Source organism: Williamsia sp. Y721 (assembly GCF_059683565.1).
In genome coordinates, this window is record NZ_JCASNH010000003.1 from 287,696 (window position 1) to 342,912 (window position 55,217).

Annotated in this window: 59 protein-coding genes and 2 pseudogenes (2 of these 61 running past the window's edge); 40 read left to right on the forward strand and 21 right to left on the reverse strand. The window is 62.9% G+C overall.

All coding sequences use genetic code 11. The annotated features are described in order from the left end of the window. The 3 genes from AC56PL_RS16010 to AC56PL_RS16020 all read left to right on the forward strand — a co-directional run. Nucleotides 1-90, forward strand: the 3' portion of a protein-coding gene (locus AC56PL_RS16010; RefSeq protein WP_495516350.1) for a YceI family protein. The gene continues 435 nt to the left of window position 1, outside the view; the window shows 90 of its 525 coding nt (coding positions 436-525); its start codon lies beyond the left edge, outside the window; the stop codon is at nt 88-90. A gap of 195 nt (nt 91-285) precedes the next feature. Further along, nucleotides 286-1,527, forward strand: a complete 1,242-nt coding sequence (locus AC56PL_RS16015) for a low temperature requirement protein A (RefSeq protein WP_497154474.1) — start codon at nt 286-288, stop codon at nt 1,525-1,527. A gap of 100 nt (nt 1,528-1,627) precedes the next feature. Next, nucleotides 1,628-1,822, forward strand: a complete 195-nt coding sequence (locus AC56PL_RS16020; protein WP_495516352.1) for a hypothetical protein — start codon at nt 1,628-1,630, stop codon at nt 1,820-1,822. A gap of 157 nt (nt 1,823-1,979) precedes the next feature. Here AC56PL_RS16020 and AC56PL_RS16025 read toward each other — a convergent pair whose 3' ends face one another. The 4 genes from AC56PL_RS16025 to AC56PL_RS16040 form a co-directional block, all read right to left on the reverse strand. Then, a complete protein-coding gene (locus tag AC56PL_RS16025) occupies nt 1,980-3,725 on the reverse strand; it encodes a flavin-containing monooxygenase (RefSeq protein ID WP_497154475.1) in 1,746 nt (581 codons plus the stop codon). A 4-nt stretch (nt 3,726-3,729) separates the two neighbouring features. After that, complete coding sequence (locus AC56PL_RS16030; protein ID WP_497154476.1) at nt 3,730-3,945, reverse strand: hypothetical protein; 216 nt, start codon at nt 3,943-3,945, stop codon at nt 3,730-3,732. A gap of 214 nt (nt 3,946-4,159) precedes the next feature. Then, nucleotides 4,160-4,573: an ABC transporter permease gene (locus AC56PL_RS16035; protein WP_495516354.1), complete on the reverse strand. Its 414-nt coding sequence runs from the start codon at nt 4,571-4,573 to the stop codon at nt 4,160-4,162. Nucleotides 4,574-4,799: 226 nt separating this feature from the next. Beyond that, the gene (locus AC56PL_RS16040; RefSeq protein WP_497154477.1) at nt 4,800-6,401 is read right to left on the reverse strand and encodes a hypothetical protein; all 1,602 of its coding nucleotides are present in this window, start codon (nt 6,399-6,401) and stop codon (nt 4,800-4,802) included. A gap of 342 nt (nt 6,402-6,743) precedes the next feature. Between AC56PL_RS16040 and AC56PL_RS16045 the strand changes: the two genes are divergently transcribed. Continuing rightward, the gene (locus tag AC56PL_RS16045) at nt 6,744-7,544 is read left to right on the forward strand and encodes an alpha/beta fold hydrolase (protein WP_495516356.1); all 801 of its coding nucleotides are present in this window, start codon (nt 6,744-6,746) and stop codon (nt 7,542-7,544) included. A gap of 15 nt (nt 7,545-7,559) precedes the next feature. On the opposite strand, the gene AC56PL_RS16050 is transcribed toward AC56PL_RS16045, so the two are convergent. Both AC56PL_RS16050 and AC56PL_RS16055 read right to left on the reverse strand, forming a co-directional pair. After that, nucleotides 7,560-8,354: an alpha/beta fold hydrolase gene (locus AC56PL_RS16050; RefSeq protein ID WP_497154478.1), complete on the reverse strand. Its 795-nt coding sequence runs from the start codon at nt 8,352-8,354 to the stop codon at nt 7,560-7,562. Between the two features lie 32 nt (nt 8,355-8,386). Beyond that, nucleotides 8,387-8,770 carry a VOC family protein gene (locus tag AC56PL_RS16055; RefSeq protein ID WP_495516358.1) on the reverse strand — a complete coding sequence of 128 codons (384 nt, stop codon included), beginning with the start codon at nt 8,768-8,770 and terminating at the stop codon, nt 8,387-8,389. Nucleotides 8,771-8,828: 58 nt separating this feature from the next. On the opposite strand from AC56PL_RS16055, the gene AC56PL_RS16060 reads away from it, so the two are divergent. Beyond that, nucleotides 8,829-9,479, forward strand: coding sequence for a TetR family transcriptional regulator (locus tag AC56PL_RS16060; RefSeq protein ID WP_495516359.1), 651 nt, complete (start codon nt 8,829-8,831; stop codon nt 9,477-9,479). Between the two features lie 117 nt (nt 9,480-9,596). Continuing rightward, the gene (locus AC56PL_RS16065) at nt 9,597-10,223 is read left to right on the forward strand and encodes a dihydrofolate reductase family protein (RefSeq protein WP_497154831.1); all 627 of its coding nucleotides are present in this window, start codon (nt 9,597-9,599) and stop codon (nt 10,221-10,223) included. A 148-nt stretch (nt 10,224-10,371) separates the two neighbouring features. Here the strand turns inward: AC56PL_RS16065 and AC56PL_RS16070 are convergent, their stop codons facing one another. Continuing rightward, the gene (locus tag AC56PL_RS16070; RefSeq protein ID WP_497154479.1) at nt 10,372-10,773 is read right to left on the reverse strand and encodes a VOC family protein; all 402 of its coding nucleotides are present in this window, start codon (nt 10,771-10,773) and stop codon (nt 10,372-10,374) included. 160 nt (nt 10,774-10,933) lie between these two features. Here AC56PL_RS16070 and AC56PL_RS16075 point away from each other — a divergent pair, with 160 nt between their 5' ends. From AC56PL_RS16075 to AC56PL_RS16085, 3 genes are all read left to right on the forward strand, one after another. Beyond that, entirely contained in the window at nt 10,934-11,455 is a 522-nt protein-coding gene (locus AC56PL_RS16075) for a TetR/AcrR family transcriptional regulator (RefSeq protein ID WP_497154480.1), read from the forward strand. A gap of 315 nt (nt 11,456-11,770) precedes the next feature. Continuing rightward, entirely contained in the window at nt 11,771-12,616 is an 846-nt protein-coding gene (locus tag AC56PL_RS16080) for an SDR family NAD(P)-dependent oxidoreductase (protein WP_497154481.1), read from the forward strand. A 113-nt stretch (nt 12,617-12,729) separates the two neighbouring features. Then, nucleotides 12,730-13,368, forward strand: coding sequence for an MBL fold metallo-hydrolase (locus tag AC56PL_RS16085; protein ID WP_497154482.1), 639 nt, complete (start codon nt 12,730-12,732; stop codon nt 13,366-13,368). Nucleotides 13,369-13,506: 138 nt separating this feature from the next. Here the strand turns inward: AC56PL_RS16085 and AC56PL_RS16090 are convergent, their stop codons facing one another. After that, nucleotides 13,507-14,358, reverse strand: a complete 852-nt coding sequence (locus AC56PL_RS16090; protein ID WP_497154483.1) for an SDR family NAD(P)-dependent oxidoreductase — start codon at nt 14,356-14,358, stop codon at nt 13,507-13,509. A 180-nt stretch (nt 14,359-14,538) separates the two neighbouring features. Between AC56PL_RS16090 and AC56PL_RS16095 the strand changes: the two are divergent. Continuing rightward, nucleotides 14,539-15,381, forward strand: a pseudogene (locus AC56PL_RS16095) (helix-turn-helix transcriptional regulator). Between the two features lie 44 nt (nt 15,382-15,425). On the opposite strand, the gene AC56PL_RS16100 reads toward AC56PL_RS16095, so the two are convergent. Continuing rightward, complete coding sequence (locus AC56PL_RS16100; RefSeq protein WP_495516367.1) at nt 15,426-15,905, reverse strand: MarR family transcriptional regulator; 480 nt, start codon at nt 15,903-15,905, stop codon at nt 15,426-15,428. Between the two features lie 134 nt (nt 15,906-16,039). Between AC56PL_RS16100 and AC56PL_RS16105 the strand changes: the two genes are divergently transcribed. The 5 genes from AC56PL_RS16105 to AC56PL_RS16125 all read left to right on the forward strand — a co-directional run bounded on the left by AC56PL_RS16105 (nt 16,040) and on the right by AC56PL_RS16125 (nt 21,031). Then, nucleotides 16,040-16,975 carry an alcohol dehydrogenase catalytic domain-containing protein gene (locus tag AC56PL_RS16105; RefSeq protein WP_495516368.1) on the forward strand — a complete coding sequence of 312 codons (936 nt, stop codon included), beginning with the start codon at nt 16,040-16,042 and terminating at the stop codon, nt 16,973-16,975. 315 nt (nt 16,976-17,290) lie between these two features. Further along, nucleotides 17,291-17,731, forward strand: a complete 441-nt coding sequence (locus tag AC56PL_RS16110) for a VOC family protein (RefSeq protein ID WP_495516369.1) — start codon at nt 17,291-17,293, stop codon at nt 17,729-17,731. A gap of 880 nt (nt 17,732-18,611) precedes the next feature. Continuing rightward, nucleotides 18,612-20,216, forward strand: a complete 1,605-nt coding sequence (gene fadD5, locus AC56PL_RS16115; protein WP_497154484.1) for a fatty-acid--CoA ligase FadD5 — start codon at nt 18,612-18,614, stop codon at nt 20,214-20,216. A 369-nt stretch (nt 20,217-20,585) separates the two neighbouring features. Then, complete coding sequence (locus AC56PL_RS16120) at nt 20,586-20,819, forward strand: hypothetical protein (RefSeq protein ID WP_497154485.1); 234 nt, start codon at nt 20,586-20,588, stop codon at nt 20,817-20,819. Beyond that, entirely contained in the window at nt 20,804-21,031 is a 228-nt protein-coding gene (locus AC56PL_RS16125) for a hypothetical protein (RefSeq protein ID WP_497154486.1), read from the forward strand. Before AC56PL_RS16120 ends, AC56PL_RS16125 begins: the two co-directional genes overlap by 16 nt. 113 nt (nt 21,032-21,144) lie before the next feature. Here AC56PL_RS16125 and AC56PL_RS16130 read toward each other — a convergent pair whose 3' ends face one another. After that, nucleotides 21,145-21,762 (reverse strand): TetR/AcrR family transcriptional regulator, encoded by a 618-nt coding sequence (locus AC56PL_RS16130; protein WP_497154487.1) that lies wholly within the window; start codon nt 21,760-21,762, stop codon nt 21,145-21,147. Nucleotides 21,763-21,812: 50 nt separating this feature from the next. Here AC56PL_RS16130 and AC56PL_RS16135 point away from each other — a divergent pair, with 50 nt between their 5' ends. From AC56PL_RS16135 to AC56PL_RS16145, 3 genes are read left to right on the forward strand one after another with little or no spacing between them, the layout of a single operon-like run. Continuing rightward, on the forward strand, nt 21,813-22,925 hold the full coding sequence (locus tag AC56PL_RS16135) for an Rv3169 family protein (protein WP_497154488.1): 1,113 nt from the start codon (nt 21,813-21,815) through the stop codon (nt 22,923-22,925). 11 nt (nt 22,926-22,936) lie between these two features. Next, nucleotides 22,937-23,935 (forward strand): TIGR03617 family F420-dependent LLM class oxidoreductase, encoded by a 999-nt coding sequence (locus AC56PL_RS16140; RefSeq protein WP_497154489.1) that lies wholly within the window; start codon nt 22,937-22,939, stop codon nt 23,933-23,935. Beyond that, nucleotides 23,932-26,310, forward strand: a complete 2,379-nt coding sequence (locus AC56PL_RS16145; protein WP_497154490.1) for a PEP/pyruvate-binding domain-containing protein — start codon at nt 23,932-23,934, stop codon at nt 26,308-26,310. Before AC56PL_RS16140 ends, AC56PL_RS16145 begins: the two co-directional genes overlap by 4 nt. An 81-nt stretch (nt 26,311-26,391) precedes the next feature. Here AC56PL_RS16145 and AC56PL_RS16150 read toward each other — a convergent pair whose 3' ends face one another. Next, a complete protein-coding gene (locus AC56PL_RS16150; RefSeq protein ID WP_497154491.1) occupies nt 26,392-27,255 on the reverse strand; it encodes an alpha/beta fold hydrolase in 864 nt (287 codons plus the stop codon). A gap of 208 nt (nt 27,256-27,463) precedes the next feature. Continuing rightward, nucleotides 27,464-27,754 (reverse strand): DUF1330 domain-containing protein, encoded by a 291-nt coding sequence (locus tag AC56PL_RS16155; protein WP_495516377.1) that lies wholly within the window; start codon nt 27,752-27,754, stop codon nt 27,464-27,466. 84 nt (nt 27,755-27,838) lie between these two features. Between AC56PL_RS16155 and AC56PL_RS16160 the strand changes: the two genes are divergently transcribed. From AC56PL_RS16160 to AC56PL_RS16170, 3 genes are all read left to right on the forward strand, one after another. After that, nucleotides 27,839-28,000, forward strand: a complete 162-nt coding sequence (locus AC56PL_RS16160) for a hypothetical protein (RefSeq protein WP_495516378.1) — start codon at nt 27,839-27,841, stop codon at nt 27,998-28,000. A 143-nt stretch (nt 28,001-28,143) separates the two neighbouring features. After that, nucleotides 28,144-29,031: a DUF5996 family protein gene (locus tag AC56PL_RS16165; RefSeq protein ID WP_497154492.1), complete on the forward strand. Its 888-nt coding sequence runs from the start codon at nt 28,144-28,146 to the stop codon at nt 29,029-29,031. Between the two features lie 164 nt (nt 29,032-29,195). Continuing rightward, complete coding sequence (locus AC56PL_RS16170) at nt 29,196-30,479, forward strand: FAD-dependent monooxygenase (RefSeq protein ID WP_497154493.1); 1,284 nt, start codon at nt 29,196-29,198, stop codon at nt 30,477-30,479. A gap of 78 nt (nt 30,480-30,557) precedes the next feature. Here AC56PL_RS16170 and AC56PL_RS16175 read toward each other — a convergent pair whose 3' ends face one another. Continuing rightward, nucleotides 30,558-31,460 (reverse strand): NADP-dependent oxidoreductase, encoded by a 903-nt coding sequence (locus tag AC56PL_RS16175; RefSeq protein WP_497154494.1) that lies wholly within the window; start codon nt 31,458-31,460, stop codon nt 30,558-30,560. Nucleotides 31,461-31,557: 97 nt separating this feature from the next. Between AC56PL_RS16175 and AC56PL_RS16180 the strand changes: the two genes are divergently transcribed. Next, a complete protein-coding gene (locus tag AC56PL_RS16180; protein ID WP_495516382.1) occupies nt 31,558-32,058 on the forward strand; it encodes a MarR family transcriptional regulator in 501 nt (166 codons plus the stop codon). A 193-nt stretch (nt 32,059-32,251) separates the two neighbouring features. Here AC56PL_RS16180 and AC56PL_RS16185 read toward each other — a convergent pair whose 3' ends face one another. From AC56PL_RS16185 to AC56PL_RS16195, 3 genes are all read right to left on the reverse strand, one after another. Further along, nucleotides 32,252-32,827 (reverse strand): DUF6461 domain-containing protein, encoded by a 576-nt coding sequence (locus tag AC56PL_RS16185; protein ID WP_497154495.1) that lies wholly within the window; start codon nt 32,825-32,827, stop codon nt 32,252-32,254. Between the two features lie 445 nt (nt 32,828-33,272). Then, nucleotides 33,273-33,494: a hypothetical protein gene (locus tag AC56PL_RS16190; protein ID WP_497154496.1), complete on the reverse strand. Its 222-nt coding sequence runs from the start codon at nt 33,492-33,494 to the stop codon at nt 33,273-33,275. Nucleotides 33,495-34,414: 920 nt separating this feature from the next. Further along, a complete protein-coding gene (locus AC56PL_RS16195; RefSeq protein WP_495516385.1) occupies nt 34,415-35,119 on the reverse strand; it encodes a DUF6319 family protein in 705 nt (234 codons plus the stop codon). Nucleotides 35,120-35,802: 683 nt separating this feature from the next. On the opposite strand from AC56PL_RS16195, the gene AC56PL_RS16200 reads away from it, so the two are divergent. Further along, nucleotides 35,803-36,183, forward strand: coding sequence for a VOC family protein (locus AC56PL_RS16200; RefSeq protein WP_495516386.1), 381 nt, complete (start codon nt 35,803-35,805; stop codon nt 36,181-36,183). 185 nt (nt 36,184-36,368) lie between these two features. Here the strand turns inward: AC56PL_RS16200 and AC56PL_RS16205 are convergent, their stop codons facing one another. Further along, nucleotides 36,369-36,929 carry a TetR/AcrR family transcriptional regulator gene (locus AC56PL_RS16205; RefSeq protein WP_497154497.1) on the reverse strand — a complete coding sequence of 187 codons (561 nt, stop codon included), beginning with the start codon at nt 36,927-36,929 and terminating at the stop codon, nt 36,369-36,371. An 88-nt stretch (nt 36,930-37,017) separates the two neighbouring features. Between AC56PL_RS16205 and AC56PL_RS16210 the strand changes: the two genes are divergently transcribed. From AC56PL_RS16210 to AC56PL_RS16230, 5 genes are all read left to right on the forward strand, one after another. Continuing rightward, nucleotides 37,018-37,764, forward strand: coding sequence for an SDR family NAD(P)-dependent oxidoreductase (locus AC56PL_RS16210; protein ID WP_497154498.1), 747 nt, complete (start codon nt 37,018-37,020; stop codon nt 37,762-37,764). Nucleotides 37,765-38,052: 288 nt separating this feature from the next. Then, nucleotides 38,053-39,792, forward strand: a complete 1,740-nt coding sequence (locus AC56PL_RS16215; RefSeq protein WP_497154499.1) for a caspase family protein — start codon at nt 38,053-38,055, stop codon at nt 39,790-39,792. A gap of 25 nt (nt 39,793-39,817) precedes the next feature. After that, on the forward strand, nt 39,818-40,735 hold the full coding sequence (locus tag AC56PL_RS16220) for a hypothetical protein (RefSeq protein WP_497154500.1): 918 nt from the start codon (nt 39,818-39,820) through the stop codon (nt 40,733-40,735). Between the two features lie 4 nt (nt 40,736-40,739). Then, nucleotides 40,740-43,031, forward strand: coding sequence for a CHAT domain-containing protein (locus tag AC56PL_RS16225; protein WP_497154501.1), 2,292 nt, complete (start codon nt 40,740-40,742; stop codon nt 43,029-43,031). A gap of 9 nt (nt 43,032-43,040) precedes the next feature. Further along, complete coding sequence (locus tag AC56PL_RS16230) at nt 43,041-43,385, forward strand: hypothetical protein (protein ID WP_497154502.1); 345 nt, start codon at nt 43,041-43,043, stop codon at nt 43,383-43,385. Between the two features lie 21 nt (nt 43,386-43,406). Here AC56PL_RS16230 and AC56PL_RS16235 read toward each other — a convergent pair whose 3' ends face one another. Next, nucleotides 43,407-44,384 (reverse strand): zinc-dependent alcohol dehydrogenase family protein, encoded by a 978-nt coding sequence (locus AC56PL_RS16235; protein ID WP_497154503.1) that lies wholly within the window; start codon nt 44,382-44,384, stop codon nt 43,407-43,409. Between the two features lie 116 nt (nt 44,385-44,500). On the opposite strand from AC56PL_RS16235, the gene AC56PL_RS16240 reads away from it, so the two are divergent. The 7 genes and pseudogenes from AC56PL_RS16240 (at nt 44,501) to AC56PL_RS16270 (ending at nt 48,556) form a co-directional block, all read left to right on the forward strand. Continuing rightward, nucleotides 44,501-45,058, forward strand: a complete 558-nt coding sequence (locus tag AC56PL_RS16240) for a TetR family transcriptional regulator (protein ID WP_495516393.1) — start codon at nt 44,501-44,503, stop codon at nt 45,056-45,058. A 152-nt stretch (nt 45,059-45,210) separates the two neighbouring features. Further along, a pseudogene (locus tag AC56PL_RS16245) lies at nt 45,211-45,894 on the forward strand (energy-coupling factor ABC transporter permease); the annotation flags it as partial. Between the two features lie 33 nt (nt 45,895-45,927). Further along, on the forward strand, nt 45,928-46,305 hold the full coding sequence (locus AC56PL_RS16250; RefSeq protein WP_497154832.1) for a PDGLE domain-containing protein: 378 nt from the start codon (nt 45,928-45,930) through the stop codon (nt 46,303-46,305). Nucleotides 46,306-46,307: 2 nt separating this feature from the next. After that, nucleotides 46,308-47,066, forward strand: a complete 759-nt coding sequence (cbiQ, locus tag AC56PL_RS16255) for a cobalt ECF transporter T component CbiQ (RefSeq protein ID WP_497154504.1) — start codon at nt 46,308-46,310, stop codon at nt 47,064-47,066. Then, a complete protein-coding gene (locus AC56PL_RS16260) occupies nt 47,063-47,791 on the forward strand; it encodes an energy-coupling factor ABC transporter ATP-binding protein (RefSeq protein WP_497154505.1) in 729 nt (242 codons plus the stop codon). Before cbiQ ends, AC56PL_RS16260 begins: the two co-directional genes overlap by 4 nt. A gap of 91 nt (nt 47,792-47,882) precedes the next feature. Continuing rightward, entirely contained in the window at nt 47,883-48,344 is a 462-nt protein-coding gene (locus tag AC56PL_RS16265; RefSeq protein WP_497154506.1) for a Fur family transcriptional regulator, read from the forward strand. Nucleotides 48,345-48,379: 35 nt separating this feature from the next. After that, a complete protein-coding gene (locus AC56PL_RS16270; RefSeq protein WP_497154507.1) occupies nt 48,380-48,556 on the forward strand; it encodes a hypothetical protein in 177 nt (58 codons plus the stop codon). Between the two features lie 36 nt (nt 48,557-48,592). Here the strand turns inward: AC56PL_RS16270 and AC56PL_RS16275 are convergent, their stop codons facing one another. Next, nucleotides 48,593-49,738 carry an RNA polymerase sigma factor gene (locus AC56PL_RS16275; RefSeq protein WP_497154508.1) on the reverse strand — a complete coding sequence of 382 codons (1,146 nt, stop codon included), beginning with the start codon at nt 49,736-49,738 and terminating at the stop codon, nt 48,593-48,595. Continuing rightward, nucleotides 49,735-50,142 carry a YciI family protein gene (locus AC56PL_RS16280; RefSeq protein WP_495516398.1) on the reverse strand — a complete coding sequence of 136 codons (408 nt, stop codon included), beginning with the start codon at nt 50,140-50,142 and terminating at the stop codon, nt 49,735-49,737. Before AC56PL_RS16280 ends, AC56PL_RS16275 begins: the two co-directional genes overlap by 4 nt. Before the next feature lie 257 nt (nt 50,143-50,399). Between AC56PL_RS16280 and AC56PL_RS16285 the strand changes: the two genes are divergently transcribed. The 3 genes from AC56PL_RS16285 to AC56PL_RS16295 are packed head-to-tail and all read left to right on the forward strand — an operon-like array spanning nt 50,400 to nt 52,781. Continuing rightward, nucleotides 50,400-51,185 (forward strand): SDR family oxidoreductase, encoded by a 786-nt coding sequence (locus AC56PL_RS16285; RefSeq protein WP_495516399.1) that lies wholly within the window; start codon nt 50,400-50,402, stop codon nt 51,183-51,185. A gap of 25 nt (nt 51,186-51,210) precedes the next feature. Beyond that, nucleotides 51,211-52,017 carry an alpha/beta hydrolase gene (locus AC56PL_RS16290; protein WP_497154509.1) on the forward strand — a complete coding sequence of 269 codons (807 nt, stop codon included), beginning with the start codon at nt 51,211-51,213 and terminating at the stop codon, nt 52,015-52,017. 17 nt (nt 52,018-52,034) lie between these two features. Next, complete coding sequence (locus AC56PL_RS16295) at nt 52,035-52,781, forward strand: SDR family NAD(P)-dependent oxidoreductase (RefSeq protein ID WP_497154510.1); 747 nt, start codon at nt 52,035-52,037, stop codon at nt 52,779-52,781. Nucleotides 52,782-52,805: 24 nt separating this feature from the next. On the opposite strand, the gene AC56PL_RS16300 is transcribed toward AC56PL_RS16295, so the two are convergent. Then, entirely contained in the window at nt 52,806-53,657 is an 852-nt protein-coding gene (locus AC56PL_RS16300) for an alpha/beta fold hydrolase (RefSeq protein ID WP_495516402.1), read from the reverse strand. 237 nt (nt 53,658-53,894) lie between these two features. On the opposite strand from AC56PL_RS16300, the gene AC56PL_RS16305 reads away from it, so the two are divergent. Continuing rightward, nucleotides 53,895-54,731 (forward strand): alpha/beta fold hydrolase, encoded by an 837-nt coding sequence (locus tag AC56PL_RS16305; protein WP_497154511.1) that lies wholly within the window; start codon nt 53,895-53,897, stop codon nt 54,729-54,731. Between the two features lie 118 nt (nt 54,732-54,849). Further along, on the forward strand, nt 54,850-55,217 hold the 5' portion of the coding sequence (locus AC56PL_RS16310) for a helix-turn-helix domain-containing protein (RefSeq protein ID WP_497154512.1). 595 nt of this gene lie beyond the right edge of the window; the window shows 368 of its 963 coding nt (coding positions 1-368); the start codon lies at nt 54,850-54,852; its stop codon lies beyond the right edge, outside the window.

Here is a 55,217-nt window from a genome sequence, read left to right on the forward strand (position 1 = left end):
GACCGTAGCGATTGGGGACTGACCTACACGAAGAAGGGCTCACGCCTGGCCACTCACCTGGTGATTGAGGCCTCCTTCGTCAAACTCTGAGCACCAGGCACCTTCTCGGAGGAGACCTTTTCTGAGTACCGGTAGACGGCAACGCAGAGTACCGGCACCTAGCAGTACCACTTGGCGGAGCTGCACGGTTTGCGTCTTCTCGGCACGGGGTACCGACGTGGGGAGTGATTGTGCCGCTTCTGGCTCAATGCGCATCGTCGGGCCGACAGTAAGGACAACTCACACATGGGTGAGCGGAAACCGAGGCTTTCGGGCGACCAATCGGAGAACGCCGGCGACGCCAGTGGTGGCGATCAGCGCACTCCGCTGATAGAACCGCCGCGAATGCGAACCGAAGACGACCGTGCGGCAACGAGGCTCGAGCTCTTTTTCGACCTTGCGTATGTGTTGGTCATCCATCAGCTGGCGCTGGCACTGAAGGATGATCTCGGGTGGCACGGTGTGGCCGTCTTTGCCGGTCTGTTCGTGGTCACGTGGTGGTCGTGGGTGACCACCACGCTGTACGCAAACCGGTTCGACACCAACGACATCGTGTATCGCGTGCTGAAACTGGCTGCCACCTTTGCGATTGCGGTGATGGCGGCCAGCGCGTCCACCGCCGTCGGGGGTGACGGGACCGTGGCGTTTGGCGTCGGCTACATCGCGACCCGCGTGATCCTCGCCGTTCTGTACCTACGCGCGTGGCGGCACATCAGCGAAGTGCGGGTCACGATCAATCTGTATTTCGCGGCGACAGTCATCAGTGCGGTCATCTGGACGGTCTCGCTGTTCACTCCTTCGCCAACCACCTACATCTTGTGGGCGGTCGGTATCGCGATAGAGGCCATGGCACCATTCGCGGCCACCCGGTGGGGCCCGGACGTGCCGTTGCACCTCGAACATCTACCGGAGCGCTTCGGCCTCTTTGTGATTCTGGTTCTCGGCGAGTCCATCTCGGCCATCGTGCTGGGGATGCATGAGACCCATTGGGCCTGGTCGTCCTTGTTGGTGGCCGCGTTGGGGTTCACCATTGCCGCAGCTGTCTGGTGGATGTACTTCGATATCGGTGGTGCGGAGGCGAAGACCGAGATACAGGATGACGACAGCGCTGTCGGCAGTGGCCGCGCCGATGGCTACATCTACGGACACCTGCCAATCACGTTGGGTGCGGCCCTGCTTGGTGTCGGCATCGAGCAATATGTCCTGCATCCGGTCGGTGAACTCACTGCTGCCGGACGTTGGGTCCTGTGCGGTGGGCTGGCGTTGTTCATCGTCGGGGTGTGCGCCATCCTCGGGTGGAGTTCGGGCAACTGGCGCATGTTCATCCCGTGGCCGGCACTGGCAATTCCTGTCGTGCTCATCGTGGGACTCGTCGACAACGCACTTCCATTCGCATCGGCGATCGTTCTCGCGGTCGGCGCAATCCTTGCGGTGGTCACCGGTATTGTCCGGCGGCGCAGAAGTCCAGTCGAGACGACCGAGACCTGACGAATCGCTCAAACCTCGAGATGTGTAGCCCCGGGACGTCGCGGGTATCCGAGGAACGACCCGGGAGAGTCACGGGAACGCGAGTCGAAAAGGGGCAGACATGGCGAAATATCGAGTGCTCAATCCTGACGAGGACGTCATCGACGAGGTCGAGTTCAACAACGCTGAAGACGCCTACGAATGGTTCAAGAATCGTGAGGTTCCATCGGGCCAGTTGGGGTTCCGCATGGAGGTCGACGTGGATGGAGACTGGCGATTCTTCGATCAGACCGACGGAACCAAGTCGCGCGAATGAACCGCTGACGCATAGGAATCACACTGCTGCATCCAACGGCATTTGCTGATGGATGCAGCAGTGTTATCCACGGGTGATTGCCCGCGATTGTGGCTCAGGTATTGGCATCGTGAGCTTCCGTGTCCAGCCGCCCGTGCAGACAGCCTGAACGCAACCGTCACATCAATTCGAGTCCGGTGAGGAGATCGTCTGCGCGCCACTTCTGCAGAATGCTGTAGTACGCATTGGCGCCTCGGCCAAAGTTTGGGGACGCACCTGATCGGACGTTGCCCTCATTGTTGAAATAGCCAGGGGTACAGTCTCTCCGGTATTCGACGGCTGCCGGGGGCGTCTGGCCGAGTACATCAAGCCAGTACTCCTCAGCGGCTACCGTGGCGTCCACGCGCTGCGCATTTCTGGCCCTGGCCGTGGCGATGACATACGCGATGTGCCGACCCATCTCGATCACGCTGCTCGTCCAATTGTAAGCCGGAGCAACCTGGCCGGGTCCGTGGAGGAACAGATTCGGGAAGCCGTGCACCTGCATACCGTGGAACGTTCGGACGCCCTTGCCCCAGTACTCGGTCATGCGGATTCCGTTCACGCCGACCGGATCAACGCCCCAGGCTTTCAGTAGTCCGCGGCCGATGTCGAAGCCGGTGGCGAGGATCAAGCAGTCGAGTTGATATTCACGTCCGCCGGCAACAACTCCGGTGGCCGTCGCCCTTTCAACACCCGCGCCCTTGGTGTCGACCAGGGTGACATTCGGCCTGTTGAAAGGCTCCAGGTAATTGTCGTGGAACGAGGTCCGTTTGCAGAGCATCCGGAAGTGTGGCATCAGCGCGGCGGCCGTCTCGGGGTCCTTCACGATGCCGGCGATCCGGGCGCGGGCGACCTCCATCGCGGCCAGATCGTCAAGCTCGGCCTGCTTGAGTTCCTCGCTGTCTCCGAACATCCCCCGGTTGTGGCTCGCCATAACCGGAAACACGGTGTGGCTCCACGCGTCGTCGATGAGGTCATCCGCGGTCTCGTCTACGGTCTGCTCGTTGAACGAAAACATATGGCGGTCTTGCCAACCGGGTTCCAGTTTCGCGACCCAGTCCGGGTCCGTGGGTCGGTTGTCCCGCGGAAGCACGACAACTGGTGTTCGCTGAAAGACGGACAAGTGCTGTGCTGCCTCCGCCAACGGCGATACAAGTTGCAGCCCAGTAGCTCCCGTGCCGATCAATCCGACGCGTTTGTCCGCCAACTCCGGAAGTCCGCCACCGGTGGGCCCTGGCTGTCCACCGGTGTAGGCGTAGTCCCAGCGACTCGAGTGGAACAATGCACCGCGGAAGTCTTCGAGACCGGGAATGTCTGGCAATTTGGGCCGCTGCAACGCTCCTCCCGCCAAGATCACGAATTGCGCCTTGATGACGTCTCCGCGATTGGTGTGGATCGTCCACCGTCCGTCCGCGTCGTCCCATACCGCGTCCACGACTTCGGTCTGGAAGTATGCGTCACGGTAGAGGTCGTACTTTCGGGCGATCGACCGGCAGTGTTCGAGGATTTCCGGCTGATAGGCGTATCTTTCGGTCGGGATGTAGCCCATCTCTTCCAGGAGTGGCAGATAGATGTAGGACAGGACATCGCATTGTGCCGCCGGGTATCGGTTCCAATACCAGGTTCCGCCAACGTCGCCCGCGTTATCGATCATGCGGATCCGATCCACACCCTCCTTTCGCAACATCGCCCCCAGTGCAAGTCCAGACAGACCTGCACCCATCAGCACGACATCGACCTCATCGTCCACCGCAGCCCGGTCGATCGGCTGCGCCCACGGATCCACCGAATCCTCGACATAGTGATACTGACCGGTTCCCTCGGGGCGAAGCCGTCGCGCTCGCTCCTCGGCGTAACGCTTCCGGATGTTGTCAAGGTCCATCGGCTCAGGCAATTTGAACTCCTCGGTCAGCAAAATCAATTCCCCAGGTTGGCTTCACCTGGGAACGCGTTGCATCCTGCGCAGGCAGGATCAGGCCTGGCCCTCCGAAGCTCGGAGGCACGTGGGATACGGTTTCTTGCACCAATTTTCGAGAATTCTGCGACGACGAGGGATCGATGCCGGCATGGGGCACTACACCCTCGACCGTGATGCGGGTCACCCGTTAACTATACCCAGAGTAAAGTTACTGTCCAGTTCGACACCCAGAAGTATGGCGTCTGTCGAATGAGGTTGGGGATCTCAATTCCGGCCGGCGGATCGGCCGCTATTGGCGGTACGATCACCGATCTGCACGCACTGATCGATGTAGTGCGCGCCGGCCGGACGCTGTGGTTCAGCCGATGCAATTCATGCTCTCAGGGACACACGTTGTCTTACAACGGCTCTGACAAAATATGTTGCACTGAGGCGACGATAAACACGATCACCGTGAAAGGGATGGCAATTAGTAGTTGGCCCCAGAATGTCGACCAGTTTGCCAATCCAACGAATGACAGGCCGGTGAGCACGGCTACGACCAGCCAGGACACCCACCGTCGCATTACCAGAGCTGCCAGCACAGGCGGGGCCACCATCAGCAGGCCGAGCCACAGCGGAGGCCACACGCCCAGCACGTTCACCACCGAATCGTCACACCACGTGGAACCGGCGACGCGGCCGAAAGGCAACGAGCCTTCAGCGTCACACGACGACGAAATGAGGTTCGACATCGGCCAACTACCGACCCACACGGCATTTCCAGCTGCCAGGAATGCCAACAACCACCAGACTGCGCGCAATACGGCCACACCGGAGTTTAGACGCTTCGTTGCGTACTCCATGCCATTCGGATCTGTAAACGAGCGCAATCCGATTGCGTTACAGGGACAGTCGTTAGCCGGCGCTGCATCAGATCTACGACTTGCGCTACCTTCGGGAGCGATGCGGGTCGGTATTACCCGCTTCAGGGCGCGATGGACCCACGCCTTGCGAATACGTCCAAACGGTCAGAGGGTCGTGCGCGTTCTCGCTGAGCTACTTGGCAGCGAACTCGGCCAGGTTGGTCGAAATGGGGTCCGCGGTCCCGTTGTTTTGCAGGGCTGCGGCGGTCAGGACATCGAGATGGTGGTAACCGGGGGCGATGACCGTCCTGCCGTAGGGGAGATCTTCTGGGGTGGTCATCACACCGGCGGTGATCCCACTTCCACCGAGGAGGTTCAAGATCGGGCGGGCGGTGAGTCCGGCTGGGTGGCGGAGCTGGTTGGTGATCGCGGGTGTCGTGGGTCCCAGGACGCTCTCGATCAACAGCTTCATCGGGAAGTACTGCTCAGTGAAATCCAGTGGGTGTTCCGCGAGACTCCGAGCGAGGTCGTTGATGTCGGTGACTTCATGGGCGGGGGTGGTGTAGGGGCGCCCGTGTTGGTCGAGATGCGCACTGCTGGTTACCTCGTTGAAGTTCTGCCACGTGTAGAGCGGGCCCTGTGCGACAGCAGGTATGACAAGGGGATCGGGGCCGAGCATTCCCGCAGTAATTTGCCGATTCGCGATATTGAGGTCGTCCGACAGAGGAAAGTTCTTGTCGGCCAGTAACCCGCCATCGAACATGCCGACGGAGGTTTGCAGAAAGGCCAATGGCTGGGAGTTGTTGTCCATCAGCCCGCCGAGGAGGGCGGCGTTGGTGAGGCGAATATCTCTGAGTGGCGTCGTGTCGGTGGCCAGACCCGCGGCGTCACGGGAAAAGAGAAGCCGTAAAGAATTGTCAATATTGTTGTTGCGCACACTCTTCAGGAAGTGCGTCTCACTGTCGGGAGCGATATTGGTGGCAGCGCCGACAAGCCCGAGTAGGTTCATGGTCTCGGGGTTGATGAGTGCCGGTAAGTTCGCCGACCGTGGGAGCAGTCCGCGGGTGGTCAGTTCGTCCAGAGCGTCCATTCCGAGGGGAGTTTGGGGGAGCATTGCGCTGAGTGTCGATACGTCCCCTAGCGGCAACGTCGTATCGATCGTGGTGTCGAGAGCGAAGTAGCCGGAGCATTGTTGGTAACCGGGTTGTCCATCGAAGTCCCATTGGACGAAATAGGCGGTCAGTGAGCCACCAAGCGAATGACCACCACAGAGCACCCTGTTTCGCCGAAACGCCGGGTCGGGCAGTTCGGCGCTCATGAGGTCGTACTGATCGATGACGGTCTGCTCGATTCCGATGTGGGAGAGCCACCCCAGATCGGAATCGGGTACGAACCCCGCGAATCGCCGTCCATCAACGGTGCCCTGACCGTAGTAGTAATCGATGGCGATATTGATGTCTTGGTTGGCGACCGCTGTGTCGATTCCGGTGTGATCCTCTAAGCAATTCGAGCGCCGATCCAGAGCCCAGAACTCGATATGCCGGCCGCCGGCCGCGGCGGCGGCGACAGTATTGCGCGCGACGCTGTCGAACGCTGCCGCCCCCTCCAGAACGCCGGGCTGAGCAATCAAGATCTTGTCTGCGTTCGCGGAGGCCGTTGGACCGTCGGCGGCGCGATACCGTTGGTACGAAAGCCAATCGCAGGCAGCTGGATGTGCGCCGACCGAACGCGGAAGCGGAATTTTGACGCGAACAACTGACTCGACCACCGAGGTGATCGGGGATGAGGTTTGCACGATTGATTCGGTGCGCTGATGCGACGGTGCAGAATAGGCGACGGGTGTGTGCGCCGCGATCAGAGCGGTTGTGGCCAGCAGAGTTCCCGCTACCAGTGCGGCCGTAGCCCGATTGACCTTCACGTGTGCCCCCCGACTCAACAACACTCTGTCCGAACGCTGTTCGCCAGAATCGTAGTGACCCACTCCCTGAATATCTGGGAGACTCCGATTTCGGTCCAATGGTGCCGCGCAAGACGCGAACATTGCACAGACTGGACGCGCCGGTGCCGCAACCCTTGCCCCTCCTCCTCAATCGGAGCAATCTGGGTATTGAGTGTTTGCGTCGCGGGAGGGCGAGCCATGGACATGGTTGAGGTCGAGGGACTCCAGATCGCTTATGAACGGGGCGGTCACGGACCCCCGCTCGTCCTCGTCCACGGGGGTGTCGGCGACGGCCCGCGAACGTGGCGGCCGCAACTCGACGAGCTCGCTGACGACTTCACGGTGGTGGCGTGGGATGCACCCGGCGCCGGATCTTCTTCTGATCCACCTCCGAACACCGGTATGGGCGAGTACGCCGACTACCTGGCGGGGTTCATCAAGAAGCTCGGATTCGAGCACCCACACGTCGCCGGGATCTCCTTCGGAGGAGCACTGGCGTTGGAGTTCAATCGGCGTCACCCGGACATCGCAGCTTCTCTGATGTTGATATCGGCCTACGCGGGCTGGCGCGGGTCGTTGCCTTCTGAGGTGGCCGACCAGCGGCTACAGCAGGCACTGACGTTGGCCGACCTCTCCCCGGAGGAAGTGGTCGACACACTGCTCCCGACGATGTTCAGCGGTTCGACCCCGTGGGACGTGGTCGACAGGTTCGGTGCGAGCCTTCTGGCGGTTCACCCGATCGGATTGCGAGCCATGGCACGAGCCTGCGCCGTGGATCTGCGAGACGTGCTTCCCAGCATCAAGATTCCGACACTCCTGGTGTACGGCGATCACGACGTGCGGGCCCCGCTGTCCGTCGCGGAGGCGCTCCACGGCGCAATCGCCGGCTCCGAGCTGGTCGTGCTCCGAGGGACTGGGCATCTCTGCAACTTGGAAGCCCCGCACCAGTTCAACGAAGCACTACGCAGCTTCGCCCTCGGTGTACCGGACCGGCGATGACGACGGCGACTGCGATCAGGCAGTGACGACCGGGTTCCGGACCAGGTCGGCCAGAAGGGCTGGGGCAGTGAGGGGGAGTAAGTGGTTGTGCCCGGGGATGACAGTGGTTCGGGCGTCGGGCAATATCGCAGCCAGGTAGTCCACCAGCCGATGCGTGAAGACCGGGCTCTCGCCACCGGCGACGAGCTGGACCGGCTGGGTGATCCGGCGTGCCAGCTCTTCGTCGAAGTTCCACTCGGCGAGTGCGGACACCTCGCCGGTGAAGCAGTAACCGCAGTCGCGTTCGGCGCGTTCGGCGCCGGCTTGGCCCAGCGCGGTCGCGATTACGGTCCGATGCTCCGGTCCGCACAGTGCCGTCAGGAAGGTGTCGAAGGCAGTGGGCAGGTCGCCCTGGGCGGCGGCGCCCATCGCTGCACCCAGGGCTGGCCCGATTGCGGCGGCGACGGCCGCCCGGTCCTCCGGCGGCAGAAGCGGATCGATCAGGGGTGGTTCGACAAGAACGAGCTCGCCGACCAGCTCGGGGTGGTCGAGCGCCAGCTGCAGTGCGACCACGCAGCCGGAAGAGTGCGCGAGCACGCGGGCCCGCTCAATTCCCAGGCGGCGCAGCAGATCCGCGCACTCGTCGGCGTGGTCGGCCACCGACATCGGTTCAGGGGGTGCAGGGTCGGCATATCCCGTGCGGGTCACGCGGATCCGGCGTAGGTCGGCTGCCGCAGGCCCGCTTTCGAGTGGGACGAACCAGTCTGCGAACAGGGCCGCATGGATGAGAACCAGCGGCTCGCCGGTTCCTCCGGAATCGTGATATTTCATGGTGTTCTCCTTTTCTCGGTGTGCGGTTCGGGTCAATCGGCGTAGAGACGGATCTCGATGCCGTCGGGGTCGTGCAGTCCGACGAGGACTGCGCCGCCGTGGTGGCCGGTGACGATGCCGCCGTGCTGCTGGTCGATTGCGGCCAGGTGTTCGGCCCAGTCGTGGACGCCCTCCCGGGTCGGGACACGAAGCGCGACGAGGTCGAAACCAGACAAGGCAGCGGCGCGTTCGGGGTTGTGCCGGAGGGCTATCGGGGTCGTGCCATCGGAGGTTTTGAGAGCGACGCCGCGCAGCTCGCCCTCTTCGGTGAACTCGATCTCCACCTCCATCCCGAGCACCCGTAGGTACCAGTCGATGCTGGCGTGCACGTCGCTGACGGGGATCTTCACGTGGTGGATCGCGGCAAGGTCGGGCATGGTCTCCTCCATTTCATTGGAGTGAACTCTAGCGAGTCACTAGAGTAGTCTCTAACAAATGATCAATTCCGTCAACAACGAACCGCCACCGACTGTCAGCCGCGCCGAGAAGACACGCCTGACCAGGCGGAGGATCATCACGGCAGCGGCAGACTTGTTCCTCGACAAGGGCTACGGCTCAACCACTCTCGACCAGGTCGCGACACGCGCGGCCGTCGCGACGCAGACGGTCTACTTCCATTTCGGAAACAAGGCGACGCTACTCAAGGAGGCACTCGACATCGCAGCGGTCGGCGACGACGATCCGGTACCGCTACTCGACCGCCCATGGTTCCAAGAGGTGATGGCCGAATCCGACCCGGTCCGAATCGTCGAGCTCTGGATGGCCGGCGGCCGTGAGATCTTGCAGCGGGTAGCTCCGCTGCTCTCCGTCGTCCGCGGCACCGTCGGCAGCGATCCTGACCTCGCGGTGCAGTGGGAGGTCAATGAGGAACAGCGCCGCACCGCGTACCGCGCGCTGGCCGATCTGCTGGCCGATCGCGATGCGCTCCGCAGCGGGCTCAGCGTCGAGGACGCCGCCGACCTCGCCTTCCTGATCGCCAGCGTCGAGAACTACTTCGTCGCCACGAACACCCTCGGCTGGGCGCCGGAACACTGGCAGCGCACCACCACCTCGTTGCTTGTCGCGGCCCTGGTCGGCCAGACGTGAGACCTGGGGATTCGTGTGAACACCCAGATCCACTCGCGATCGGGCGCATCGATGATTTTGAAGGCGTTCGCAGGTCTACCCTTTGATCGAAGCAACCACCACAAACGGGAGCTGACCATGGGCCTGATCCACATCGAGCTGTTCACAACCCTCGACCTCGTCGGGCAGGCGCCCGGTGGCCCCGACGAGGATCCAGAGGGATTTCCGTTCGGAGGCTGGCAGGCGCCTCTTTTCGACGACGCCACCGGTGCCCAGGTACATGCTGCATACGAGGGCACGGACGCCCTGCTGCTCGGTCGGCGGACCTACGACATCTTCGCTGCGTATTGGCCGCATCAGGAGGGAGGCGAGGACAACGCGATCGCCACGCTCTTCAACGGCGTCCCGAAGTATGTCGCCTCCCGTGGCAAACCCGAGCTTTCGTGGGCAGGGTCGACGCAACTCGGCCCAGATCTGGCCGATGCGGTGCGCGAGATCCGGGACCGGCACCAAAACATCAAGGTTGTCGGGAGCCTGAACTTGGTGCAGACCCTGTTGCGCGAGAAGCTCTTCGACCGGCTCGACCTCTGGGTGCATCCCATCGTGCTCGGTGTGGGCAAGGGAGTGTTCGACGGTGGCGCCGTGCCGACCAACCTCACCCTGCTCGAACCGCCGGTGGCCGGTGCGAGAGGCGCGGTGTATCTGCGCTACGGCTTGGTCGATGGGACACCCGAGACGGGGGATATGAGCGTCGATCCGTCCTGAGGCAGTTCTGCGCCTCACGTTCCTCTTCGTCGGCGAATCGCCTGGGGCAGAAGCCTTATGTCACTGCGACCGGTTGTCGGCGACGTCGGCTGTACACGGCACCCGCAACCCAAGCGCTGTCATATGCGGGGTCGCCGCGGATGAATTGTCAACGGCCCTGGAACCGTGCGATAGCGTCCTCAGTCGCGGGGGTGAAGAGGTTGACCAGGTTGCCGTCGGGGTCGCGGAACAGGACTGAGCGATTGCCCCAGGGCATCGTCGTGGGTTCTTGCACCCATTCGCTGACGAGCGATGAGAGGCGGGTGTATTCCGCATCGACGTCGTCGACGCGGAACTCGAGGATGACGCTGTGGTTGGCGGCCGCCCGCGCCGATCCGGCACCGAACAGCGGGACCGTCTGGGAGTGTCCGATGGCCAGCGTCGCCGAGGGCAGAACGAATTCGGCGAAGGGGGGCGCAGGCCGCTCAGCCTTGACTCCGGTCACCTGCTCATAGAACGAGACCAGTCGGTCGACGTTATCGGTGATGATGCGTATTGAAGCGAAATGCATGGACCGTCTTCCTTCTTGAAGGGGGGGTAATGCTACGCTACCGTAGCGTAGCTGTTCGAGAGGAGCAACATCGATGCCACATCGAGTACCGGAGGGTGAGCCGGCGGGGGCAACGTCGGCGAGGGTGGATAGCCGAGTTGAGCGCTCCAAACGGTCGGTTTTGGCAGCCACCGAAGAGCTGCTGAACGAAGGCGGGGTCGGTGGCTTCAGCATTGACGAGGTGTCCCGACGATCCGGTGTGGCCAAGACGACCATTTATCGTCACTGGGCAGACCGCAATGCGCTCGTCCTTGATGCGTGCTCCCAGATCACCGAACAGCAGCAGATTCCCGACACCGGATCGCTCCAAGGCGATCTGACGGAGGCGCTGACAAACATTGCGCACCTACTGCAAACAGCCAATTGGTCCTCGGTGCTGCCGTCGATCATCGACGCTTCAGAGCGCGATCCTGCTTTCGCGGACATCCACAAGAAGATTCAAAGCGGCCACGCCGCCCCGCTGCGGGCGATCCTCGAACGTGCCGCGAATCGCGGCGAGCCACGACCGAACGACGACCACGCAACGACCATCGCAATTCTCCTGGGCCCGCTGTTCTACCGCCGCTGGTTCTCACGCGAACCGATCGACCAAGACTTTGTCACGGCCATAGTCACGCGCGCGATCGCGCAGGATCGGGAGTGACGGCACGGCAAGGGAGATCGGCACTTCTGCGAACCCGGACGCACAACCCGCGCCATTCGCTCTCGACGGCGAGTTCCTGAAAGCTGTTTGTGCGCAATATGTCTCCTGGTGGTCGCCGATAGCACCCCAATGCACCGCGTGTGTCGCGGCGGATTGCTGGACTCGTCGACACCGTCGTCCCGACTCATGAGTGCTTCTGACTTTACGACCTTCGTCCGCGGTCAGGGAGTGTCTGCTGGTGCCTGGATAGATGGACACTCCCTGACGGAGCTGCCGGACGGTTGACTGGAACCACACGAGCGAAAGGAACGCGACATGGCCGAGAACAAGGTGTGGTTCGTAACCGGTGCCGCACGCGGTATGGGTGTGGACATCACCCGTGCAGCGCTCGACGCCGGCCACCGGGTGGTGGCGACCGCGCGTGATGCAACCAAGGTCACCGAGGTGTTCGGTGAGCGTGAGGACCTGCTCGCGGTGTCACTGGACATCACCGACCCGCCTGCAGCGGCGGCGGCGACCGAAGCGGCGATGCAGCGGTTCGGCCGGATCGATGTGTTGGTGAACAACGCGGGTCTGTTCTATGCGGGGTTCTTCGAGGAGATCAGCCCGGAGCAGTTCCGCCACCAGATGGAAGTGAACTTTTTCGGCCCCACAAACGTCACCCGTGCGGTGCTGCCGGTGATGCGCAAGCAGCGTAGCGGCCAGGTCGTGACGATGAGTTCGACCGCTGGCCTGGTCGGTCAGGAGTTCGTCGCCGCGTACTGTGCGTCGAAGTTCGCCGTCGAAGGGTGGATGGAGTCGCTGCGCTTCGACGTTGCCCCGTACGGGATTTCAACAATGATCGTCGAGCCTGGGTTCTTTCGCACCGAACTGTTGGTCGAGGGATCCTCGACACTATGGCCTGAGTTGTCGATCCCCGATTACGCCGAGCGCACGGCAGCAACAATTGAAGCATGGCAGGGCATGAACGGTAAGCAGTCCGGAGACCCGGCCAAGCTGGCCACCGCGCTGGTTGAGTTGGCAGATTCGGCGGAGCCGCCGCTGCGGTGGGTGGCCGGCGCCGATGCAATCGAGCTTGCTGCAGGGAAGGCGCAGACCTTGTTGGAGCAGGTGGACGCGCATCGCGACTTGTCGACCTCTTTGAACTTCAACAACTCCTGAAAACATCAGTCCGCTGTGCTCTTCTCGGTGCTTCGCGACCCCTTGACTTCAACCGGACTTGAGCTTGCAGCATTGGCTGTGGATCAAAAGAGATGTCTACGAGGAGGATCGCGATGCGCCAAGTACTGCCTGATGTGTGGGAGACGCGAGAGGACAATCCGTTTCCGGGCTTGACCACGCACGCCTATCTGTGGGCCGGAAGCAGCAACGCTCTGTTTTACTCGGTGGCCGGCGATGCGGATTTCGACGAATTGGAGCGTCACGGCGGTTTCGTCGACCACTACCTGTCCCATGTGGATGAGGCCGGCCCGATGTTGGGTCGGATTGCCGAGCGATTCGGGTCGAGGTTGCACGCTCCGGCGGCAGAGGCCGACGCCATCGGCAAGTACGCCCGAGTCGATATTCCCTTGACGGTACGTCACATCGACGACAACGGCATTGAGGTCATACCGACGCCGGGACACACCGTCGGTAGTACGTGCTACCTGGTGCCGGGTGCCGACGGCGCCCGCTATCTGTTCACTGGTGACTTGCTCTTCGTAAGCGGGTCGGGTGCCTGGACGGGCGGCTATATTGAGGCCTTCAGCGATGCCCGCGCGCTGGCCGAAAGCCTGCGCCTGCTGGCATCTCTGGAACCGGATGTGGTGATTTCCAGTGCATTTGGGGGCGATTCGGCAGTCCACCGGGTCAAGCCGCACGAATGGCCCGACCACGTCGAGCAAGCACTCGCAGGGTTATCTGCGGTGAAGTAATCCTGCGGCGCCTGACATGCCACGTTTGGTTCCATAGGCCAATCGCTATGTCACACAGTTCAATCGACCCGCGGGCGGCGAGGGGGAGGAGCTAATGGGTATGGGTAGAACGGATCGCGCCGGGAGAGCGAATTTGGCTTACGCCTGTGGGAAGTCGGTGGAGTGCGCGAGTTGTTTGCCGGTCTCGAAGTCGGCGCTCAGTGCACTGACTTTGGCTGTGGCGTAGGCGTAGGAATCTGAGCCGAGAAGTTGACGCAAGGGTCCGTCCGCGGAAGCTGCGATCGATATGATCGCCGTCGCACCCTGGGCCGGGTCGCCAAGCTGGCTGCCTTGTAGATCGAGGTGGTTCTGCGTCATCTCCCGGATGGATGGGTAACCCTCCTTGGTCGATTCGGGCAGCACCAAAGAATCGGTTGTCAGGAAGTCTGTGCGGAAATAGCCCGGCTCGACGATGGTGACCCGGCCTCCGAACTCTGAAACCTCGGCTGCCAGTGACTCACTGAGGCCTTCGAGCGCGAACTTTCCGGCGCAGTACAGACCCCAGCCCGGCATCGCGGTCAGCCCGAGCACGGAAGAGATGTTGATGATGTGGCCGTTCTGTTGGGACCGGATGATCGGAAGGACGGACCGAAGTACGTTCCACAGCCCGAAGATCTGGACGTCGAACATCTGGCGGGCGGCGGCATCGGTGGTCTCCTCCACGGCCGCGAGGTAGCCGTAGCCGGCGTTGTTCACCACTGTGTCGAGCCCACCGAAGCGATCGATGGTCTGGTGAACGGCTTCCTCGACTACGTCCGCGTCGGTGAGGTCGACCGATAGTGCCAACAGGCGGGCGGTGTCAACACCGTCCAAGGCGGTGAGAAGTCGGTCGGTCGAACGGGTCGTCGCAGCCACGTTGTCCCCACGTTCGAGTAATTGTTTGACCAATTCCAGTCCGAGGCCGCGGGAAGTGCCGGTCACGAACCAGGTGCTGGGGGTAGAGGGGAACATGTCGAATCACTCCTTGTGTGGGGGCCAAGCAGGTCGGTTTGCTGTTCGGCTTTGCTTTTTCAGTCTCGACGACCATGCGGCGGTGAAGGGGCGCATACCCGGCCCTTTTCGACCGAGGAACGCCGAACCTAGGACTGCGCGACCCAGGTGGCGATGGCCGCTGTGCGCCATGATGAAACGGTGAGTGAAACCAATCGCGAACTCGCCGACTTCCTGCGGCGGGCGAGGAGCCAGATTGACCCGTCTCGGGCCGGGCTTCCCTCGGGCGGGCGGGTACGCCGGGTGCCGGGATTGCGTCGCGAGGAGGTCGCGTTGCTCGCGGGGGTGTCCACCGACTACTACTCGCGCCTCGAGCAGGGCAGGCGCATCACTCCGTCGCCAGGTGTCGTCGACGCGATCGCGCGGGCACTCGATCTCGACGCTGCCGGCCGAGCTCATCTGGGAAATCTCATCGGACAGCGGTCAGCCGCCGCTCCACGCCGCGGCGCGCCCGTGCAGCGCGTCCGTCCGGGCCTCTACCAGTTTCTCGATGCGCTCGACGGCCAGCCGGCTCTGATCCTCGGACGGCGGTCAGACGTGCTCGCCACCAACAGGATGTCCCGCGCACTGTTCGCCGACTTCGATCAATTCCTGCCGCGCGAGCGTAACTATGCCAGGTGGATGTTTCTCGGCGCTTAACCGCGAAACCTGTTCGTCGACTGGGAAATACAGGCCCGCGCCGCGGTTGAGAGTCTGCGGCTCGAGATCGGCAATGATCCCGACGATCGTGCCACTCGGACTCTCGTCGATGAGCTGACGGACTGCAGCGAGGAGTTTCGTCAGTGGTGGTCAGAGCACCGGGTGTACCAGCGCACCCACGGGTCCAAACGACTGCGTCATCCAGTGGCCGGCGAACTGACAGTTGATTACGAGACACTCACTCTGCCTGATGATCCCGAGCAGACCCTGTTCGTATACACAACCGAACCCGGTAGCACTTCCCGGCAGGCAATAAATGTCCTTGCCAGCTGGGCATACTCGTAGCTGTCACGTCTTGCAATGGACGTGGGTATCTCCGCCTTTGCCGGTTAAAGTTCGGCGCCATTGAGTTGCTGGCGCACCGTGGCCGAGATCAGGGCGAGCGCAGCGCCGAAGTCGTGCTGCTGCGCCTCGCTGAGAGGGTCGAAGACCAACTCTCGCACGCGTTCGACGTGGCCGGGCGCGCTGTCGACGACCTTCTGTAGCCCGGCCTCGGTCAGCATGGCAAGGGTGTAGCGCCCGTTGTCCGGGTCGGGGCGGCGGGTGACCCACTGGCGCTGTTCGAAACGGACCATGACCTTCGACAATCGGGGCTGGCTGCTGTTGCACTGCGCAGCAAGGTCGCCGAGTCGCATCGTCAGGTCTTCGGCCATGGACAGGCGTGCGAGCACGCTGTACTCGAAGTTCGACGTGCCGGCGTCCCGCTCCAACTGACGGTCGAGCAACGTCGGGAGTGCGATGACGACCGTGAGCAGGTCCTGCCACATCGCTTGCTGGTCCTCGTCAAGCCAATGCGGCGAAGCGGTCATGGCATCCGACTCTACATCAATTGCTCATTTGACTTGCCTGGGCAAGTCAGGCAATCTTGGTGACACTTGCCTAGGCAAGTCAATGATGGGCCGCGTGCATCGCGCTTGGCCCAGCAACGACAAGAGGAGAGTCCGTGAAAGCGATTCGCTACCACCAGTTCGGCGACACCAAGGTTCTGCAAGAAGAGGAGGTGGCACGCCCCGTAGCGGGCCCGGGCCAGGTGCTGGTGAAAGTCGTTGCCACATCGTTCAACCCGGTGGACGACCACATTCGCCTAGGAGTGCTGGCGGAAGCCATTCCCACCTCGTTGCCGATCACGCCCGGTCTCGACGTTGCCGGCACGGTCGTCGAACTGGGCGCAGGGGTCAGCGGCGTGGAGATTGACGACCAAGTCGTCGGCATGTTTCCCCTCGACCAGCATGGCGGCGCGGCGGAATACGCGGTGATCGCGGCCGACCTTCTTGCCGCCGCGCCCACCACGGTGGCCCTCGCCGATGCCGCAGCCCTTCCGCTCACCGGCCTGGCTGCTCGGCAGGCCGCCATCGAGCTGGCCGACATCCAGAAAGGGCAGCGTGTGATCGTCAACGGAGCAGGCGGCGCAGTGGGCGGCCTGGTCGTCCAGCTTGCGGTCGACGCAGGCGCTACCGTCACCGCAGTCGACGGACCGCAACATGCTGAACGCCTGCGCAATTACGGTGCCACGAACGTGGTTGGCCCCCTTGACCTCGACGCGGGTCCCACCGCGGTCGACGGCCCCTTCGACGTTGTCGTCAATCACGTGCGCCTCGATACCGACGGACTTGCGAAGTTGACCTCGTACGTCGCCGACGGCGGCATCGTGGTCAGCTCGGCCGGCGCCGTACCCGCTGACGACGCGCGTTCGGTGCGGACTGCAAGCGTGTGGGTGACGCCCAACGGCTCCCACCTGGCCGACCTGGTGTCCCGTCTGGACGACGGCCGCCTCGAACTCGCCGTTGTCGATCGCCGACCATTGCAACAGCTACGAGCCGTCCACGATGACGCCGCCGGCGGCACGCTCGCCGGTAAAACCGTCATCATCGTCGCCTAGGCCCCGGAATGATGCCCCCTCCCGGACTGCCGCGAGGGGGCATTGTGCCGTGCATGCTCGGACTGGCCCCGACTGTTCCTGAGTCGACGTTGCACGACGGTGTATCACTTGGTTGCTCCGGATGACCAGAGGGTGTTCCAGTGGGTCGATGAGGGTTGAAAATGATTGCCCGCCTTAGGTTTAGCGCCAACGACGCTGGCGCTGCGACTTGTTTGATCAGAGACGTCATGCGTGGATGGTGAATCTCTGTCGAAATTTCGGCTCCGGCTCCGTCTCCATATCGAACGGGTAGACAACTAATGGAGGATTGATCCCATGGCACACATAAAACGTTTCGACCACGTCGGCATCACCGTTGCCGACCTGACCTCAGCCACGGCGTTCTTCGTCAAGCTGGGTTTCGAAGTCGAGGGCACTGGGACCGTAGAGGGCGAGTTCGTGGAGACCGTCTGCGGCATTCCGGGCGCACACTGTGAGATCGCGATGCTGCGGCCACCCGACGGAGGGTCCCGGCTCGAGCTCGCGAGCTTCGTCACGCCCGACCCCGTGGCCGGATCGCCCAGAGCGATGGCCAACGAGCTTGGCCTGCGCAACGTGTCATTCGAGGTCGGAGACCTCGAGACAGTCCTCGATGAGCTGGCTGTCGACGGCTACGGACTCATCGGCGGCATCGGCGAGTACAAGAACAGCGTGCGCATGGCGTACGTGCGGGGCCCGGACGGGATCATCGTGTCCCTGTGTGAGCAGATTGGTTGATGCGAACGTTGTATTGGGGCGATGTCTTCAACGGGACATAGCGTCGAGCGGATGCAACCGCAGGCTTGGGCGACGGCCACAGAACGCGCAGGGCGTGACGTTTCCTTCCGTCTGCAGTGGCAGGTTGTTGACCATTCGTTCCCTCAAGAGATCGGAACCACTACCAGCAACTGCACTGTGCCCTCGACGTTCCAGAGCCCGTTCGGATTGTTCTGTGCCGCCACGAACACGTCCACTGCTGTGTGCGCCCCGAGAGCTCACCGATCTCGCCCGACGGCGGGTTGGGCTTAAGGAACTCAGAGGGATCCGGCCCAGGCCATACGGGCAGGTCTTGAACGGACCGATCGATGTCAACGAAAGCTGATCGGCGCACAGTCACCTCGTCGGGAACTGAAACGTGTCTGTCAATTGAGCCGGCGTCACTGGGGGGTACTGTCGTCGCCACCGTGAAGCTTGGCCTCTCGGCTGTTCCGCAGTCCTCGCTGCCGCACCCCGTCGCCACTGCAGAAGCAAGACCTGCGGCTGTCAGACCGACTATTAGTCGACGTCCTCGCATCTGGCGTTCCTCCCCGTCACCCATAGGGGCTCACTCTCTCACCAATCTCCAATGAGTCTTGCCTCCTCGAGAAAGTCGAGAATTGAGTGAACGTTCACTGACGCAGATCCGAGCCCGCGCCGCACCATCCGGGGGAGATACGCAGACGTGCGGGGGATCGGGTATCAACACGGTCCGACTCAAATACGGAGACACAGAACGTAATTCGCGCTGCGGCTGAGATTCGGCGGCACATGATCGCCCCAACCTCTACAGTGTGACTCAGAGCACAGTGGTGGGCTGAGGGACCGCGCACCACGCCCGACGACAACAGGGGATACGCCAATGACAGTCGCCGCAGCCTCGGCCAGCGAGCTTCAGGGTGAACCGATGCGTTCCGGTCGCAATACCTGGAACAACCAGGTACGACGACACGCTCTGATGACACCGGACCGGGTTGCTGTGAAGTATCTCGATGCCGCAACCACCTGGCGTGAACTCGACGACCGGTCGCACCGTTTCGCCGCGGCTCTGCAACGCCGGGGCGTCCAATTCGGCGATCGCATCCTGATCGCGTTACTCAATCGCACCGAATACGTCGAGGCGGTGCTCGGCGCGAATCTGATTGGTGCGATCCCGGTTCCGGTCAACATTCGCATGAGCCCAGCCGAAGTCGGCTACCTGGTTCATGACAGTGGCGCCACGATAGTTCTCACCGAGAGACTGCTCGCACCGCTGGCCGATGCAGTGCGGGCGTCCACCGGCGCCATCGACACCACCATCGTCGTCGACGCCGACGACAGCGGCGATCACCTGGACTACGAAACGCTCCTCGCGCAGGATCCTGCGGATTTGGCAGAGGTAGACATCCCCGAAGACACCGTCGCACTCATCATGTACACCTCGGGAACCACCGGAAAACCCAAGGGCGCCATGTTGACCCACGCCAATCTGCAATCCCAGGCGATGACCACGATCAATGCGTCCGATGGCCAACCGGGCGACATAGCCTCGGTGGTGCCGCCGATCTTTCATATCGCCGGCATCGCAGCATTCGCGCCGGTCTTCTATCGCGGCATCCAGGCGGTCATCCATCCGCTCGGCGCGTTTGATCCTGACGCCATGCTCGACACCTTGGAACGCGAAGGCACTACTTCGGTGTTCATGGTGCCGGCCCAGTGGCAGGCGGTGTGCGCGGCGCAGCGGGCCAAGCCCCGCAACCTCAGGCTGCGGACGATCAGTTGGGGGGCGGCCCCAGCCCCCGATACCGTACTCCGTGCCATGAATGAGTTGTTCCCGGACGCACTCAACATGACTGCGTTCGGGCAGACCGAGATGTCGCCGGTGACAACCCTTCTCGAAGGTCAGGACGCCATCCGGAAGATCGGGTCGATTGGCAAAGTGGTGCCGGCGGTGACTGCTCGCATCGTCGACCCCCTGATGGAAGACGTCAAACCCGGAGAAGTGGGTGAAATCGTCTATCGCGGGCCGAATCTGATGAAAGGCTACTGGCAGAATCCGCAGGCTACGGCTGAAGCGTTCCGGGGTGGGTGGTTCCACTCCGGAGACCTGGTCCGGCAGGACGACGAGGGCTTTCTCTATGTGGTCGACCGCGCCAAAGACATGATCATTTCCGGTGGCGAGAACATCTACTGCGCTGAAGTCGAGAACGTGCTCTACAGCCATCCCGCCATCGCCGAAGCCGCGATCATCGGTCGGGCACACCCGAAGTGGGGTGAAGTCCCGGTCGCAGTCGTGGTCCTGGCCAACGGTGCTGACTCGCTCGCCCTCGACGACCTCGGGCCTCACCTCAACGAGAACTTGGCGCGCTTCAAACACCCCAAAGACCTGGTTGTCGTCGACGAACTACCGCGCAATCCCGCGGGCAAAGTGGTCAAACCCAAACTCCGCGCAGCGTATGGCAGTAAGGATGCGGGCTTGATTCACTGATTCCGGTACTGCGGCCACACCACCTTTCGGTGCTCGCGCAACCGCTTGAGTGCGCCACACCGTCACAGGATACGACCTGTTCTTGTCTGCCGTGTCCATTGCCTGGACGCGAGGTGTCGCCAAGCCGGACGAGACAGCGCTCGACCGTCTGCGCGCACTCGTGGAAGACGGTTATCGCCAGGAGCACCAGCAACAGTAAAGTGGCCGATGTCGTGTGTTGCAGCCAGCGCCCGCGACAACCACTGCGTGACAAAGTAATGGACGACGGACGCCGTGCAAGGGGTCGATATCGCCATCATCACCATTCCGGAAAACAGAATGGAGGGTCTCTGCGCACAGCTGAAATCGGCACTCCCTGACGATGTCGTGGTGATCGACACAAGTAACTACTACCCGAACAGAGACGGGCGCATCGCAGTCCTTGACGAGGGCACACCTGACAGCGCCTGGGTGTCCGAGTTGCTGGGACGACCTGTATACAAGGCTTTCAACAACATCATCGCGCCGAGCCTCAAGCACAAAGGTGCTGACGACAAGGGCCGCGCGTGGGGCTTTCGGTGGCAGGTCCCGACGGTGAGGGCAAGCGAATGGTATTCGGTCTGATCGACCAGCTCGGCTTTGAGCCTGTGGACGGCGGAACACTTGCCGAGTCGTGGCGACAGCAGCCCGGAACATCCTCGTACTGTCAGGATTTCGCGCCCGCAGACTTACGGGACAGCCTCGCCGAGACGACGCTGGACGACATCGATGAGTTCCATCGGAAGCGAGACCGGATCGTCGACTTCGATGCCGCCGCCGCTCAGGTCGCGCAATGATGTGAGCTGCGGCCGCACAAGGTGTCCGAAGGCTGGGCCTACCAAGGTGAACATCCCACCGTTGCTTGGCGAGTCAGGTTCTCTGAGCCAATTGTCCGAGGAGTCGGTCGAGCTCAGGTGCCGTCACGCGAGTTCTCCGAGGGCCAGCGGCCAGTGATCATCTCGGTCATCTCGTTCACCCAGGTGTCGTCGAGGGCGGCGTCCTGGCGAATGAGGATGCGGAAGATCGCGGTGCCCGCGACCACCTCGACGAGCATGGGCAAGTGGTCATCGCCGCGGCGTTCCTGACCGAAGCGAGATTCGAGAGCTGTCAGGTTCCCGGCCAATCGGGCGATCATCATGTTGTGCAGTTCGGGGTCGGCAACCGTGTCGGCGATCAGCCCCGGCAGTGCCAATCGCACCTCTGGTCTGTCGAAGATCACCCGGATTGTCTCGACCAGAGCCCTGATCTCGTTGCGGATATCTCCCGAATGCTCCGGCGTGGGGATCGATTCGGCGAATAACACTGCCTCGTGGACAAGTTGCGCCTTGCCCGACCACCGCCGGTAGATGGCAGCCGTGGTGGTCCCGGCGCGCGCGGCGATCGCTGACAACGACACCGCGGAATAGCCCGTCTCGAGAATCAATTCTCGGGTGGCCGCAATGATCGCAGCATCGATCCTGCTGTCGCGGGGCCGCCCCGGCGCGGACTGCACAGACCTCTTGCCTTCGTTGCGGCTTTCTGCTGTCATGACTCCATCATAGTTCCAATACAGTGTGCATCGTATTTGAGGGAGAGCTTGTGAACCTGAGCCCGCTCGACGAGTATCCAATTCACCAGGCGCCCACGCCGTTGACCTGGCCGGCCACGTCGGATCGGAACTTCTACGACCGGTCGTATTTCAACGTGCTCGACCGGGACGGCCGCTTCATGGTGCTGACCGGAATCGGCTATTACCCGCGCCTCGGCGTCAAAGACGCCTACTTCGTCGTCCGTCGCGGCGACACGCAGACCGCGATACACCTGAGCGACGCGATTGACGACGACCGCCTTCACCAGAACGTCAATGGCTACCGCCTCGACGTCATCGAGCCACTGCAGGAGATGCACCTGACACTGGCGCAGACCGAGGGAATTTCCGCCGACCTCACCTGGCGCGGTCTGTTCCCTGCGGCTCTGGAGAAGCCGCACGAGATGCTCACCGAGCGGCGAGTGACGTTGCAGGCGTGCCGCTTCGCCCAGGTCGGCTCCTGGGAGGGCTGGATCGATGTCGACGGCGAACGGCTGGAAGTCAGCCATGACACCAGCGTGGCGAGCCGCGACCGATCGTGGGGGATCCGACCAGTCGGTGAGGCCGAGCCGGCCGGTCGGCCGGACGCAGCGTTTCGCGGAATGTGGTGGCTCTACCTGCCTTTGGCCTTCGACGACTACCAACTGTTCTTGATCCTGCAAGAGGATCCCGATGGCCACCGTAGTCTCTACGACTGCACCCGCCGCTGGCGAGATGGCCGCGTCGAACAACTCGACGGAGTGCGCGCCACCATCGACTACAAGAGGGGGACAAGGATTCCTCAGGGCGCCCACGTCGAGTTCATGAACCGTGCAGGAGACCGAACTCAACTCGACGTCGAGTCGAAGCTGTTTGCGCCCATCGCTTTCGGATCCGGCTACGGAGGGGACTCCTCGTGGGCACACGGCAGCTGGAAGGGCGGTCCGTTCGCCGAACGCGTCAGCTTCGACCTGACGGACCCGGAGGTGATGGCCCGAGCGCCGTTCAGTCTCATCGACCATGTCGCCAAGGCGGTGTGCACTGAGGCCGATGGAACGGTCAGCGAGGGTGCCGGTCTATTCGAGCATGGCGTGATCGGCCCGCACCACCCGTCGGGTTTCTCCGACTGGACAGACGCGGGCTAAGGAGCGACGGAATGAAGATCTCTACAGCGCTGTTCGGGCCCACCGATGCGGTCAAACGCGCACAACTGCTCAAGGAGGCCGGTGCATCCGGCGTGTTCACCTTCGAAGGACCGTTCGACGTGTTCACGCCGCTGGTGCTGGCATCGTCGGTCAAGGGTCTCGACGTGATGTCGAACGTCGCGATCGCCTTTCCCCGCAATCCGATTCAGCTTGCCCATCAAGCCAACGATCTGCAACTGCTCAGCGAGGGACGTTTCATCCTGGGGTTGGGCACGCAGGTGCGCGCGCAGATCGAGAAGCGCTATGGGGCAGAGTTCGATCGTCCGGTCGCGCGGATGAAGGAGATGGTGGGGGCGTTGCGAGCGATCTTCGCGACGTGGAATGAGGGGGAACGGCTGGACTTCCGCGGTGAGTACTACCGCCATACCTTGATGACACCGACCTTCGTACCAGGGCCGAACCCGTTCGGTCCGCCACCGATCTACCTCGGGGCGCTCGGACCTCGGCTGACAAAAGCCACCGCGGAAGTGGCCGACGGTCTGCTGGTGATGCCTTTCGGGACGAAGCGATTCCTACACGAGCAGACGTTGCCGGCCGTACGCGAAGGGCTGGCTGCTGCCGGCCGCAGCGAGGACGACTTCGAGGTGGTGCCCGAGATCATCGTGTCGGTCGGAACCGGACGAGACGACGACCATGCCTCGACTCGGATGCTGCTGGCGTTCTACGGCTCCACCCCGGCATACCGGCCGGTGCTCGACGCCCACGGCTGGGGCGATCTGCAGCCGGAACTCAACGCGATGTCCAAGCAGGGCCGCTGGAAGGAGATGGCCACACTGATCGACGACGACATACTGCACACCATCGCCGCCTGTGGGACGCCGGCAGAGGTGGCAGCGCACATCCGTGATCGTGTCGACGGGGTATCGGACCGGATCTGCCTCTATCAACCCAGCCCCATCGAGATCGGGGCACTGGCCGAGATCGTGGACGCGTTGGGGGGATCATCATGACGCTGAAAATGATTGGGTTCGATGAGGTCACCGACGACAGTTACGGCGGCAAAGCGGCTGGACTCGCGGAGTTGCGCCGCCTCGGACTTCCTGTGCCGGTGGGATTCGTCATCGCAGACGCTTCCGAACGGGTCACCGTCGATGACGCGGGGGAGTGGTACTCGCGGATGGCCGCAGTCGGCGCGACCCCGGTGGCCGTCAGGTCCTCGGCCGTCGGGGAAGACGGTGACGACCAATCATTCGCCGGGCAATACGACACCGTGCTGGGTGTGGACTCCGTCGATGACTTCGCCATGGCCGTGCAGACATGCGCCGCCTCCGTGCATTCGCGACGAGCCTCGGCCTACAGCGGGCAACCCACGGCCACCATGCATTTGGTCGTGCAGCATATGGTGGACGCGCGCGCCGCCGGCGTTGTTTTCACCGCCGATCCGGCGTCCGGCCGGCGCGACCTCACGGTGATCGACGCCGTCGCCGGTCTCGGTGAAGCGCTGGTTGACGGTACGGCGTCCTCAGACCACATTGTCCTGGATTCGGACGGCAACCCCGCTGTTCGCGATGTCGGTGAGGTGCCGGTCTTGTCGCCAGACGAGGTCGCTGATATCAGGTCCGACGCCCTGCGCGCTGCTGAACATTGGGGCAGACCAATGGATCTGGAGTGGGCGATCGACCAGTCCGGCAAACTGTGGTGGCTGCAGGCTCGACCGATCACCACTCTGCCCGGCGATCTCAGCGAGATGGATTCGCCTCTCGCGGGTGCAGACCACGTGTACACGCGCTGCAACATCGGCGAGATGATGCCGGGGGCATTCTGCCCGTTGACCGCGTCGGTCTCCGGCTTTGCCATCGACTACGCGATGCAGATGACGCAGGTGGTGGCCCGGGCACAACAGGAATACGAGAAGCCGTGGCTACAGGTCGGATACTTTCAGGGCCACATGTTCCTGAACCTGACCGAGGGGACAGGTCTGAGCTCTGGACTCCTGGGCAATTCGTTGGAGCAGTTCTCCACCTCGATCTGCGGTCGGGTGGTCGACGAACTGGAGCCAAAACCACCAAAACCGTTTGTTAGCAAGCTGATCAACACGGTCCGGCTCACCACGTACGCATTGTCCGCCGGCCCCGCGATTCGGCGTTTACAGGAGCAGATCGCCGAGTTTCACATCCCGACCAGCGACGACCCGCAACTCGTGTTGCGCCAGTTGGACGCTGGCGTGCAGCAGTACTGCGACATCACGCTGACGCATGTTCGGTCATCATCGCGCGCGGCGGTTGCGGCCAACGTTCTCGAAAGCGTCCTGATGAGACAAGCACTGAAGGACGGACGTAGCGAGGACGAGGGGCGAGCCGAAGCAACCCGGCTCATGGCAGGCGCCTCCGATGTCGAGAGCGCGCTGATGCTCGAGGAGCTCGACGCGGTGGTGAACACCATCGCCGCAGACGACGCGGCCGCCGAGCAATTCTTGGCGGGGGAGCCGGACGCCGCGGTCAACGAGCTGCGGGCCACGCGTAGCGCCGGCGGTATGGCGTTGGAGAAGTTCTTGACTCGTCACGGTCACCGCGGCTACCGCGAGCTGTGCATGCGTGACCCTTCCTGGGCCGAGGATCCGGAAGGGCTGGGTGCCATGATGCAGGTGATGGTGCGCTCGGCGCTCGATCCGGCTGATCTTGGACCGGCAAAGACCCACGTTGAAGCACCCAAATCTACGACCATCAGATTTCTTGCCCGGTTGGCGCAGGGCGGTGCACGTGGGCGCGAGGAGACGAAATCGAAGATGGCGCTGATGGCGCATGCGCTCAAGCTGGGCTACCGCCACCTCGGTGAGGTATTGGCCAAGGCCGGACGACTGCCTGACTCAGATCTGGTGTTCTTCTTCGACCGTGCGGAATTGAACCACGTCGTTGGTTCGGAAGATGTCACCGGTCTCGTGCAGAGCGCGCTGAAGCGTCGGGAAGCGCTGGCGTTCCAGAACTCTCTCGAGTTCGACGACGTGTCTGTCGGGCGACCGACCCCGCTCATCGCCCGGCCTGCATCAGGTGTCACCGGCGATGAGATCATCGGCCGTCCTGCCAGTCGCGGAACCGTGGAAGGCGTTGTGCGCGTCGCTAAATCGATCGTCGAAGCACGCGAACTGCAGCGGGGAGAAATTCTGGTGACGCCGGTCACCGACGTAGGATGGACGCCGTACTTCACCGTCATCGCGGCGCTGGTCACCGATATCGGCAGCTCGGTATCCCACGGCGCTGTGGTGGCGCGCGAATACGGTTTGCCCTGCGTCGTCAACACTTTGGTGGCCACCCAGTCGCTCAAGACCGGTGATCGAGTGCGCGTGGATGGAGACCGAGGTGTGGTCACCCGTCTCGACCAGTTCTGACTCGTACGCTGAGCGACGACTGCCTGGAGAACGCCGATTGAACAGGGCATGCGGCATCACCAATGTTGTTGCATCGGGCGGTCATAGGGTGAGCATGGCGGCAGCGACCTGGTCTGCCGCTGCGTGCGGCAGGGCGGTACCCATGTCGTCGAGGACCAGTAGTCGCGCCGTGGGGATCTCGGTGGCGAGCACCTCGCCGTTGCCGACCGGGAAGAACGGGTCGGCACGACCGTGCACGACGAGCGTGGGCACGTCGAGCTCACCGAGCCGCTCTCGCCATCGCGGGGAGCAATCGATCCGGGAGAACACCGTCCCGAGTTGGTTCGCCTGGTGCACCGCGGGATTGGTCGACGGCGTCCGGTCCCAGATTCGGGCCGACATCGCCCGCGCCTCCTCCGGATCGTCACCCAGCAGCTCGGCACCCTCGGCGGCGAATGTTGCGACGGCATCCCGATCTGTCCAATCCGGCAACGAGTGGGTGAACAGTGCGGCCATGACCGCGGGGTCGTGGTCCGGCAAATCCTCGTCGACCATTCCCGGTGCCACCGGCCGGGTGCCGACGAGGGTCAGTGCGGAGAACACGTCCGGGCGGTCCAGTCCGGCGACCTGAGCAACCATCCCACCGACGCCGACCCCACCGAGATGGGCCGTTCCTGTGCCGAGCGCCCCGGCCAGCGCGGCCGCGTCGGCGGCGAGGTCCCGCAGGTCGTACGCCGGATTCTCCGGGTCGAGGGTTGTCGATGCGCCGGAGTCACGAAGGTCGTAGCGGACGACGTGCCGCCCGCCCGACGCGAGCCGCTCGCACAGCGCGTCGGGCCAGGACAACATCGTCGTGCCGCCGACCAGAAGGACCAGCGGATCGTGTTCGCGGCCAAACCCTTCGGTGCCGAGGTCCACATCGTTCGCTCGTACCGAGGTCACGCCAGATCGAATCGGTCTCGTCATGCCTAAACCCCTTCTGTTGGTATACGCAGAGGTTGACCACGGATTCACCCGGAAGTCATCGGTGCAGCCGCGAGAGTGTGCACACTCTTGACGCAGTTTGAACTGCGGCTTGCCGATTCGATTCGTTTACGAACGCGATCAGTAACTCTCGTTCGAGATCTCTCGGGGACAGTTACGGGACGAGGCCATGAAGCAAGGCAGTCGAGCTCTAGGGTGCGGCGGGCACGATCCGGATGTCGCGCTCGGCGCCTTCGCCGAGCACGGCAAGAGCGCGCTGATACTGCTCGGACTCATAGGTTGCAACAGCCGCGGCGACGCTGGGGAACTCGATAATCGTCGTGCGTTCGACGATGCCGTGTTCGAATGCAGCGGCGGGCATTCCGCGAGCGAGGAACTTGCCTCCTCCCGCCAACATCGCCGGGCCCGCGAGCGCTGCGTAGCGTTCGAGGGCCTCGGCGTCGGAGACAGAGCGGAATGTGTTTACCCAGTACGCGGTCATCCCACGATCCTTCGCCGCCGTCTCCGCGGGCGCAAGTACTCATCCGGGTGGATTGAACGCGGCCGTTTCGGGTACAGGACTTTCATGACTGACAAGAAGACCGACCCACACACCGAAGACGCCGGCACCGGACCTGAGGGTGCAAGATCTGACGTGCAATCCGATCCAGCCGAGGGCGAGACGTCCGGCGACTGGTCCGGCGAAGGCGGCGCCACCCAGGACGGTCCCGCCACAGACACCGACTGACCGCGAGCCCGCACCCCACACTGTGTGGTCCTGGACAACGACCTGTGTGGTCATGACCGCCTCGCCGAGCCACTAACCCGTTGTGTCTGTGGATATCTGACCTTAGGCGCCCGCGTCGAGTAGACGTCGGGGACCATGGGCTCATGGAAACCCAACACGACGCTTGGCCTGCACTGCCGTTGGATTCGTGGATCGATACCAGGGACACGCTTCAGCTGTGGACTCAGATCGTCGGAAAGACGCGGATGGCTCTCGGGCCGGCGATCAACCACTGGTGGGGGGTTCCGCTATACGTGGACGCGCGTGGACTCACCACGTCCCTGATGGTCGCCGGAAACCGCGGCCTCGAGATTCGCTTCGACTTCCTGGGGCACGAGCTACTGTTCCTCGTCACCGACGGCAGCACCCGTCGGATGAAGCTTGAACCGCGGACTGTTGCCGACTTCTATGCCGAGTACATCGGCCACTTGACTGATCTCGGATTCGATATCGCGATGGTCGGAACCCCCGTCGAACTGCCCAATGCGACCCCGTTTGCCGAGGACACCGAACACGCGTCGTACGACGCGGACGCCGTATCTCGATTCTGGCGGTCGCTCGTCTCTGTGCATGGTGTCTTTTCGAAGTTCCGTGGTGAGTTTCGAGGGAAATCTTCACCTGTTCATTTCTTTTGGGGCGCATTCGATCTGGCCGTCACACGCTTCTCGGGACGGTCTGCACCCCAGCATCCCGGTGGTGTTCCGAACTGCCCCGACTGGGTCATGCACGAGGCCTACAGCGACGAGGTTTCGAGCGCAGGCTACTGGCCGGGTGGCGCCGAGGAAGGCGTCTTCTACGCATACGCATACCCCCATCCCGAGGGGTACGACACACACCCGGCGGTCGAAGCTCCTGCACACTGGGACACCTCGCTGGGGGAGTATGTGCTGCCCTACCATCTCGTGCGACAAGCAGCGGATCCGGAAGCCATGGTTCTGAAGTTCCTCGAACAGACCCATCGCGCGGCGGTGGAGACGGCAGGCTGGAACTAGCCCTTACGTGCCGACACGACAGTGCCACGCGGAGCGGGAGGGTGGGCCGCAATTCGGCCGTACCGATGAGTTTCGTGTAGATCTGCAGTCGATACGGCCGGATACACCGACAGTGGTGGGTCTGTGCTGGCAACCTTCCAGCGGAAGGGCAGATGGAGGCAATGATGAGCGACTCCAAGCAGGAAAGCGCGATTCGGACAGGCGAGCAGGGAACGCCTGCGGGCGGTCCGAGGGTGTTGGTGGCGGGTGCGAGCATCGCGGGACCCGCGCTGGCCCACTGGCTCCGGCGGTGGGGGGCCGAAGTGACCGTGGTGGAGAGGGCGCCCGAATTGCGTCCCGGTGGACAGGCCGTGGACGCGCGGGGGGTGGCCAAGGAGGTCATCAAGCGGATGGGGCTGGATGAGGCGGTGCGCGCGGTGTGCACCGACACCGCCGGCGCGTACTCCGTGGATGCGAACGGGCAAGTGCTGGAAACCTTTCGCGCCGACGACGATGGTGGCGACGGGTTCATAGCGGACATCGAGATCCTGCGCGGGGACCTGGCGCAAGTGCTCTACGACGACACACGCGACGGCGTCGAGTACATCTTCGGTGACCGAATCGCCGAGCTCACCCAGGACGCAGACGGAGTCGACGTGGTCTTCGCGGGCGGCGACCGGCGGCGCTTCGAGCTGGTGATCGGGGCCGACGGGCTGCATTCTGCGCTGCGCGCAATGGTTTTCGGGCCGCATGAGCGATTTCTTCGCCACCTCGGGCACGTACTGGCTTTCTACAGTGTGCCCAACGAGTTCGGGCTGGACCGCTGGCTGCTGGAGTACCAGGACCAGGCGTCCGGGCGCTCAGCGCTTCTGCGGCCCATCCAGGATGCCACCCGGGCGATGGCCATGTTTTACTTCGGCTCAGCTGATTTCGACCTCGACTACCGTGACATCCCGGCCCAGAAGGTCCTGCTCCGTGAGCGTATGGAGGGCATGAGCTGGTTGACCCCGGACATTCTCGCGCACCTCGACGACACGCCGGACTTCTACCTCGACCAGGTCGCCCAGGTGGTGATCGACCGGTGGTCGAGTGGACGGGTGGTGCTGCTCGGGGATGCAGCGTTCAGTTCGTCGCCGATGTCCGGGCAGGGGACCGGGCTGGCACTGGTCGGCGCCTATGTGTTGGCAGGTGAACTGGCCGCTGTCGGATGGAACCCAGACGTCGGGTTCGCCCGTTACGAGGCGCGGATGCGCTCGTTCGTCGAGGCCAACCAGGAAATCGGACGTTTGAACGCACGCACCCGCGACGTCCCCGGCCCAGACACAGAGCCCAGCCCGGACTTCGCCGGCGAATGGTTCATGGAACTGGTCGGGCGCGCGATCAACGGCATCGAACTGCCCGACTACGCGGGAGTGCCGGACTCCCGCGCACCGGCAGGATCGCCGATCACCTCGTCGCCCAAGCCGTAGGGGCGTCGCATCGAATCCGTTGCCGAAGGCGGTGTTTCGGAAGCGGCGTCCGTTCGGAGGGACGGCGTGCGGTGGCGCTCAAGGCAGGGTGACGACCACCTTTCCGCTACCAGTTTGGGCCAGGGCGTGAGCGTCGGCAATGTCGGCTAACGCGAAGACGTGGTCGACGCGCGGGATATAGATCTGTCGCCGACCGAGCTCGGCAGCTTGCTGCAGCAGACCGGAGTCGTTGCGGGCGTCGATCTTTCGCAATCCCAGGCGTTGGGCACCCTCGGCGTCGATGACGGTCACGACGCGAGCGGGACCGCCGACTATGTCCACCAGATCCGGCAGCGAGGATGACGGCGCCGCGTGTACAGCCGCATCCACCCCGGTTGGAGCGAGCGCTGCGACCCGTTCAGCGAGCCCCGGTCCATACGTTGTCGCCCGAACTCCGAGGCCTGTCAGGTATTCGTGGTTGCTGGGTCGGGCGGTACCGATCACCGTGGCCCCTGCATTCAGTGCGAACGCGGCGACGGCGCTGCCGACTGCACCGGAGGCGCCTTCGACCAACAAAGTCTGCCCGTCGAGGTTCCCGAGGGCCGCGATCACCTCGGCCGCGGTGACCGCGGCGAGTCCGGCCGCGGCGGCCTGCTCGATGGACCAGGTGGAGGGGGCCGTGCTCCACGCGGTGAGCACCGCATATTGCGCGGTGGTGTCACTGACCCCACCGAGACCGAACACGACGTCACCGACATGAGTGCCTTCGACACCGGGCCCGATCTCGTCGACAACTCCAACCGCGTCCCGGCCGGGGATAGCGGGCAGATCAAGATGCACCACCTCACTCAGGTGTCCAGCGCGCAGCAGGTAGTCGATGGGGTTCACGCTTGCGGCCAGGACCCGGATGCGTACGGAATTCGTAGTTGCGTGTGGTTCTGGTGCGTCTTCGACGACGAGAACGTCGGGGTCGCCGTAACGGTGATAACGCGCTGCCTGCATTGGGTTCTCCATGGTTCATCTGAGACAGCATTACTTGCTGCGGAAAGTAATGTATCCCCGTAATGCTTTCCGTAGCAAGTAACGGTAGTATTCGGTCATGTCTGACGCCCAGCACCTGTCGCCGCAGCAGGACCGAACCTGGTCCTTGCTTGTGGGAGTGATGATGTGGTTGCCGGGCGCGCTGGACGTGTACCTCGAGCAGGTGGCTGGGCTGAGTCACGCGGAGTATCAGGTCCTGCGTTGGTTGTCGGTCAGCGAGGACCGGGAAGTGCATATGACGCAGCTGGCTGCAACGGCGGGCGTCACCCCGTCGCACCTGTCGCGCATAGTTGCCAGGATGGAAAAGCGGCTGTGGGTCACTCGGAAGAACGATCCTGATGACGCCCGACGGACGTTGGCGCAGTTGACCGAAGAGGGCGCGCAGGTGGTGGAGCGTACGGAGCCGGGGTACGCAGAGCAGGTGCGTCGGCGTGTCTTCGAGCACCTGAACGTTCGGCAAGTCGATCAGCTGGAAAGCCTCGCCGAGGCGATTCTGACGCCACTACGCGAGGACTGCGTACAGCTACTACCCACACGCACATCCCGCGCGGAGGCTTGACGCCTCACAACAGTATTGGGACTTGACCTCTTTCTGGTCGGTCGTCTGCTGGTAGACCGCGGCCACGCGTCGCAATAGGCATTGATTTCAATGGACAAGACAGTTATCACGCTTGGATTTATTCACCACTTAGTGCGAGGCCGGGCCAGTCGGTAGCTGGGTGGCAGCGATTGCACTTTTGTCGTTTCGCCTATCAGTACTGAACGGTACCGACCACAAACTGTGAGGTGTTCAGAAAATCGGCGGTGATAGCGGCCCCAATATAGTTGGCAGCCATAGCGAGTGATCCGTCGACTACGTGGGACTCGCCGTCCGGCAGCGGCCCTTCGGCATCGACTGGAAGCTCCGATTGGTGCATCAAGTTGGCCAGATTGTCTGGCACGGGGTCGAGCCCAAACCCGCAGCGCAGCAGCGGATCACAATAGGACGAGCGGGTGCCATCGGTCCAGATGTTGAATGAGTAGTGTCCTAGAACACCTTGGAACTGTACGACTTCGCGCCCTATAGACAAGGGTACGATTCCTTCATCGGCCCAGCCTGTCGAACTGATGGCAAGGGTCCAGCGCTCGGTGAGTGCGACGACGCCTACCATTTCGGGAGAGAGGTCATTCAAGGCTTTTAGGCCGAGAACCGAACCTTCGTCCGAAAATGTAACGGCGTCGAGGACGGCCTCGATCGACGAATCTCGCACGAACGCCACGGCAACGCTGGTTTCCATCCATGGATATCGGGAAGCAATCCATTCGTAGTCGCGATACGTCCATGTCATGGCGTCGAGTATGACACTCGCGCAGATCGCGAGAAGAGCTGCGGATAGACCGAAAGATCGCGGAGCTGGTTGTACGGACTCTTTGTCTAGATCATCGGGTTGTCATTGACCTGCAACGCGGCAGCCATACTCGAGCAGAAACGAAGCCGCAGTGGAGGCCGGCAGCGCGGTCAGCGGGACATATTCGCGCTGAGTCTGGCATCGGCACAATCACGCGCGATGTCGGCATTCGATTTGGTGGTGCCACCAGTTGGTCCCTCCTTGCCACCGCATGCAACCATCAGCGAAGCTAGGGTGCCAGACCGACGACGAGCGGTCTGGACGCATTACCTGATAGCTGTCCGGGGGATCTGGGTCGCAGCATTCACGTTTGAACATGCTCCCTAATCTATTCTGCTGGCCTCATCGGCTGTGGCACAGAAACATTCAGTTCGACGGCCGCCGATCAGGTCGTTGTGTCGAGGTCCAGGAGTAGTAGCTCTTGGCGCAACTGACCCGCCTCGCGCTCGTGCGGTCGGTAGGTATGTAGTTGAAGTGGGGGTTGGGCAAGTTCGTAGAACCATTCGGTCCCCGCGATGGGCTGAAGATTCTCGTATTGTCGGGTGGGGTCGGGGTGGTCGATGTTCGACATGGGTCGGGTGTCGATGACGATCGATACCAGCTGCATTCGCGTCACGGTCGCCGCGGTCACTGAACGCTCTGGTTGCCCACGGTAAACGGGTGCGGCATGATCGGCCCTGCCGGTGATACGCACAGCACCCGTCAGAGTGACGTGCTCGGGCACCGGACCGTAGACTTGGCAGTCGATCTGCACCTCACCGGATGTCGCGGTGGCCGGTAGACGCGTTTGTTTCTGGCCGACTATCGGGGCGGCTAGCTGATCATGCCCGGGCTGTAGCGCGGCGCTGAGGCGCCAGTCCGGACGCAGGCCGGCCCACAAGTCAGCAAACCCTGCGTTCCAGAAAAGGTGCCATTCGCCATGCTCACCAACACGGGGCGGTGCTTGCTGGGGTGTGTAGTCAAAGATTGCGGGAAGAATCATCACCGACCAGTATGTCGGATGCCAGTCGGCCTGGACTGGTGAGAGTCGGTGGAGTCTCAGGCCGCGGGGCGGTCGTTGATGAACACCCCGAGAGGGGCGCTCGCGACTCAGGATGGACCTGTCGCAGCTGGTGGGGAATCGTCCATCCGATGCAATCGAACTGACGTTACTTGACATAATGTTTCTTATCGGCGCGCCGGACCAGGACGATAACCAAGCACATGAAGGTACTCGTCACACAGCTTTTTTCCGGGGCCCTGTCGGATTCGATCGACTTCAACGCGTTGCTACGTCGACGACTATGTCGCCACGACCTCGCATTGATCTCAGGCCGGACCACACGTCCGGCCTACGATCCTCCGGCGGCGTTCAGGTTGTTGGCGAGGTGGCAGGAATTGGGCCGAGTAAACGAATGGGCGCCAACGGATCCTGGCCGGGTCCGTCGACTCGCTCAACTACTGTCGCACGTCAAGTCCGATGATCACACGCCGAATCGTCACGGGTGACGAAACCGCTAGCGCCACCGGGACAGCCCGAACTCGCCGTCAGCTATCTGCGACCGGTGCGTCGAGATGTGCCAGCACTGCTCGCGCTGCTTCGAGCTCATGGCTGAGCTCGTCAATTCTTTTCTGGGCCGCCGCCCGCGCCGACTCGATAACCGCGTCGACTGCCGTGATCGCAGCGTCGTCGCCGAGTGCGTGCATCGCTCGCGCCACCCGGTCCGAGGTGACCTCGGTGGGCTTACCCTTCTTGCTACCGTGCGACACCGAGACCGTCCAAGTGCTCTCGCTCACCGACGTCACGGTGACACTGACCGCGGTTGAAGTCTTGGTGCGTCGGAGCGCTTTTGGCGGGGCGGATTTCTGTTCCACTGGTCTTGTCTTCGCAGGTTCGGGTTCTGGCTTCGATTCCGTCGCAACGGTTCTCGGTGATTTCGTTACGCCTGACGGTGTGGACGTAGCCCTGACCGGCCGCGGGCGCGCTGGAGGCGTGGAAGTTGCTACCGTGCGAGTCTTCTGCAGTTCGTCGGCCTCGAACGGCAATTGATCATCGACACCCTTCGGGCTTACTGTCACCGTTGACCCGTCGACAGACATCACGCGCGCCGATGCTCCCGCGGGGAGATTGAGCGACGGCATCGGGTCACGGAGGTAGACGGTGACCCGCTTACCTGCGGTGAGTGCCGTAGACAGCATTTCCAGGTCGTCGGTAGTCAATCCGGTCGTTCTGCGCGAGTTCACGCTAACCATATTCGCACATGTGTGCGAGGATCGTGCGATCGACCGCACGTTACCGTTCACGCGATTCGCGGGTCCGGATCAGCAAACCTCGGCAGAGCGATTGCTTGCGGCCCGAAAAACATGAGCTACGTGAGCCCGGCCACGACCCGCCGGCACCAGCCAGAGTGCAGCGACGGCTGACGTGTGGGGTGCGTCCATTGACGCGTCGAATGATGCTGTGGTGCAGGGAGTTTGCATCCCTGAGCCTCGACCCGCGGCACCCCGTTGCCGTCCGCTATTTTGTCACGTGACGCACCGATGTCGCCGAGTGGTGTTCGGCGCCTTGGTAATTGACGGTCGAATGTCAGAACCTACGCGACCGGTGTCAAGTTCCGTACTGACTTCGCTACGAGACGATCGTGCGATGCTGCGCGGTGAGCCCCCTGTTGTTTCAGCTGACGCTCCCCTGTGTCCCACCGTTGTCGACAGTGCTTGTGTTGCAGATGGTTTGGGCGCCGGTTCTCTACCGTGCGAAGGACTCCCCGGATTATGTCACAGTGACAAAAGTTGGCATCTATGCCTGTGAGTGACCTCCGTCGCGTCGGTGACATTTCGGATCTTGCGTATGCGTCGCAGTCGTATCCGGAGTGGGTCCGCTAAACTTCCGATGGCAGAATTCTCCATCAATTGGGAAAGGCAGTGGGATGGCATTAGTGGATAAGGATCTGGCGAACGTCCGGTACATCGTCAACGACGTGGAAGCCTCCATTGACTTTTACACCACGCACTTCGGCTTCACTCTTCGCTACAGTGCGGCCCCCGCCTTCGCTGACGTCGTTCGTGGTTCGCTGCGTCTGCTGCTTTCCGGGCCGACGAGTTCTGGTGCCCGGATAATGCCCGATGGCGCTTTTCCCACAGCCGGCGGTTGGAACCGTATTCATCTCATCGTCGACGACCTCGACGCGGAGATCGAACGGCTGAAGGCTGCCGGAGTTCCATTCCGCAGCGACACCGTCAGTGGCCCCGGTGGACAACAGATTCTTGTTTCAGACCCATCGGGAAATCTCGTTGAATTGTTTCAGCCGGCTCCGTGACAGCACTGGAGCGGTACGTCATGCACGGCTTGTAGCAAACGTGCCGACCGAGGAACTCGACAAGACATTCGCAGCCTGGGGTGGCCCGCCCCCGGTGCTGCGCCCGGACAACGCCCAGGGTTCATATCTCAAGCGCTGCAACAGTTCCGCGGTACAGACCCTGGCGTGCGACCGACGTCGCCGACTCAGGATTGGTATTGCAACATCCGCTCGACGGCGGTGACGACCGATTGCCGGCGAGCGGCAACTCCGTCACCGCCGGCTGGGTCTTCCTCGAGTCCGGTAAGTCCTTTTGGTGACAGCTGCCAGGCTTGCGCGATGGCGTAGATGAAGACCAGAACGTCGATGGCCGACAACGGTCGGGCCGCGGCCGTCGCGACGGCGAGCGCTTTGTTCCGATAGACATTGCGCGGCTCAGCAGTGGCCTCTGGTCGCTCGAGCTGAGCCCACATACTCAGCCGGAGTACTTCGGGGAAACGCTGATGATGATCGAATACGTCACCGGCCCAGCCGGCAAGGTCATCCGGACGCGGCGGGACGTTCTCGGCCATGCGACGCAGAGCCTCTGCCAGGGTCGCATCGAATAGGCCGCTCTTGCCGCCGAAGTACGCGTAGATCATCCGAACGTTGCTCTGCGCCTGAGTAGCGATCCGCTCAACCCGCCCGCCCGCGAACCCGTGCGCGGAGAACTCGTCGGTTGCCGCCGCGAGGATCCGCTCTCTGGTGGCTTCGGCATCGCGGGCCATTGCTCTCTCCCCTGCTTCGGATTGACGGGCTTACAGTCACAGGCTAGCTTACAAGTAAGTATTCATTTACTTATCAACTGGAGGCGACATGCCCCGTATTGCCCTCGTGACCGGAGCCAACCGCGGACTCGGACGAGCCACCGCACTCGCCTTGGCCAGGAACAAGATCAAAGTCGTCGCGGCCTCGCGGAGCGATGCGAGCGAGGTCGTGGACGACATCGTCGGATCGGGCGGCGAAGCCATCGCGGTCCACTTGGATGTCGAAGACCTCTCCTCCATCGAGGCGGCACGCATCGCTGTGCTCGCCAGCATCGGGCAGGAGTGGAACACCAGCACCATTGACGTGCTGGTCAACAACGCCGGGGTGGGCCTGTTCGCGCCTCTCGGCGCCATTACGGCTGAAGACTTCGACGCCACCTTCGCCGTTAACGTCCGTGGTCCGCTCTTTGTCACGCAAGCTTTCTTGCCCCATCTGTCGGAAGGAGCGAGCATTGTCAACGTGTCGAGTTCGCTCAGCCGACACGTCAGCCCGGCGACCTCCGTCTATGCGGCATCGAAGAAGGCCCTCGAAGCACTTACCCGCAGCCTCGCCCTCGAACTAGGCCCGCGGGGCATTCGGGTCAACTCGATCGCCCCCGGTCCCACCGCGACCGACTTCAATGGCGGAGCCATGCGCGACAGCGAAGCCATGCGCGAGGCACTCTCCGGGCAGACCGCTCTCGGGCGAGTGGGCGACCCGGATGAAATCGCCGACGCGATCTCAGCCCTTGTGTCCCGTGAGTTCCGCTGGGCTACGGGTGAACGCATCGAGGTATCCGGTGGTGTCTTGCTGTGACTGAACCAATGACCCGTCGAGCACACATCGACGCGTCCCGGCGTCGACCGGGCTTTCGACACGCGAGCGCGCCATTCGTTGCTCACGTCGCCCGGGCTCTATAACAGCCCTGGGCCGACTATCGGGGACGTGCTTGGTGCCGGAAACAGGTAGTGCACTACTCGTGAGTGCACCGATCAAATGTCAGACGATTGAAGCGTCAGACGGTAGAAGCGGTTCCCGCATTGAGCGGCCCACAACTCGTGACCCGAGTCCGCACGCGAGAACCCTTTGCAGGAAGGTCTTGCGATGCTTCGGGGAGCAGTGTTCATCGGCGTGGATCGTACGGGTGCCGGCATGCCGGTGCTGTGCGCCGCCGCGTCGGGCGCGCGGCAGATGTACGACTGGGCCGTCGATTCCGATCGCGGTGGAATCGAGCCGGCGAACGCTCGCCTCCTCACAGATGCCGACGCCAAGGTCACCTCTGACGGGGTGCTGACCGCGGTCGAGGAACTCATCGCAACCGGTGTGGACCAATTGATCGTCTACTTCGCGGGACACGGCCTGCTCGTCGAGATGATCGAGACCTGGATGCTGTCAGACGCACCGGTCCGGGGCAACGCGGCGATCAGCGTAGGTAAGAGCATCCAAGCCGCCAAAAGGGGAAAGACGCCGCACGTCGTCATCATCTCAGATGCCTGCCGAACGCCCGCCCAGGACATCGACACCCAGTCACTCACGCCGGTCTCCGCATTTCCCAACAGTCCCGGAAGTGCCACGCGCCCACGGGTTGACGTCTTCTACGCCAGCGCGCAGGGTCAGGCCGCGATCGAGATCAATACCGTTGCCGCCGAGGGGATCTACACGTCGGTGCTCCATGAGGCACTCAATGGGCGACTGTACGACGTGCAGGGTCTCGAGCGGGATGTGATGGTGCGCGGCGACGACGGTGACCCTCGCTGGTACATCTACACCAATCCGCTCTGCGTCTACCTCGAAGCGGCGGTCGGCGAACGCCTCGCGGAACTTGATCTCGACATGGATCAGTCGCCAACTTTCGACGTTCAGGTCGGCCCGAACAAGCGGTGGCTGGCCAGCGTCAAGCGCGGCGACGACGGTCCTATCGTGCGCGGTTTCGCCGGCGACACCGAAACCGGCCTGGAGAGTATGGTTTCCAGGCGGTCGCTGTCGAAGATCACTACGACCCTGTACCAGGCTGCGGCGGGTCCGTCGGAGACGTTCACCTCCGAGCTCGCACTGGCAGAGTCCGAGGGTGCCGGTCGATTCGTCAGCTCGATCCAAACTTTGCTCGACCCGGTTGGGACCGACACTGTGCTGCCACCCACGGATGGAATTCGGCGCGGACTCCGCATTCGAGGTGCGTCGATTCGCCGCGCAACGTCACCCAATGGGGCGGTGGTCACCGATGGCAGGATGATCGATCTGGCGGCGGGTTCGGGCACCCGCATGGTGGCCTTCGAACTCGACAATGACACGACGACAATGCTTCCCGTGGTCGAGGGTCATGTGACGGAGGTCCATGTCGATGGCCGGCACATCAGTGGGGTGTTCTTTGACCCGCAGAGGGCCGAGTCGAGTCGCGATCAGTATCTCCGACGCATCAAGGCGATTGTCACCGCGTCGGCGCAGCGTCGTCGCTATCCCGATGTGCTGGAGGGCGTCCGTCTGGCCGCGTTGTTGACTCGAAACCAGCCAAATGACCTGACACTCGCGTTGTATCGGGCCTACGCACTCGGAACCAGCCAGGATCTGGATCAGTTGGCAGAACTGCGAATACGGCTGTCTGAACAGTTCGGTGACATCGAATTCCTTGACCTGGCTCTGCTGGAAGCCGAGTCATCGCCTGGGTCAGCGCATGGTGCACAGCTCACGACGCCCTTCCCGCTGCTCACACAGGGCTGGGATCTCATCACCGACGACGGCCCGACCCTGTGGTCGCGAACCGGCGAACTCCGACGCCACCTACTGCCGTCGCTGTGGACGGTCTTCGACAGTGCCGCAACCGATCTGTTGTTCGAACCCGCTTGAGTCGAACCGACACGAGGAGAACCACATGTCCCGAGAGATCATCTTCATCCACGGTCGATCGCAGCAGGGCAAGGACCCCGCCGCACTCAAACAAGAGTGGATGGATTGCCTCAACGAAGGTCTCGCGAAGAGCGATCCGACGTTGCCTCCGATCAACACCGACCAGGTGCGGTTCCCCTTCTACGGGGACACCCTCGACCGCATGGCGAAAGGGTTCACGGACGGCGACGTCCCTGACGTCGTCCTGCGCGGCGAACCGAACCTCAACAGTGACGCGAAGCGATTCCTGTTCGACGTGCTCACCGATGTGCAACGGCAAGAGCACATACCCGACGCCGAGATCAGCGCACAGACCGGAATGGACGTCACCGAACGCGGCCCGCTGAATTGGCCCTGGATGCGCGCCATCCTGCAGAAGCTCGATCAGGACAGCAAATTGAGCGCCGTGACCATCGCGCTGGCCAGCTACGACGTCTTCCAGTACCTCACCAACGGCACTATCCGCCGACGCATCGACGACGGCGTCATCGGCGCTTTCACGCCGGGAGCCGACAGTGTCGTCGTTGCGCACTCCCTGGGCACCGTCGTCGCCTACACCCTCTTGATGCGCGAAGGTGAGCGTCGGAACTGGAAGGTACCCGAGCTGATCACCGTCGGTAGCCCGTTGGCTGTCAACGCGATCCGTGATCGAGCACCGGGTATCGGTGAAGTCGGTGGCAACCGCACACCGCCCTGCGCCGAGAGTTGGTTCAACGCCATGGATCCCCACGATGCCGTGGCATTGCACCCACTCGACGTCGACCATTTCACCATCAACCCACCGGTACCGGCGATCGAGAACAAAACCGATGTGGACAACCGAACGCCGAATCAGCACGGCATCAGCGGATACCTGGGTGATCCCGTGGTGGCGCGGCGAATCTACGACGCACTACAGGAGTAAGGAAATGGCCACCGAAGAGATCGACTTTCATCTCGAGATCAGTCGATATCTGGCCGCCGATCATCGCGGCGGCTATCAGGCGAAGGTGCTCGGGGCACCTTCGGGTGGTCACCCGAACGCCATATTCGACATCGATGTCGACGACATCGTGAACCAGCGAGACGAGCTCGAGAACGCCATCCTGGCCGCGTCCGTCCCGGCGCGGCGCGCGATACCTGTCAGCGAACGGTCGTTGCACGAAGTCGGCACGAGCTTGTTCCGTGCGGTGTTCGACGGTCCCGTGAACAACGCGTACCGAGCCAGCCTGGGGGCCGCGCAACACCAGCGCAAGCGACTTCGGCTGGTGCTCAGCCTGACGGCACCGGAACTGGCCGCCGTCCCGTGGGAGATGCTGTTCGACCCCGACGACGGGAGATACCTGTGTCGGCAGAGGCCACTCGTTCGGCACATCCCGGCGCCGGACTACGACCCTCTACCCCTCGACGTAGAGCCTCCGCTGCGCGTCCTGTGCATCGTCGCGTCCCCGAGAAATCTTGGCGCGCTCGACACGGAGGCCGAGATCGGCCAGCTGAGGGCGGCTTTGCGGGAGCAGATCGAGCAGCGTCGGATCGAGTTGGTCTGCGTGCCCCAGGCATCGTGGAGCAGCGTGCACCGCTACCTGATCTCGGGGACGTGGCATGTGCTGCACTTCATCGGTCACGGCGACTACGACCCGGCGAAGACCGAGGGTTGCATTGCGCTGGTGGGTGAGAATGGCCGCGCCGACATGATCGAGGCCTCACGGCTGACCGAATTGCTCGACGAAGCGGAACCCACTCCGCGTCTGGTCGTGCTGAATTCGTGCTCGTCGGGGCGGGCCGCATCCGACGACCTGTTCGCAGGCACCGCCGCTGCCCTCGCCCGCGGCGGGATAAGCGCTGTCGCTGCAATGCAATTCACCGTCAGCGATGCGGCAGCGATCGAGTTCGCACGTGGCTTCTATACGGCGGTCGCCGAGGGCCGAGATATCGACCGCGCCGTCCTCAGTGGACGAAAGGCCATCCTGGGGTTACCGAACACCCTGGAGTGGGTGACGCCGGTGCTGTACATCCGGGGTGGGTCGACTCGGTTGTTCCATCTGACGGATCAGGTGCCCGGTGCACCGTCGAATCCACTGCCGAACATCGTGCGCGACCTGCCGTCGAATCCAGTGTCGGTGCAGCAGTCGAATCCAGCACCGGAACCGTGGTCGGATCGGCGATCGCGGCAGGTGTCGGGACAGCCGTCGTTTCCGGTACCAGAACCGCGATCGGATCGATGGGCGCAGCCGGTCGGTCGGCAGGAGCCGGCGTGGCAGTCGCAGCCGAGTTGGCCGCCCGTTGAACATCCGCGTCCGGAGCCACGGACCGAGCACGTGGTTGTACCGCGTACCGAGTTGTCGGATGAGGTATTTGCAGACAACAAGCCCGCTGCACCGAAGTTGTTGCTCTGCCTGGTCGCGGCAGGTCTGGCGATACTCGCGGCTGGGCTGATGATCGTCAATCCGTTCGTGCCCTATGCAAAGGGCAGTCCTGGGCACACGATCTTCAACCGAGACGAACTTCGGATTCTCCTGATCCCTTCGATGTCACTCGCGTTCATCGCTGGACTCGCCGGAGTACTCACGGGCAGTTCTGGGCGTGCTCGTCTGATCGGTCTCGGCTTGATACTGAGCGGCGCTGCAATCGGCCCATCGCTACTCTTCACACAGTGGATCAGTGAAGAAGGATCTCCGTCGGCCTGGAGCAACTGGGATATCGCCGTATGGGTCTGGGTCATCGGGGCCTTGAGCTGGACCCTCGGAGCGGGTGTGGCCGGTTTCGTGCTGCTGTCCACACGAGGGCCATCGCCCCGATTGCGATTCACCTTCACCGAGCGACGTACCCAGCTGGCACTTCTTCTCGGCGGTCTCGCGTGCATCGTGCTGCTTTGGCACCATTTCTCGATGCCCGGCGCGTGGCAAGAAGAACGGCGAGTCAGTCCGCTGCTCGGCGGGCTGTGGATCGCGGGAGCGGCGCTCCTGGTCCCGCTCGTCGCCACCGCGATGCGCGAGCACTCTCTTCGGGTCGGATTCGTTCTCGGGTGGGCCGGAGTATCCGCCGCATTTCTCTTCTACCGAATCCAGATTCTTTACGAGAGGCACGATGACTCAGCGATGCCGCTGGCCCTGGCCGTCATCTTCGGGCTCCTCGTCGTTGCCTGCGCCGTGGTGTTCACGCGTACCTGGCGGGACGGAGTCAACCAGGTGGAAGGGGGCCGTCCACTCCCCCTCCGCTAGGCTCTCGACGTGAAGCGGAAACCCGAAAATACAGCTACACCGCTCGCCGCGAATCTCCTTGGGGCCGCCATATTATTGACCCTCGTAGGTTCATTTTGGGCCCTCGTAGAGGCAGTTGACTGGTCGGGAAATGTGACGAGTCACCGTACGCCCGGTACCAAACCGTATAAGGGATACGAGAGCAAGCACTGGGGAATGGGTGATCGAATTCTGGTGTTCTTCGGGTTCGATTCCGAATCAGCAGTGGTGGTTTCCCAAGCCCTGCTCTGGACCTCTCGTCTTGGTTTCGCGGTGACTGCCATTCTCATCTTCCTGGTTGCGCGCGTCCTGATGGCGGCGCGGTCAACAGGATGACCTCATCAGAACGAGTGAGTTTTACAGTGTGACAACGATTTTCCCGATCTGTCGGCCATGTTCGAGATAGTGGTGGGCCGCGGCGATGTCGTCGAGTTTGAATACTTTGTCGATCGTCGGGTTCAGAGCCCCGTTTCGCAGTCCGGCTCCCAGGAATGCGGCGATTCTCCGCACCACCACGGGATCGAGTGTGTGCTCGAAGCTCGCGTACCGGATCAAGGTGAGGGGATTCATCGGAACAGGAGCAGGCCGTGAATCGAGCCAGCCCACCGCCACGATTTTTCCGTTGAACTTCAACGCGCCGGCGAGTTCGGCCAGGCCGGGGCCCATGACCGAGTCGAGGATGATCTCCACCCCCACGCCATCGGTGCACTGTTTGGCGACCTCGGCTACGTCGTCATCATCGGAGACGATCACCGTGGCGGCGCCCGCCTGCAAGAGGGTGTCCTTCTTCGCGGTGCCACGGGTGACAGCGATCGGGATGGCGCCGATGAAATTCGCGATCTGGATCGCGGCCAGGCCCACGCTGCTCGATGCTGCGGTGATCAGAACGTGGTCACCGGGGCGCAGACCCGCCTTCTCCACCAGGGCCCCGTAGGCCGTGGAGTACGACACCCACAACGCCGCAGCGCTGGTGGCGTCGAGCGTCTCCGGGCGGGTGATGACCCGGCCGGCCGGCACAATCGTGTACTCGGCGTAGGTTCCGTTGATGTCTGCGTCGGGCACGGCGGTGATGATGACCTCGTCACCGACGCGGACACTCGGGACGCCCGAACCGACCGCGTCAACGGTACCGGCGCCTTCGATCCCGAGTCGGGCATGCGGAAGCCGGATCGGTGCCGGGTAGTGCCCGGCGCGCATCATCTGATCGAGACGGTTGACCCCGAACGCGTCGATCTTGATACGCAGTTCGCCCGCGCCGGGCTCACTGATCGGCTCATCCACGATTTGCAGAACATCCGGTTCACCAAACTCGTTGAATACGACAACACGTGCCATGGTGGCGACTCCTTCTCGGTGTGCTGCATGTACTTCAGGTCGAGTGCATTGCAGTCAGACGCTATTATTTATACACTCGTGCAAGTAATGCAAGTGTCAAAATCACGGAGGTAGAGATGGCGGGACGACCGGTTGACCATCAGCGTCGGGTCGCGTTGCTGGATGCAGTGGTCGACTACGCGGTCGAGCAGGGGTTCTCCGAGCTGACGTGGCGTCCTGTCGCCGCAGCCCTCGGGGTCACCTCGAACACACTGGTACATCATTTCGGTACCAAGGAGCAGATGTTTCAGGCCGTCCTCGCGCGGCTTCGAGAACGCCTCATCGTGGATACCGAAGGGGCGCTCGGCGAGCAGCCCGACCTGGCAAGCGCGGCACGGGTGGCGTGGGAGCACACCTCGGACCCCAAGCGGGAACAGGAGTTTCGACTGTTCTATGCCGTGTATGGGCGCGCTCTACAAGCGCCACAGCAATTCACCGAGTTTTTGGGGCAGGTGGTCACGGACTGGATGCGCTCGCTGTGCGAAGTGCAAGGCCCGGACGTCGATCCTGATATTGCCAGACGACGGGCGACACTCGTGATCGCGACGATTCGAGGGCTGTTGCTCGACCTACTGACCACCGGTGATCGTGACCGAGTCCACGATGCGGCTGAGGCCTTTCTCGCCGGCCTGTAGTCGCCGATTGCGGGCGTGACTTCATAAGCGCGACAACCACTCTCGTGTGTGCGGGTCCGAAATGTTCCGAAACAGGACGAAACGGTCACACAAACGGAGAGCATTTTTCGGCGGTCTTGCCAGTGACTGGCATCACGCGTAGCGTCCGGAGAATGAGCAGTACCACCACTGCGATGCATATGAGCGACGGCATTGTCGACGCGCCGACGTCGCTGCTCTTTGCTGCGATTGCTGTGTGTGGTCTTGCCTTTGCGGCCTGGCGGGCGCGTTCGGAGCTCGACGAGCGAACAGCTCCGATGGCAGGCCTGGTGGCCGCCTTCATCTTCGCTGTTCAGATGGTCAACTTCCCCATCCTGCCTGGTGTCAGTGGCCATCTGCTCGGGGGCGCGTTGGCCGCGATCCTGGTCGGGCCGTACGTCGGGGCGCTGTGCGTGGCAATCGTGCTCGTTGTGCAGGCGTTGCTCTTCGCCGATGGTGGACTCACGGCCTTGGGCGCCAACATCACAAATATGGCACTGATCGGTGTCGCTGTCGGTTATGTCCTGGCCCGACTCCTCGCTCCCCTGCTGGTTTCCCGCGGCGATGCGGGGATGGCCGGCATCGGATTCATTGCCGCACTGGGAGGTACCGTCGCCGCGGCGATGGGTTTTGTACTCGAGTATGCGATCGGTGGCGCATCGGGCTCCACGCTCGGCGAGGTAATGGGCTACATGCTGGCCACCCATCTTCTGATCGGGGTCGGAGAAGGCGTCATCACCGCGATCACCGTTGTCGCGGTGGCCAAAGCACGTCCTGATCTGGTCTATCTGCTGCGTGCTGTGCGCCGAACAGACAGTGCCCGAAGCGCTTCGGACCACCCGGGCCGATCGATGACCAGATTTCTGCTCGCCTTCGCGGCAGCAGCTTTTCTGGCCGCCGGCCTCTTGTCGTACGTGGCCAGTTCGCAGCCCGACGGTCTTGACGCAACCACCCAGCGGGGATGCACCGTGGTCGAGGTCGATGGTGCCGAACAACTCGATGGCCAGTGCATTGCCCAGAATGCCAGTGAACATCACCGCTCCGAATCGTTCCTGGCCGACTACACCATCAACGGCAACGAGACACTCACGGGCGCAGCGGGAATCGTTGGCGTGCTGGCGGTATTCGCGCTCTTGGTCGCCGTGATTCGGCTGATCCGCGTAGGCAGACGTCGCTCCGCACTGGTAGCACCCGCAGGCGTCTCCGATACCCGCAGCCAGGCGCCGTAACAGTGGGCGCGGGAAACTCGCTCTATCTGCCCGGAAACTCGCCGGCACACCGCGCCGCTGCCGAAGTGAAAATCGTGGCCGCGGTCATCGCGGTGTTCGCCGTGGTTGCGACGCCCCGAGAGTTGTTCTGGCCGTTCGGGTGTTACGCCGCCATCCTGATCGGAGTCTGGTGGTGGGCACGCATCCCCCTACGTTGGATCCTGCCGCGGATGGTGATCGAACTGCCCTTCGTCATCCTGGCCGTGCTACTCCCCTTCGCCGACGGCGGCCCACAGACCGAGGTTCTCGGAGTGTCACTGTCGACGCAAGGGCTATACGCCGCATGGGGCGTCATAGCCAAAGGCACACTCGGTGTCGGGGTGTCGCTGACCCTGGCGGCAACCACGAGCGTCCGTGACCTACCTTCCGGGCTGACCCGGCTGCGGGTGCCCGGAATGATCGTCACCATCGTCGTACTCATGCTGCGGTACGTTGATCTGCTTGTCGCGGAAGCCATCCGGATGCGTATGGCGCGCATCTCGAGAGGCGACGATCCGCGTACCCTGCGCCAGGTCGGGGCCACCGCGCGTGGAGCCGGAGCCCTGTTCCTGCGCTCCTATGAACGCGGAGAACGCGTCCACCTCGCCATGCTCTCGCGCGGATTCACCGGAGCGGTCCCCCACTATGGGACGATCCCGGCAACCGCCACAACCTGGCTGTTGGCCCTGATCCCGACCACAGCAGCGGTCGCTGTCAGTATCTGCGCCTGGTGGCTGCAATGACAGCGATATCGGCCGTGGCGGCGGGCACCGTGCGGGTGGTTGACCTCAGCTTCGCCTACCCCGACGGAACCGGCGCACTGCACGAGGTGAGCCTGCACCTCCCCGCCGGCGAGCGGGTCGCCGTCCTCGGACCCAACGGCGCCGGAAAATCGACCCTGATGTTGCAACTGAACGGTGTGCTGACCGCGGATTCCGGTGAAGTCCACATCGGAGACATTCAACTGGGCCCGGACACTGTGCGCGAGGTCCGGCGACGGGTCGGCCTGGTATTCCAGGATCCCGACGATCAGCTGTTCATGCCGACCGTCGCCCAGGATGTCGCCTTCGGCCCTGCGAATTTCGGGGTCCTGGGTTCCGACCTCGACAAACGTGTCGCCGAGGCCCTAGCCGCAGTGGGAATGTCAGACCGGGCCGATCGGTCACCAGCACATCTGTCGGTCGGAGAACGTCGCCGCGCCGCGCTGGCCACCACGCTCGCCTGCCACCCCGATGTCCTGGTGCTTGACGAGCCGGCGGCGAACCTCGACCCGGTCGCCCGGCGAGAGCTCGCCGAGGTACTGCGGAGGTTGCCGACCACCATCGTGATGGTCACCCATGACCTGCACTACGCACAACGAATCTGCACCCGTGCCCTGATCCTCGACGGCGGCCGGATTGTCGCCGACGGCGATATCGCAGAGATACTCGGTGACAGGGACCTACTCGAACGCCACCGCCTTGCCTGAATCATCCCGCGCCTGCTCACTCCAGCCGGCCATCGGATTGTCGGCAAACCAGACGGTTGGCAATACCTGCATTCGGCGCGACACTGGACATATGCCCGGTGCCGAAACGACAAGCGACCTCGCGGTCGCCCAGGCGCGCTCGATCCTGCAACACCACCGATTGCGGTGCACCGCCCCCCGCGTGGCCGTCATGACAATCCTGATCGCCGACCCGGCCGTCGGGCATCTGAGCGCACAACAAATCGTCGAACGACTCACCGAACAACGCGACCTGGTCGACCTGACCACGGTCTATCGAACCCTCACCACCATGGTCGAGGTCGGGATCCTGCACGCCCTCACCGTTGGCGACCGTGTCACCACCTACGGATTGGCCGAACAACCCCACCACCACGCCGTCTGCACCCGGTGCGACGCCGTGATCGAAGTACCCGCCGAATATCTCGCCGAGGCCCTCGCCCGAGCCAGTGACGGCAGCCGCTTCGAACTCCCCGCCACCGCGGGCCTGACCCTGCACGGACTGTGCCCGACCTGCCAGGAAGAAACGAAATAGGTATTCGGCACCTGACCGTCCGCCTTTACAGTTTTTTGGTCGACGACGATGCCGAGACAGCGGGTCGACCCGCGCTCGACGAGTTCTACTGGCACAAGGCGTGTTACGGCCGCACCGAGCTGTGGATCAGTGATCAACATCTCCACCAGTTCGTGGCCGAGTCGCTCTGGACCGGGGTCGAACGTCGTCAACGGGATCGGGCCTGTGCGTGAGACATTGCTGTCACTCGAGGTGTGGCGGCGGGGTACTCAGGCCTGCAGCAGATGTCGCACCCGCGCGGCCTCTCTCGTGAGGTGATCGCGCTCCGGAACGTTTGCGGCAGTGCGGGATGCCTCGGCATACAGATCAGCGGCGACCTCGAGATCACCCGCGCGTTCATGCAGATATGCCGACACCGCGACATAGCGTGGTAGCGCCGGGTCCACGTCGACCAGCGCAGCCATGCCGGCTTGCGGCCCGTCGGCCTCGCCGACCGCCACTGCGCGGTTGAGTCGGACCACCGCGCTGTCGGTGATGAGAAGCAGTTCGTCGTACCACTCGACGATCTGCACCCAGTCCGTCTCGGCAGTGCTACGGGCATCGGCGTGCAGCGCGGCGATTGCGGCCTGCGCCTGGTATTCACCCAGCCGGTCACGAGCAAGCGCCGCCTGGAGTATTGCCACGCCCTCGGTGATCTGCGTTGTATCCCAACGGGATCGGTCCTGCTCGGCCAGCGGCACCAACCGCCCGCCTGGTCCGGTACGAGACGCGCGGCGCGCATGGTGGAGCAGCATGAGTGCAAGCAGCCCGGTGACCTCGGGTTCGTCGGTCTGGGCAACAACCTGTCTGGTGAGACGAATCGCTTCGGCCGCAAGGTCGACTTCGCCGCTGTACCCCTCGTTGAAGACCAGGTAGAGCACCCGCAGAACGGTCCCGAGATCGCCGTGCTGGTCGAGCCGAAGTCCGGAGATCCGCTTCTTGGCCCTGCTGATCCGTTGGGCCATGGTCGCTTCAGGCACCAGATATGCCGACGCTATCTGGCGGGTGGTGAGGCCACCGACCGCTCGCAACGTCAATGCGACAGCCGACGCCGATGACAGCGTCGGGTGCGCACACAGGAAGTACAGCTGCAGCGTCTCGTCCGCATCAGGTGCCGGACCGGGGACGGGCTCGACCTCGACGGCGAGTTCCCTACCCCGCCGCGAACTCTCGGCGCGCGCGGCGTCGAGGAACCTGCGCCACGCCACTGCAACCAGCCAGGCTTTGGGATCGCGAGGTGGATCGTCAGGCCACGATTCCATGGCCCGGATCAACGCCTCCTGGACGGCGTCCTCGGCCGACGCGAAGTCGGCTCCGCGCCGGACGAGGACACCGATCACCGCGGGCACAAGCTCCCGCAGTAGAGCCTCGTTCACTCGGTCACCGTGGGCGGGTCGCTGAGAAATGGTCGGACCTCGAGCCACTCGTGGATCGGCTTGCCCCCGGCGCCGGGCGCCGCGGACAGCTCCCCTGCCAGCTCCGCAGCACGATCCCACGACGCCACATCGATGACCATCCAGCCGGCGATGAGGTCTTTGGTCTCGGCGAACGGACCATCGGTCACCGGTGGACGCCCTTCGCCGTCGTACCGCACGAACGCACCGTCGGGCGCGAGCGCCTGTCCGTCGACGTACTCACCCGTTCCTTCCAGGCGGTCTGCGAAATCCTGCATGAACTTGATGTGTGCGTCGACCTCATCCGGCGTCCACTGGTCCATCGGCACCGAGTCGCCGATGGGAGTCGGGCCGCCTCGGTAGTGCTTCAGCAGCAGATACTTCATGGTGTTTCTCCTTCGTCGTCGCGGCGCGTTGTCGCCGCCTGCATATCTGAGACGGAGCCACCACCCCATTCTCGACACCCTGGCACCCCGAAATCATCTTTTTCGTCAAGCGCTGCTCTCTCCCGTCATCGGGTTTACCATTCGACGTGAATGTGGTCGTGCCGTTACGAGTTCGGGCGCTCGGTCGATTGCTTGACGCCTCCCCCGCTGATTTGCCGAGCGGCTACCCGTGTGCCGGCGCGAACGATCGGATGCTGATGGATCTAGGCCTCTCGGGAAAGTTGGCGGTCGTCACCGGCGCCAGCAAAGGTATCGGGCTGGCGGTGACCTCCGCGCTGACAGAGGAAGGCGCGCACGTCGTCGCCGGATCACGAAGCCGGGGCCCCGATCTTGCTCGCCTGGAAGATGCGGGCCTGGTGACGTTCGTTCCCGTGGATCTGTCGACGCCCGAAGGTCCGATCGCGTTGATCGAGCAGGCCAAAACGCTCGGCGGTGTGGACATCCTCATCAACAACGCCGGAGCGGTGACCCCGAGGCCGGCCGGGTTCGTGGGCGTGACCGACGACCAGTGGTATGACTCCTGGACCCTGGGGCTGATGGCAACCGTGCGAACCACCAGGGCCGCGATACCTCAGCTTCTTCGACGTGGCGGCGGAACGATCGTCACTGTCAGCTCGGTCAATGCCTTTCTCCCCGACCCTGGGGTTGTGGACTACAGCGCGGTCAAAGCGGCCCTCACCAATGTGTGTAAATCGCTCTCGAAAGAGCTCGGTCCGCAAGGAATACGTGTCAACACGGTCAGTCCGGGACCGGTGTCCACCAGCCTGTGGCTCGGCGAGGGCGGCGTTGCCGAGACAATTGCCGGCGCCAGTGGCGGACAAGCCGACGAGGTCGCCAAAAGCGCAGCAGCGCAGTCGGTCACAGGACGGTTCACAACGCCCGAAGAGGTCGCCGCTCTCGTGCTCTTCCTGGCTGGAGAAACATCTGCCAATGTGACCGGATCAGATTTCACCATCGACGGCGGCCTGATCCAGACGCTGTGAAAACCCACGATCGAACGGAACACGAATGGCCGCTGCACCTCAGAACAACCACGTCCTGTTCATCCACGGTTTGTGGATTCATTCGAGCGCATGGGAACCATGGATCTCCCTCTTCGCAGAGCGTGGCTATACGGCCACTGCTCCGGGCTGGCCCGGAGACGGCGTGACCGTGCAAGAGACCCGTGAAGCGCCGGAGAAGATGAACAACGTTGGAATACAGGACGTTTACGAGCACTACGCGAAGCTGATCGGAACACTCGAGACCAAACCGATCGTCATCGGACATTCCTTCGGCGGTCTGATCGCTCAAGAACTCCTCGCGACCGACCTCGCCGCGGCCGCAGTCGCGATCGATCCGGCTCCGATCAAAGGGGTCAAGGCACTTCCCTTCTCACAGTTGAAGTCCGGATTTCCGGTCCTGTCGAACCCCGCGAACAAGAAGAAGACGGTGGCCTTGACCCCGAAGCAGTTCCACTACAGCTTCGGCAACACACTGACACAAGAGGCGTCCGACGAGTTGTTCGAGAAATGGACCATCCCCGGACCCGGCCGCCCGCTGTTCGAAGACGCAACCGCCAACTTTCGCCGCAATTCCCCGGCAGCAGTGGACACACACAAGGCGAGCCGTGGGCCTTTGCTCCTGATTTCAGGAACCGAGGATCACACCGTCCCGGCCAAGGTGACAAGAGAAGTTCTCGCGATGTACGCCGGTGGTGATTCGATCACCGAATATCACGAGTTCGAAGGCCGTGGACACTCCCTCACCATCGACGACGGTTGGGAAGAGGTCGCGGGGACGACACTGGCCTGGCTGAGCGACAAAGGTTTCTGACGCGAGAGGGAGCGCAGATGTGGGATCTTGGCGGGCGCGTTGCCCTCGTCACGGGCGCTACGAGCGGAATCGGAAAGGCCACGGCATCCAGGCTTGCAGCTCATGGGGCGCACGTGATCGTGTCCGGTCGTGACCTCGAGCGTGGCAAAGTAGTCGTCGAAGCGATCGAGAGTGACGGCGGTAAAGCCGATTTCATCGGTGCGGAATTGACTGGCGCCACAGCAGCTGTTGCTCTGGCGCAGGATGCGATGGCGTTGACGGGTCACGTCGACATCCTCGTCAACAACGCCGGGGCCGCAGTCTTCGGGCCGACCTCCGGTGGTACCGAGGAAGACTTCGACGCGCTGTATGCGCTCAATGTCAAATCTCCGTATTTCCTTGTCGGTCAGCTGGTTCCAACCATGATCGAGCGCCAGTCCGGTGTGATCGTCAACGTGAGCACGATGGTCGCGAGCTTTGGGAGTTCGTCGTCGGGGATCTATGGCTCGAGCAAAGCCGCACTGAACCAGCTCACCAAGGATTGGGCGGTGGAGTTCGGCCCCCACGGTGTGCGTGTCAACACCGTCGCACCCGGTCCCACGCGGACTGAAGGGACGGAACGGGTGCTGGGTCCAGTGCTCGACAAACTTGCGGCCAAGTCGCCCTTGGGCCGTCCGGCAACGCCCGACGAAATTGCGTCGGTCATCGTCTTCTTGGCAAGCGATGACGCGGCCATGGTTCATGGTCAGCTCATTCACGTCGACGGCGGTCGGAGCATCATCTGACGGCGACGAGCTCGCCTTCCTGCTTCAGCGTTGTGTCGCGGTGGCGGCGGCCAGGATCGTCGTCGCCACTTCGCCGGGCCGGGACACCAGAGAGGCGTGAGAGGCGTCGACCTCAGTGGTGTGGCCTGCCGCTGCACGGGACGCCATGAACCGCTGCAGGGCAGGCGGAATGACCTGATCCTGCTGGGAGACGAGGTACCAGCTGGGTACCTTTGCCCACGACGGGTCACCAGAGGGTTCGAGGTTGGCCACAAGTGCTGCAGACTTTTGGTGAGCGAACATGTCGGCCGCGGTGGCGTCGTCGACGTCCTGAGCGAAGATCTCATGGAAGTACGGCTCGGCGATGTAGCCGTCGACGTTGTATCCCGCGATCCCGGTCGGATCCTCGACAACCTTGAGCTCCAGCGCGGGCGGCAGCAGCCGACTGCCGGGATAGATCAACGGGTTGAGCAGACCTTGGACGAACTCGCCCTGCGCGGGAGCAAATGCCGCGATATAGACATTCGCGACTACGTCGGGATCGTGAGTATTGGTGATGACCGCTCCGCCGTAGGAATGTCCGACGAGGACAATCGGGCCGCTGATGGTCGCGAGCTGCTTCTCGAGCGCGGCAGAGTCGTGAGCCGGCCCTCGCAGCGGATTGTCGAAGGTCTGAACCGGATACCCGGCAGCTCCCAGCGTCGCTGCGACGTCACGCCAGCCAGAAGAATCGGCGAATGCTCCGTGAACGAGGACGATTGTCGGTTTTGTCGTCGGCTCGGCGTTCGCGGGAACGGCTGACAGGCAGAACACAGCGACGAACAACGCGATGATCGCCGCCAGGCGAGTGTGTAGCCCGGACCGTGTCGGACTGATGCGGGCAGTGGTGGACACCATGGCCGATCCCCTCTCGTCGCAATTGAAGTAACAGACAACCTAGAGGTGATCCACCCGTCTGACCTGAACGTGGGTGCACTTTGCTGTACTCACAGCGCACTGCCGTCCGGCGTGGTCACGTGCTCGCTGAGTACATAACCGTGCACATTCCTTCAGCTCGGCCCGCAGCAGCGACTCTATGTTGTTCTCCGACAGAACATATGCCACCGAGGCCTGGTCGACCCGGAAGGACGAATCATGCCGATGTACACCGCTCTGGACGGCACGGAGATCTACTACAAGGACTGGGGCGCCGGCCGTCCGGTGATTCTCAGTCACGGCTGGCCGCTGAGTTCGGACAGCTGGGAGGCCCAGCAATTGTTTCTGGCCTCCAACGGCTATCGCGTCATCGCCCACGACCGCCGCGGCCATGGGCGGTCCACCCAGGCGTGGGACGGCAACGAGATGAACACCTACGCAGACGATCTCGCCGGCCTGATCGAGTTCCTCGACCTCCGGCAGGTCACGTTGATCGGCTTCTCCACGGGCGGGGGTGAAGTATCCCGGTACGTCGGCCGTCGCGGCACCAGCCGAATCGCTCAGATCGTGCTCGTATCGGCGGTGCCTCCGTTCATGCTCAAAACCGACGACAATCCCGACGGTGTGCCCGTCGAGGTGTTCGATGGGATCCGGGCCGGATCGCTGGCCGATCGCTCACAGACGTACCGCGATCTGGCCGATGGCCCGTTTTTCGGCAACAACCGTCCGGGCCAGAACGCATCGCAGGGCATGCGCGACGCCTTCTGGCGGCAAGGACTCCAAGCCGGTGCCCGTAACGCATACGAGAGCATCGCAGCCTTCTCGGCGACCGACTTCCGGGAAGACCTGGACACGTTCGATGTGCCGACCCTGGTAATTCATGGCGACGATGATCAGGTCGTGCCCTTCGCGGTCGGTGGTAAAGCCTCCGCCGAGCGGATCAAGGGTGCCGAACTCAAGGTCTATCCCGGTGCGCCGCATGGAATTACTGACACTCACAAAACAATGCTCAACAACGACTTGCTGGCCTTTCTCGACGCCTACACCGTCCCCTGAGCTGACTATGGCAACTCATAGCGCGGGATGTCCGCAATCGGCGTACCGTAATTGCCATTCGTCGGTTCTTCGAGGTGGTGCCGTGGTCTTCGACAGTGTTGACCGAGCGAGGTGACGCATGCCGGTCATGTTTCATTCCTCCCAACTTCCTGTGCACGAGCGAGCAGATGCCCTGAAGTCGATCTTTCTCGATCAGAGTTGGCCCCAGGATGTCGCCATCGGAGATCCGGCCGCCGCCGATGCGGTCCTGCAAATGGCCGAGATCGGACGGACCAGTATCTTTCAGGCATACATCACCGGGATCACGTTGAGCCGCAGGCCGAAACAGATCCGGACCGGGCCTTCAGAGGTGCTGGCACTGGCCCGGCAACGACGGAGCATCGGTCGGCACGATCAGTTCGATGTGCAGCGTGACGTACATCCCGGCGAGTTGATGCTCATGGACATGAACGCGCCCTACTCGTTCGGATGGGATGGCCCCGGCGC

Bases quoted from the DNA above. Each gene is read 5' to 3' on its own strand.
- AC56PL_RS16055 (WP_495516358.1), bottom strand. From the start codon at position 8,770: ATGCCCGACCTTGCCGCGATCCACCACGTGAAGATCCCCGTCAGCGAC.
- AC56PL_RS16125 (WP_497154486.1), top strand. From the start codon at position 20,804: ATGGTATTCGGTCTGATCGACCAGCTCGGCTTTGAGCCTGTGGACGGC.
- AC56PL_RS16250 (WP_497154832.1), top strand. From the start codon at position 45,928: ATGACCAGATTTCTGCTCGCCTTCGCGGCAGCAGCTTTTCTGGCCGCC.
- AC56PL_RS16060 (WP_495516359.1), top strand. From the start codon at position 8,829: ATGATCAATTCCGTCAACAACGAACCGCCACCGACTGTCAGCCGCGCC.
- AC56PL_RS16020 (WP_495516352.1), top strand. From the start codon at position 1,628: ATGGCGAAATATCGAGTGCTCAATCCTGACGAGGACGTCATCGACGAG.
- AC56PL_RS16205 (WP_497154497.1), bottom strand. From the start codon at position 36,929: ATGGCCCGCGATGCCGAAGCCACCAGAGAGCGGATCCTCGCGGCGGCA.
- AC56PL_RS16175 (WP_497154494.1), bottom strand. From the start codon at position 31,460: ATGCAGGCAGCGCGTTATCACCGTTACGGCGACCCCGACGTTCTCGTC.
- AC56PL_RS16045 (WP_495516356.1), top strand. From the start codon at position 6,744: ATGGACATGGTTGAGGTCGAGGGACTCCAGATCGCTTATGAACGGGGC.
- AC56PL_RS16015 (WP_497154474.1), top strand. From the start codon at position 286: ATGGGTGAGCGGAAACCGAGGCTTTCGGGCGACCAATCGGAGAACGCC.
- AC56PL_RS16225 (WP_497154501.1), top strand. From the start codon at position 40,740: ATGGCCACCGAAGAGATCGACTTTCATCTCGAGATCAGTCGATATCTG.
- AC56PL_RS16295 (WP_497154510.1), top strand. From the start codon at position 52,035: ATGTGGGATCTTGGCGGGCGCGTTGCCCTCGTCACGGGCGCTACGAGC.
- AC56PL_RS16190 (WP_497154496.1), bottom strand. From the start codon at position 33,494: ATGCAGCTGGTATCGATCGTCATCGACACCCGACCCATGTCGAACATC.
- AC56PL_RS16085 (WP_497154482.1), top strand. From the start codon at position 12,730: ATGCGCCAAGTACTGCCTGATGTGTGGGAGACGCGAGAGGACAATCCG.
- AC56PL_RS16185 (WP_497154495.1), bottom strand. From the start codon at position 32,827: ATGACATGGACGTATCGCGACTACGAATGGATTGCTTCCCGATATCCA.
- AC56PL_RS16305 (WP_497154511.1), top strand. From the start codon at position 53,895: ATGCCGATGTACACCGCTCTGGACGGCACGGAGATCTACTACAAGGAC.
- AC56PL_RS16220 (WP_497154500.1), top strand. From the start codon at position 39,818: ATGTCCCGAGAGATCATCTTCATCCACGGTCGATCGCAGCAGGGCAAG.
- AC56PL_RS16100 (WP_495516367.1), bottom strand. From the start codon at position 15,905: ATGACCGCTTCGCCGCATTGGCTTGACGAGGACCAGCAAGCGATGTGG.
- AC56PL_RS16090 (WP_497154483.1), bottom strand. From the start codon at position 14,358: ATGTTCCCCTCTACCCCCAGCACCTGGTTCGTGACCGGCACTTCCCGC.
- AC56PL_RS16080 (WP_497154481.1), top strand. From the start codon at position 11,771: ATGGCCGAGAACAAGGTGTGGTTCGTAACCGGTGCCGCACGCGGTATG.
- AC56PL_RS16210 (WP_497154498.1), top strand. From the start codon at position 37,018: ATGCCCCGTATTGCCCTCGTGACCGGAGCCAACCGCGGACTCGGACGA.
- AC56PL_RS16150 (WP_497154491.1), bottom strand. From the start codon at position 27,255: ATGACGAGACCGATTCGATCTGGCGTGACCTCGGTACGAGCGAACGAT.
- AC56PL_RS16160 (WP_495516378.1), top strand. From the start codon at position 27,839: ATGACTGACAAGAAGACCGACCCACACACCGAAGACGCCGGCACCGGA.
- AC56PL_RS16050 (WP_497154478.1), bottom strand. From the start codon at position 8,354: ATGAAATATCACGATTCCGGAGGAACCGGCGAGCCGCTGGTTCTCATC.
- AC56PL_RS16070 (WP_497154479.1), bottom strand. From the start codon at position 10,773: ATGCATTTCGCTTCAATACGCATCATCACCGATAACGTCGACCGACTG.
- AC56PL_RS16265 (WP_497154506.1), top strand. From the start codon at position 47,883: ATGCCCGGTGCCGAAACGACAAGCGACCTCGCGGTCGCCCAGGCGCGC.
- AC56PL_RS16165 (WP_497154492.1), top strand. From the start codon at position 28,144: ATGGAAACCCAACACGACGCTTGGCCTGCACTGCCGTTGGATTCGTGG.
- AC56PL_RS16180 (WP_495516382.1), top strand. From the start codon at position 31,558: ATGTCTGACGCCCAGCACCTGTCGCCGCAGCAGGACCGAACCTGGTCC.
- AC56PL_RS16145 (WP_497154490.1), top strand. From the start codon at position 23,932: ATGACGCTGAAAATGATTGGGTTCGATGAGGTCACCGACGACAGTTAC.
- AC56PL_RS16300 (WP_495516402.1), bottom strand. From the start codon at position 53,657: ATGGTGTCCACCACTGCCCGCATCAGTCCGACACGGTCCGGGCTACAC.
- AC56PL_RS16195 (WP_495516385.1), bottom strand. From the start codon at position 35,119: ATGGTTAGCGTGAACTCGCGCAGAACGACCGGATTGACTACCGACGAC.
- AC56PL_RS16240 (WP_495516393.1), top strand. From the start codon at position 44,501: ATGGCGGGACGACCGGTTGACCATCAGCGTCGGGTCGCGTTGCTGGAT.
- AC56PL_RS16235 (WP_497154503.1), bottom strand. From the start codon at position 44,384: ATGGCACGTGTTGTCGTATTCAACGAGTTTGGTGAACCGGATGTTCTG.
- AC56PL_RS16260 (WP_497154505.1), top strand. From the start codon at position 47,063: ATGACAGCGATATCGGCCGTGGCGGCGGGCACCGTGCGGGTGGTTGAC.
- AC56PL_RS16130 (WP_497154487.1), bottom strand. From the start codon at position 21,762: ATGACAGCAGAAAGCCGCAACGAAGGCAAGAGGTCTGTGCAGTCCGCG.
- AC56PL_RS16290 (WP_497154509.1), top strand. From the start codon at position 51,211: ATGGCCGCTGCACCTCAGAACAACCACGTCCTGTTCATCCACGGTTTG.
- AC56PL_RS16025 (WP_497154475.1), bottom strand. From the start codon at position 3,725: ATGGACCTTGACAACATCCGGAAGCGTTACGCCGAGGAGCGAGCGCGA.
- AC56PL_RS16285 (WP_495516399.1), top strand. From the start codon at position 50,400: ATGGATCTAGGCCTCTCGGGAAAGTTGGCGGTCGTCACCGGCGCCAGC.
- AC56PL_RS16065 (WP_497154831.1), top strand. From the start codon at position 9,597: ATGGGCCTGATCCACATCGAGCTGTTCACAACCCTCGACCTCGTCGGG.
- AC56PL_RS16155 (WP_495516377.1), bottom strand. From the start codon at position 27,754: ATGACCGCGTACTGGGTAAACACATTCCGCTCTGTCTCCGACGCCGAG.
- AC56PL_RS16215 (WP_497154499.1), top strand. From the start codon at position 38,053: ATGCTTCGGGGAGCAGTGTTCATCGGCGTGGATCGTACGGGTGCCGGC.
- AC56PL_RS16110 (WP_495516369.1), top strand. From the start codon at position 17,291: ATGGCACACATAAAACGTTTCGACCACGTCGGCATCACCGTTGCCGAC.
- AC56PL_RS16140 (WP_497154489.1), top strand. From the start codon at position 22,937: ATGAAGATCTCTACAGCGCTGTTCGGGCCCACCGATGCGGTCAAACGC.
- fadD5 (WP_497154484.1), top strand. From the start codon at position 18,612: ATGACAGTCGCCGCAGCCTCGGCCAGCGAGCTTCAGGGTGAACCGATG.
- AC56PL_RS16170 (WP_497154493.1), top strand. From the start codon at position 29,196: ATGAGCGACTCCAAGCAGGAAAGCGCGATTCGGACAGGCGAGCAGGGA.
- AC56PL_RS16280 (WP_495516398.1), bottom strand. From the start codon at position 50,142: ATGAAGTATCTGCTGCTGAAGCACTACCGAGGCGGCCCGACTCCCATC.